Origin of the sequence: Methylomonas rosea (assembly GCF_024505055.1) — a bacterium.
Taxonomy (GTDB): domain Bacteria; phylum Pseudomonadota; class Gammaproteobacteria; order Methylococcales; family Methylomonadaceae; genus Methylomonas; species Methylomonas rosea.
In genome coordinates, this window is the sequence record NZ_JANIBL010000023.1 from 1 (window position 1) to 57,671 (window position 57,671).

At 51.1% G+C, this 57,671-nt stretch carries 51 protein-coding genes and 2 tRNA genes (1 of these 53 running past the window's edge); 33 read left to right on the plus strand and 20 right to left on the minus strand.

Annotated elements, in window-relative coordinates:
• Window positions 1-28: 28 nt before the first annotated feature.
• Window positions 29-1,225 carry an ATP phosphoribosyltransferase regulatory subunit gene (locus NP589_RS09145; protein ID WP_256606755.1) on the plus strand — a complete coding sequence of 399 codons (1,197 nt, stop codon included), beginning with the start codon at window positions 29-31 and terminating at the stop codon, window positions 1,223-1,225.
• Window positions 1,226-1,268: 43 nt separating this feature from the next.
• The gene (locus NP589_RS09150) at window positions 1,269-2,564 is read left to right on the plus strand and encodes an adenylosuccinate synthase (RefSeq protein ID WP_064038137.1); all 1,296 of its coding nucleotides are present in this window, start codon (window positions 1,269-1,271) and stop codon (window positions 2,562-2,564) included.
• 114 nt (window positions 2,565-2,678) lie between these two features.
• Here NP589_RS09150 and NP589_RS09155 read toward each other — a convergent pair whose 3' ends face one another.
• Together NP589_RS09155 and NP589_RS09160 are read right to left on the minus strand one after the other, a co-directional pair.
• On the minus strand, window positions 2,679-3,524 hold the full coding sequence (locus NP589_RS09155) for a sulfurtransferase (RefSeq protein WP_256606714.1): 846 nt from the start codon (window positions 3,522-3,524) through the stop codon (window positions 2,679-2,681).
• A gap of 2 nt (window positions 3,525-3,526) precedes the next feature.
• On the minus strand, window positions 3,527-4,504 hold the full coding sequence (locus NP589_RS09160) for an NAD(P)H-quinone oxidoreductase (RefSeq protein WP_256606715.1): 978 nt from the start codon (window positions 4,502-4,504) through the stop codon (window positions 3,527-3,529).
• A gap of 78 nt (window positions 4,505-4,582) precedes the next feature.
• Between NP589_RS09160 and argC the strand changes: the two genes are divergently transcribed.
• Window positions 4,583-5,611, plus strand: a complete 1,029-nt coding sequence (gene argC / locus NP589_RS09165) for an N-acetyl-gamma-glutamyl-phosphate reductase (RefSeq protein ID WP_256606716.1) — start codon at window positions 4,583-4,585, stop codon at window positions 5,609-5,611.
• An 84-nt stretch (window positions 5,612-5,695) separates the two neighbouring features.
• Here argC and xdp1 read toward each other — a convergent pair whose 3' ends face one another.
• On the minus strand, window positions 5,696-6,469 hold the full coding sequence (gene xdp1 / locus NP589_RS09170) for an exosortase-dependent surface protein XDP1 (protein WP_256606717.1): 774 nt from the start codon (window positions 6,467-6,469) through the stop codon (window positions 5,696-5,698).
• Window positions 6,470-6,673: 204 nt separating this feature from the next.
• Complete coding sequence (gene prsT / locus NP589_RS09175) at window positions 6,674-9,526, minus strand: XrtA/PEP-CTERM system TPR-repeat protein PrsT (protein WP_371929659.1); 2,853 nt, start codon at window positions 9,524-9,526, stop codon at window positions 6,674-6,676.
• Between the two features lie 156 nt (window positions 9,527-9,682).
• On the opposite strand from prsT, the gene NP589_RS09180 reads away from it, so the two are divergent.
• From NP589_RS09180 to NP589_RS09265, 18 genes are all read left to right on the plus strand, one after another.
• On the plus strand, window positions 9,683-10,888 hold the full coding sequence (locus NP589_RS09180) for a sensor histidine kinase (protein ID WP_256606719.1): 1,206 nt from the start codon (window positions 9,683-9,685) through the stop codon (window positions 10,886-10,888).
• Entirely contained in the window at window positions 10,875-12,257 is a 1,383-nt protein-coding gene (locus NP589_RS09185; RefSeq protein ID WP_256606720.1) for a sigma-54-dependent transcriptional regulator, read from the plus strand. Before NP589_RS09180 ends, NP589_RS09185 begins: the two co-directional genes overlap by 14 nt.
• A gap of 55 nt (window positions 12,258-12,312) precedes the next feature.
• Window positions 12,313-12,624, plus strand: coding sequence for a flagellar hook-basal body complex protein FliE (gene fliE, locus NP589_RS09190; protein ID WP_026146905.1), 312 nt, complete (start codon window positions 12,313-12,315; stop codon window positions 12,622-12,624).
• A gap of 18 nt (window positions 12,625-12,642) precedes the next feature.
• Window positions 12,643-14,394 (plus strand): flagellar basal-body MS-ring/collar protein FliF, encoded by a 1,752-nt coding sequence (fliF, locus tag NP589_RS09195; RefSeq protein WP_256606721.1) that lies wholly within the window; start codon window positions 12,643-12,645, stop codon window positions 14,392-14,394.
• Window positions 14,387-15,397 (plus strand): flagellar motor switch protein FliG, encoded by a 1,011-nt coding sequence (gene fliG, locus NP589_RS09200; RefSeq protein ID WP_064010454.1) that lies wholly within the window; start codon window positions 14,387-14,389, stop codon window positions 15,395-15,397. The genes fliF and fliG overlap by 8 nt, the downstream gene beginning before the upstream one ends.
• Window positions 15,384-16,088 (plus strand): flagellar assembly protein FliH, encoded by a 705-nt coding sequence (locus tag NP589_RS09205; protein WP_256606722.1) that lies wholly within the window; start codon window positions 15,384-15,386, stop codon window positions 16,086-16,088. The genes fliG and NP589_RS09205 overlap by 14 nt, the downstream gene beginning before the upstream one ends.
• On the plus strand, window positions 16,085-17,434 hold the full coding sequence (fliI, locus tag NP589_RS09210; RefSeq protein ID WP_256606723.1) for a flagellar protein export ATPase FliI: 1,350 nt from the start codon (window positions 16,085-16,087) through the stop codon (window positions 17,432-17,434). The genes NP589_RS09205 and fliI overlap by 4 nt, the downstream gene beginning before the upstream one ends.
• Window positions 17,434-17,886 (plus strand): flagellar export protein FliJ, encoded by a 453-nt coding sequence (fliJ, locus tag NP589_RS09215; RefSeq protein WP_256606724.1) that lies wholly within the window; start codon window positions 17,434-17,436, stop codon window positions 17,884-17,886. Before fliI ends, fliJ begins: the two co-directional genes overlap by 1 nt.
• A 27-nt stretch (window positions 17,887-17,913) precedes the next feature.
• On the plus strand, window positions 17,914-19,275 hold the full coding sequence (locus tag NP589_RS09220; RefSeq protein ID WP_256606725.1) for a flagellar hook-length control protein FliK: 1,362 nt from the start codon (window positions 17,914-17,916) through the stop codon (window positions 19,273-19,275).
• A gap of 140 nt (window positions 19,276-19,415) precedes the next feature.
• Window positions 19,416-19,841 carry a 30S ribosomal protein S6 gene (rpsF, locus tag NP589_RS09225; RefSeq protein WP_020482465.1) on the plus strand — a complete coding sequence of 142 codons (426 nt, stop codon included), beginning with the start codon at window positions 19,416-19,418 and terminating at the stop codon, window positions 19,839-19,841.
• Window positions 19,842-19,866: 25 nt separating this feature from the next.
• Window positions 19,867-20,097 carry a 30S ribosomal protein S18 gene (gene rpsR / locus NP589_RS09230; RefSeq protein WP_036274687.1) on the plus strand — a complete coding sequence of 77 codons (231 nt, stop codon included), beginning with the start codon at window positions 19,867-19,869 and terminating at the stop codon, window positions 20,095-20,097.
• Between the two features lie 21 nt (window positions 20,098-20,118).
• A complete protein-coding gene (locus NP589_RS09235; protein ID WP_064010459.1) occupies window positions 20,119-21,027 on the plus strand; it encodes a hypothetical protein in 909 nt (302 codons plus the stop codon).
• A 46-nt stretch (window positions 21,028-21,073) separates the two neighbouring features.
• A complete protein-coding gene (gene rplI / locus NP589_RS09240; RefSeq protein ID WP_036274685.1) occupies window positions 21,074-21,520 on the plus strand; it encodes a 50S ribosomal protein L9 in 447 nt (148 codons plus the stop codon).
• A 5-nt stretch (window positions 21,521-21,525) separates the two neighbouring features.
• Window positions 21,526-22,467, plus strand: a complete 942-nt coding sequence (gene rfaD, locus NP589_RS09245) for an ADP-glyceromanno-heptose 6-epimerase (protein WP_256606726.1) — start codon at window positions 21,526-21,528, stop codon at window positions 22,465-22,467.
• Between the two features lie 138 nt (window positions 22,468-22,605).
• Entirely contained in the window at window positions 22,606-23,769 is a 1,164-nt protein-coding gene (nosP, locus tag NP589_RS09250; protein WP_256606727.1) for a nitric oxide-sensing protein NosP, read from the plus strand.
• Window positions 23,762-24,910: a sensor domain-containing diguanylate cyclase gene (locus NP589_RS09255; RefSeq protein WP_256606728.1), complete on the plus strand. Its 1,149-nt coding sequence runs from the start codon at window positions 23,762-23,764 to the stop codon at window positions 24,908-24,910. The genes nosP and NP589_RS09255 overlap by 8 nt, the downstream gene beginning before the upstream one ends.
• A 112-nt stretch (window positions 24,911-25,022) precedes the next feature.
• Window positions 25,023-27,416, plus strand: coding sequence for a phosphoenolpyruvate synthase (ppsA, locus tag NP589_RS09260; RefSeq protein WP_256606729.1), 2,394 nt, complete (start codon window positions 25,023-25,025; stop codon window positions 27,414-27,416).
• 432 nt (window positions 27,417-27,848) lie between these two features.
• The gene (locus NP589_RS09265; RefSeq protein ID WP_256606730.1) at window positions 27,849-28,787 is read left to right on the plus strand and encodes a hypothetical protein; all 939 of its coding nucleotides are present in this window, start codon (window positions 27,849-27,851) and stop codon (window positions 28,785-28,787) included.
• A gap of 392 nt (window positions 28,788-29,179) precedes the next feature.
• Here NP589_RS09265 and NP589_RS09270 read toward each other — a convergent pair whose 3' ends face one another.
• Window positions 29,180-31,954, minus strand: coding sequence for a methyl-accepting chemotaxis protein (locus NP589_RS09270; RefSeq protein WP_256606731.1), 2,775 nt, complete (start codon window positions 31,952-31,954; stop codon window positions 29,180-29,182).
• 638 nt (window positions 31,955-32,592) lie between these two features.
• Here NP589_RS09270 and waaA point away from each other — a divergent pair.
• The 3 genes from waaA (at window position 32,593) to NP589_RS09285 (ending at window position 35,920) form a co-directional block, all read left to right on the plus strand.
• On the plus strand, window positions 32,593-33,852 hold the full coding sequence (gene waaA / locus NP589_RS09275; RefSeq protein WP_256606732.1) for a lipid IV(A) 3-deoxy-D-manno-octulosonic acid transferase: 1,260 nt from the start codon (window positions 32,593-32,595) through the stop codon (window positions 33,850-33,852).
• 97 nt (window positions 33,853-33,949) lie between these two features.
• Window positions 33,950-35,161: an argininosuccinate synthase gene (locus NP589_RS09280; RefSeq protein WP_256606733.1), complete on the plus strand. Its 1,212-nt coding sequence runs from the start codon at window positions 33,950-33,952 to the stop codon at window positions 35,159-35,161.
• A gap of 144 nt (window positions 35,162-35,305) precedes the next feature.
• Window positions 35,306-35,920, plus strand: a complete 615-nt coding sequence (locus NP589_RS09285; RefSeq protein ID WP_256606734.1) for a hypothetical protein — start codon at window positions 35,306-35,308, stop codon at window positions 35,918-35,920.
• Between the two features lie 76 nt (window positions 35,921-35,996).
• On the opposite strand, the gene NP589_RS09290 is transcribed toward NP589_RS09285, so the two are convergent.
• Window positions 35,997-36,332 (minus strand): c-type cytochrome, encoded by a 336-nt coding sequence (locus NP589_RS09290; RefSeq protein ID WP_020482446.1) that lies wholly within the window; start codon window positions 36,330-36,332, stop codon window positions 35,997-35,999.
• A gap of 207 nt (window positions 36,333-36,539) precedes the next feature.
• Window positions 36,540-37,931: a siroheme synthase CysG gene (gene cysG, locus NP589_RS09295; RefSeq protein WP_256606735.1), complete on the minus strand. Its 1,392-nt coding sequence runs from the start codon at window positions 37,929-37,931 to the stop codon at window positions 36,540-36,542.
• A gap of 74 nt (window positions 37,932-38,005) precedes the next feature.
• On the opposite strand from cysG, the gene NP589_RS09300 reads away from it, so the two are divergent.
• The gene (locus NP589_RS09300; protein WP_020482444.1) at window positions 38,006-38,236 is read left to right on the plus strand and encodes a sulfurtransferase TusA family protein; all 231 of its coding nucleotides are present in this window, start codon (window positions 38,006-38,008) and stop codon (window positions 38,234-38,236) included.
• 60 nt (window positions 38,237-38,296) lie between these two features.
• On the opposite strand, the gene NP589_RS09305 is transcribed toward NP589_RS09300, so the two are convergent.
• Window positions 38,297-38,953 carry a histidinol-phosphatase gene (locus NP589_RS09305; protein ID WP_256606736.1) on the minus strand — a complete coding sequence of 219 codons (657 nt, stop codon included), beginning with the start codon at window positions 38,951-38,953 and terminating at the stop codon, window positions 38,297-38,299.
• A 153-nt stretch (window positions 38,954-39,106) separates the two neighbouring features.
• Here NP589_RS09305 and NP589_RS09310 point away from each other — a divergent pair, with 153 nt between their 5' ends.
• Window positions 39,107-39,634 carry an RNA pyrophosphohydrolase gene (locus NP589_RS09310; protein ID WP_256606737.1) on the plus strand — a complete coding sequence of 176 codons (528 nt, stop codon included), beginning with the start codon at window positions 39,107-39,109 and terminating at the stop codon, window positions 39,632-39,634.
• Here NP589_RS09310 and cpdA read toward each other — a convergent pair.
• The 10 genes from cpdA to NP589_RS09360 form a co-directional block, all read right to left on the minus strand.
• Complete coding sequence (cpdA, locus tag NP589_RS09315; RefSeq protein WP_256606738.1) at window positions 39,631-40,419, minus strand: 3',5'-cyclic-AMP phosphodiesterase; 789 nt, start codon at window positions 40,417-40,419, stop codon at window positions 39,631-39,633. The two genes, NP589_RS09310 and cpdA, sit on opposite strands and share 4 nt — an antisense overlap.
• 3 nt (window positions 40,420-40,422) lie before the next feature.
• Window positions 40,423-40,875: a GDP-mannose mannosyl hydrolase gene (locus NP589_RS09320; protein WP_020482440.1), complete on the minus strand. Its 453-nt coding sequence runs from the start codon at window positions 40,873-40,875 to the stop codon at window positions 40,423-40,425.
• Window positions 40,876-40,913: 38 nt separating this feature from the next.
• Window positions 40,914-42,227: an amino-acid N-acetyltransferase gene (gene argA / locus NP589_RS09325; protein ID WP_256606739.1), complete on the minus strand. Its 1,314-nt coding sequence runs from the start codon at window positions 42,225-42,227 to the stop codon at window positions 40,914-40,916.
• Window positions 42,228-42,305: 78 nt separating this feature from the next.
• The gene (locus tag NP589_RS09330) at window positions 42,306-43,133 is read right to left on the minus strand and encodes an AlbA family DNA-binding domain-containing protein (protein WP_256606740.1); all 828 of its coding nucleotides are present in this window, start codon (window positions 43,131-43,133) and stop codon (window positions 42,306-42,308) included.
• Between the two features lie 48 nt (window positions 43,134-43,181).
• Complete coding sequence (locus NP589_RS09335) at window positions 43,182-43,598, minus strand: type II toxin-antitoxin system VapC family toxin (RefSeq protein WP_256606741.1); 417 nt, start codon at window positions 43,596-43,598, stop codon at window positions 43,182-43,184.
• Complete coding sequence (locus tag NP589_RS09340) at window positions 43,598-44,782, minus strand: AAA family ATPase (protein ID WP_256606742.1); 1,185 nt, start codon at window positions 44,780-44,782, stop codon at window positions 43,598-43,600. Before NP589_RS09340 ends, NP589_RS09335 begins: the two co-directional genes overlap by 1 nt.
• A 101-nt stretch (window positions 44,783-44,883) precedes the next feature.
• Window positions 44,884-46,734, minus strand: a complete 1,851-nt coding sequence (gene ilvD, locus NP589_RS09345) for a dihydroxy-acid dehydratase (RefSeq protein WP_256606743.1) — start codon at window positions 46,732-46,734, stop codon at window positions 44,884-44,886.
• Window positions 46,735-46,827: 93 nt separating this feature from the next.
• A complete protein-coding gene (locus tag NP589_RS09350; RefSeq protein ID WP_082880180.1) occupies window positions 46,828-47,466 on the minus strand; it encodes a TIGR04211 family SH3 domain-containing protein in 639 nt (212 codons plus the stop codon).
• Window positions 47,467-47,513: 47 nt separating this feature from the next.
• Window positions 47,514-48,413, minus strand: a complete 900-nt coding sequence (gene argF / locus NP589_RS09355; RefSeq protein WP_256606744.1) for an ornithine carbamoyltransferase — start codon at window positions 48,411-48,413, stop codon at window positions 47,514-47,516.
• Window positions 48,414-48,415: 2 nt separating this feature from the next.
• Window positions 48,416-49,591, minus strand: coding sequence for an acetylornithine transaminase (locus NP589_RS09360; protein ID WP_256606745.1), 1,176 nt, complete (start codon window positions 49,589-49,591; stop codon window positions 48,416-48,418).
• 274 nt (window positions 49,592-49,865) lie between these two features.
• Here NP589_RS09360 and NP589_RS09365 point away from each other — a divergent pair, with 274 nt between their 5' ends.
• Window positions 49,866-50,378, plus strand: a complete 513-nt coding sequence (locus NP589_RS09365; protein WP_064010477.1) for a hypothetical protein — start codon at window positions 49,866-49,868, stop codon at window positions 50,376-50,378.
• 165 nt (window positions 50,379-50,543) lie between these two features.
• Window positions 50,544-51,191, plus strand: coding sequence for a dihydroxyacetone kinase subunit DhaL (dhaL, locus tag NP589_RS09370; RefSeq protein ID WP_256606746.1), 648 nt, complete (start codon window positions 50,544-50,546; stop codon window positions 51,189-51,191).
• Window positions 51,192-51,204: 13 nt separating this feature from the next.
• Here dhaL and dhaK read toward each other — a convergent pair whose 3' ends face one another.
• Window positions 51,205-52,191 carry a dihydroxyacetone kinase subunit DhaK gene (gene dhaK, locus NP589_RS09375; protein ID WP_256606747.1) on the minus strand — a complete coding sequence of 329 codons (987 nt, stop codon included), beginning with the start codon at window positions 52,189-52,191 and terminating at the stop codon, window positions 51,205-51,207.
• Between the two features lie 33 nt (window positions 52,192-52,224).
• Window positions 52,225-53,046, minus strand: a complete 822-nt coding sequence (locus NP589_RS09380; protein ID WP_256606748.1) for an HAD-IIA family hydrolase — start codon at window positions 53,044-53,046, stop codon at window positions 52,225-52,227.
• A 192-nt stretch (window positions 53,047-53,238) separates the two neighbouring features.
• Between NP589_RS09380 and NP589_RS09385 the strand changes: the two genes are divergently transcribed.
• The 5 genes from NP589_RS09385 to infB form a co-directional block, all read left to right on the plus strand.
• Window positions 53,239-53,314 (plus strand) — tRNA-Phe (locus NP589_RS09385).
• Between the two features lie 23 nt (window positions 53,315-53,337).
• A tRNA-Phe gene (locus NP589_RS09390) sits at window positions 53,338-53,413 on the plus strand.
• A gap of 568 nt (window positions 53,414-53,981) precedes the next feature.
• Window positions 53,982-54,467 (plus strand): ribosome maturation factor RimP, encoded by a 486-nt coding sequence (gene rimP, locus NP589_RS09395; protein WP_256606749.1) that lies wholly within the window; start codon window positions 53,982-53,984, stop codon window positions 54,465-54,467.
• Entirely contained in the window at window positions 54,457-55,968 is a 1,512-nt protein-coding gene (nusA, locus tag NP589_RS09400; protein ID WP_064010482.1) for a transcription termination factor NusA, read from the plus strand. The genes rimP and nusA overlap by 11 nt, the downstream gene beginning before the upstream one ends.
• 14 nt (window positions 55,969-55,982) lie before the next feature.
• Window positions 55,983-57,671 carry the 5' portion of a translation initiation factor IF-2 gene (gene infB / locus NP589_RS09405; protein WP_256606750.1) on the plus strand. Its footprint extends 1,020 nt past the window's final position, so the window shows 1,689 of its 2,709 coding nt (coding positions 1-1,689); the start codon lies at window positions 55,983-55,985; its stop codon lies beyond the right edge, outside the window.

Sequence of the window (57,671 nt, forward strand, 5' to 3'; positions counted from 1 at the left end):
GGCGTTTGCTGTGTTTGAGACAGACAAAATGCAAAAAAAAGACACCTGGCTATTGCCGGAAGGTATTACTGAAGTATTGCCGGAACAGGCGGCGCATCTTGAGAAGTTGCGCAGAAAGCTGCTGGATACTTTTGCCTGCTGGGGTTACCAGTTGGTTATTCCACCCTTTGTAGACTTTCTGCATTCCTTGTTGATAGGCTCCGGGCATGACCTGGATTTACAGACTTTTAAGCTGACCGATCAATTGAGCGGAGAAATGTTGGGTGTGCGGGCGGATATGACGCCGCAAGTAGCCCGAATCGATGCGCATCACTTTCAGCACGACGGCCCAACCCGGCTGTGCTATGCCGGCACGGTGCTGCATACCTTGGGCGATCCCTTGGAAAAAAGCCGCAGCCCGATGCAGATTGGCGCAGAGCTATATGGTCATGCCGGCTTGGAAAGCGACTACGAAGTGATCCAGCTGATGTTGGAAATGCTGGCGATCAGCGGTTTGCAAAATGTGCATCTGGATTTGGGGCATGTCGCTATCTATCGGGCCTTGGCCGAACATGCCGGTCTAAATCCGCAACAGGAAGCCGAATTGTTCGACGTTTTGCAACGCAAGGCCAGAACCGAATTGGCGGAATTGCTTGCCGAGTTTGAGATTGACGCACGCTACAAAGACATATTCAATGCCTTGCCGAAGCTGAATGGCGGAAGGGATATACTGGACAAGGCTAAAGCATTATTAACCGGTTTTGCCGGTGCCGATGAAATTGCTGGCGCTTTGGCCGATTTACACGGCATATCCGCTAAATTACGCCGCGATTTCCCGGCCTTGACGGTGAGTTTCGATTTAGCCGAGCTGCGGGGTTATCACTATCACACCGGCATGGTGTTCGCGGCGTTCGTGCCTGCTCTAGGCAAGGAAATCGCCCGCGGCGGCCGTTACGATAACATCGGCGAAGTATTTGGCCGAGCGCGAGCCGCTACCGGTTTCAGCGCGGATTTAAAAGTATTGGCGGGCATGTTTAAAGTCGATGACGAAGCGGCGCAGGTGGTGTATGCACCGTTTGCGGAAGACACCGATTTGCGGGAAGCCGTCAGAGATTTGCGTGCGCAAGGTGTGGCGGTGATTCAACATCTGCCGGAACAACAGGGCGGCGCCGAACAACAGGGCTGCAATGCTATTTTAGAAAAACACAATCAACGCTGGGTTGTTAAGTCAATAAGCTGTCGTTAGATCAATAAGCTGTCGTTAAACCACTAGTTTAAGGTTAGATAATATGGGAAAGAATGTTGTTGTTATCGGCACGCAATGGGGCGATGAAGGTAAAGGTAAGCTGGTCGATCTTTTAACCGAACAAGCCGCTGCGGTGGTGCGCTTTCAAGGCGGCCACAATGCCGGACACACCTTGGTGATTAACGGCGAAAAAACGGTGTTGCATCTGATCCCTTCAGGGGTTTTGCGCGAAGGCGTGCAATGCATGATAGGCAACGGTGTGGTGTTGTGTCCGGAAGCGCTATTGAAGGAAATCGAGATTCTGGAAAAATCCGGCGTTCCGGTTCGGCATAGATTGCAAATCAGCGAAGCCTGCGCGTTGATTCTGCCGATACACGTCGCTATCGATCAGGCCCGCGAAAAAGCCCGTGGCAGCAAAGCTATCGGTACTACAGGTCGCGGCATTGGGCCGGCTTATGAAGACAAGGTCGCCAGACGCGGCTTGCGTGCCGGTGATTTGCGCAACAGCGAGGAATTTGCCGCCCGCTTAAAGGAGCTGGTCGAATATCACAATTTCATGTTGACCCATTATTATCACGCCGAGCCTGTGGATTATGACGCGGTGCTGGCGAACACCTTGCGCTTGGGTGAGATCATCAAGCCGATGCTTACCGATGTCGGCGAGGCTATCTACAGCTATCAAAACCAAGGTGAGAACGTGTTGTTCGAAGGCGCGCAGGGTGCACTGCTGGATATAGATCACGGCACTTACCCCTATGTCACTTCGTCCAACACTACGGCGGGTGGCGCTGCCACCGGCACCGGCGTTGGGCCTTTGGCGCTGGATTATGTGTTGGGTATCACCAAAGCCTATTCCACTCGAGTGGGTAACGGCCCGTTCCCGACCGAATTGCTTGATAATTATGGCGAGCATTTGGGTGTGAAAGGTCACGAGTTTGGTGCCACCACTGGCCGTAAACGTCGTTGTGGCTGGTTCGATGCGGTATCCATGCGTAAGTCAGCGCAATTAAACAGCTTGAGTGGTATTTGTCTGACCAAGCTGGATGTGCTGGACGGTCTGGATAAAATTGGGATCTGCACCGCTTACAAGATTAACGGTCAAATCACTGAAACAGCGCCGCTAGGCGCAGATCAGTATGCAGCGTGTGAAGCAGTGATTGAGGAAATGCCGGGTTGGACGGGCACTACGGCTGGCGTCACCGATTTTGCGCAATTGCCGGAAAACGCCAAAGCCTATATCGCCCGAATTGAGCAGTTGGTTGGCGTAAAAGTAACGATTTTGTCTACCGGCCCGGACCGGAACGAAACCATAGTCTTGGAAAATCCATTCCAGGCTTAAGTATTAAACCTTCGCTTAAGACGCTGAATGTGTTCAGCGTCTTGTCTTCCCTCTCAATTAATAACTGGTTTAGAGAAATCCTCTAAACATGTTTGCTATCTTTGATGAGACCATTCAAGCGGTTGCGACGGGTCTATTCCGGTTGGTGATCCATTCGCTCCAGGAGCCGGCGTAAAGTTTCGAACCACTTAGTCCTGCAATTTCCATCGCTAACAGGTTATGGCAGGCTGTCACGCCTGATCCGCACATATGTGCTACTTGCTCGGCCGGGTAAGGAGCAAGCAGTTTGCTAAATTGTTGGCGTAACTGGTCGGCGGGTAAAAATAATCCGGATTTATCCAGATTGGTTTGTAAGGGCCTGTTCAGCGCTTTGGGTACGTGGCCAGCTATTGGGTCTATCGGTTCTTGTTGGCCATGGAAGCGTTCAGGCGTTCTGGCGTCTATCAGGGCGATTTTTCGCGTCGCCAGACCGTCGGTAACTTGATCGGCGTTGAGCCATTGTTGATTGTCCAGATAGATGCGGAATTGGCTTGCGGTAATCTGTGGTAACTTGGTTGTGACCGGCAAGCCTTGTTTTTTCCAATGTCCAAATCCGCCGTCCAACACTGCCACATAACTATGGCCCATTGTGCGCAACAGCCACCACATGCGGCCGGCAAACGCGCCGCCGGCATCGTCATACACCACTATTTGACTACGATTGTTAGCGCCCCAATCGCCTAGCTTTTTGCCTAATACCCTAAAGTCCGGTAAGGGATGGCGACCGGTATAGGATCGAACTGGCGAAGACAAATCCTGGTTTAAATCGGCATAGCGAGCGCCGGGAATATGGCCCTGTCGATAGGCTTTCTGCCCAGCAGTCACATCGGCCAGAGAGAATCGGCAATCGAATATTCGCCAATCCGGGTTGTTAAGGTTAGTAGCTAAAGTCTCTGCGGAAACCAGCGTGGTGTAGGACATGCTTATACCTCCAAAATAATTTTACCGATATGTTGGCTGCTTTCCATACGTTCGTGGGCTTGGGCAGCCTTGGCCAGCGGAAAAACCGAATCTATGATGGGTTTCAGTTGGCCGGATTCCAGTAGCGGCCAGGCTTTTTCAAGCAACTGCTCAGCTATTTTAGCCTTGAACTCGTCACTGCGGGGACGTAAGGTTGTGCCGGCAATGGTTAGCCGTTTCATCAGCACGGATGCTAAATTGATTTCGCTCTTGCCGCCGCGTTGGATGGCTATCTGCTGTAGTCGGCCATCGATAGCCAGACATTTCAAGTTGCGGGGGAAGTAGTCGCCGCCGATCATGTCTAAAACTACATCGACGCCTCTGCCGTTGGTGTATTGCAAAATGGCTTCCATAAAGTCTTGTTGCCGGTAATTAATCGCCAGATCCGCGCCTAATTTTTCACAATGCCGGCATTTTTCGTCGTTGCCGGCTGTGACGATGACTTGGGCGCCAAAGGCTTTGCCGAGTTGAATGGCGCTGGTGCCGATACCGCTGGTACCTCCATGTATTAACAAGCTTTCGCCGGCTTGCAGTTTCGCGCGGTCGAAAATATTGCTCCAGACTGTAAAAAAAGTTTCCGGTAACGCGGCGGCTTGAATAAAACTCAAGCCTTTCGGTATGGGCAGACAGCAACAGGCGCTTGCTAGGCAATACTCCGCATAGCCGCCGCCCGTCAACAATGCGCAAACCGGGTCGCCAACTTTAAATCCAGTTACTTCGCTCCCAATTGCTTCGATAGTGCCGGCCACTTCCAAGCCGAGAACAGTGGATGCGCCTGGCGGTGGAGGATACAGGCCTTTGCGCTGAATGAGGTCCGGGCGGTTTACGCCGGCTGCAAGCACTTTTATCAAGACTTGATCCGAGCCGGGAGAGGGCAGTGGCTGATCCGTTTCGATTAAGTCGGTGAACTCGGCGGTGCGATAGATATCGATGGCGCGCATGATGTTAAGCTTTGCGGGGATAGTGTCGTATTATATGCGCCGCATTTGACTAACAGTATATTTTCAACGAGAGCATTCATGATACGTGTAGGCATTGTCGGCGGAACCGGGTACACCGGCGTCGAATTGTTAAGAATTTTGGTATTGCATCCCGAGGTCGAAGTTAGCGTAGTGACTTCTCGCGCTGATGTCGGACTGCGAGTGGATCAGTTGTATCCGAGTCTACGAGGCTACTGTGATGTGAGCTTTACCTTGCCGGAGTTGGATAATTTAAAAGACTGCGATGTGGTGTTTTTCGCCACGCCAAACGGCACCGCCATGCTGATGGCTGAGGCCTTGCTGGCGCTTGGCATCAAAGTCATCGATTTGTCTGCCGATTTCCGGATTAAAGACCGGCAAGAATGGGAAAAATGGTATGGCATGCAGCATGCCAGTGCGGATTTGATCGCCGAGGCTGTCTACGGTTTGCCGGAGGTTAATCGCGAACAAATTAGACAAGCGCGCTTGATCGCTTGTCCGGGGTGTTATCCAACTGCGGTACAGCTTGGGTTTTTACCTTTGCTGGAGTCTGGTGCGATAGACACGCATCATTTAATTGCCGATGTAAAATCCGGTGTCAGCGGTGCGGGGCGCAAAGCGGAAATATCGTCGTTGATGAGCGAGGCAGGCGAGAGTTTTAAGGCCTACGCGGTCGGCGGGCATAGACATTTGCCGGAAATCAGACAGGGTTTGCAAAATGTCGCCAAGCAGGCGGTTGGTCTCACTTTCGTGCCGCATTTGACTCCGATGATACGCGGTATTCACGCGACGCTTTATGCGCGTTTAAACCGGAAGCTGGATTTGCAAAGTCTGTTTGAGGAGAAGTATCGCGAAGAAAGATTTGTGGATGTGTTGCCTAATGGCAGTCATGCCGACACTCGCAATGTGCGCGGCAGCAATCGCTGTCAGATTGCCGTGCATCAACCGCAAGGCGGCGATACGGTGGTGATTTTGTCGGTGATTGATAACTTGGTGAAAGGAGCGTCGGGGCAGGCGGTGCAAAATATGAATTTGATGTTTGGGTTGCCCGAGTATCAGTCTTTAGAGGCTGTTGCTTTATATCCTTGAGCTGTATTAAAAAGCTTGCCACATAAAAAAACCGCCTTCCGGTAAAATTCGGAAGGCGGTTTTTATTGTTGAGTTTAAGTCGCTTTAAGCGGCTACAGCATGGCTTTTACGATTCACTCTCCAGCCCAACATGCCGCTAGCCAATAATAACAAGCTGGTTGGCTCAGGAACGCTACCGACACCACCGCCACCGCCGCCACCGCCAGCTGTGCCAACGAGTTGGGATAGTTTAAAGTAGTCGTTACCGCCATCAACGTTAGATTCACCCAAGCCTGAACCCCAACTGCTGCTATAAGCACTAATCAGCCAAAAGCTAGAAGATAAGTTGTTTGGATTAATGTCTTCTACAACACCTTGAGTTGCATTATAACTACCGACGAATTCCCATCCTCTTGTAATCAGGTCGGAAATTTTTTCTCCGGTAATATTTCTATCAGTGGGAAGCGCGTTATTCGTCAAAGTACCGGTATATCTCAGGACCGAAATATCTGAGTCGTAAGCAGTCGGAGATGGCCAGCCTATGCTCAGTTTATCCAAAATGGTGCTAGTGTCGAACCGAAAAAGTAAGGCTTCGATACTGCCTACGTTATCTACTGCGTGCTCTGGCGAGGTGGTGCTTTCAAGAGACGGGGACAAGGTTCTTACTCCTAGCCCACCGGAATAACTAGACCAACTTGCAGCCGCAAATGTTGATGTAGCAGCTGTTCCGACCGAATAAGCGTTGATGCTCGTGATGCCGGCTGGTATTGTGCTGGAGAGGTTCCACTGAGTAGCGTTAGCTGCAAGCGGCGCTAGCAACAAGGCTGTCATAGCCAAATATTTCCGGGTCATAATGTCCTCACATTTTTCGATTTTCATTTGCCGCTATTGTCTTCGTCGGTCTGGAAATAACTATTGTACTATTGGCCATAAACAAAGAAGCACGGGTTGAACAACAACATGCATGTAATGCGCCATAATTATAATTTCATTTAAATACAATTTGTTATGTTTTTTTTGTTACTCAACAAAAGTAGAATTTGTCCATACTGTAAAAAATTACGACAGATTTTAGAAAATGCACTATGGGCGGAGTTGTTCCAGTAGAGCTTTTGCTAGTTCACGACCATTGAATCCGGTATTTGTCTTTAGTGCTTCTTCCAATTCTTGCTTAGCCTCATCCTTGCGTTGCAAATGATTTAGTGCAACAGCGATGTGGTAGCGAATTTCAGGATCCTGGGAAAGTAACGAATGTGCGTTTCGCAAATAATGAAGGCCTTGCTCAATCTGTCCGGTGTTTACCAGTATCCAGCCCAATGTGTCGTTAGTAGACGGTTGATCGGGTGCAAGTTTATGGGCTTGCTCGGCAAGGGATAAGGCTTTGTCGTTGCCGGTATTTAGATACACGTAGGCAAGGTTATTTAGGAACTGCGGTTCATTGGGAAATTGTTTCAATAGTTCAACGTAGTGCTTTTCTGCCTCTTTAAATTTTCCGCTTTTCAGTAATTCGTCCGCGAAGGCGGCCATCGGCAGTTGGTCTTGAGGGTGCTTTTTAATCCACTGATCCAGTAAATTAAAGGCTTTGTCGGGCTGGTCGATTTTTTTTAAGTTTTCATAGAGCAGCATCAATGACGTTGTGTCCGGCTCCAACTCAAAAGCCGCTTGGTAATGACTGTTAGCCAAACTAAGGTTTTTGTCATGATCGGCAATGTTTCCCAACAGTCGGTGAGGAAAAGCGCGCTTTGGATATTGTTTTAGCAGGCTTTCTGCGCGGCTTAATGCAAATACCGGTTTCCCATGGTTCAGTTCCATTTCCACCAAGGCAATTTGCGAAGGTATATGATTTTCGTCAACCAAAACTGCTTTCTTCAAGGTCTTTATAGCTTCAAAATAATCGCCTGCATCTATTTGATAACGAGCAGCTTTGTAAAGTTGTTTGACATTAAACCGGGCTTGGTCTGCCATGCGGATAAACACTCCTAAGGCTTTCTCCTTGTTGTTGTTAGCTAAGTAGCTTCTAGCCAGGGCGTCGATAACCTGAGGATTGTTCTTGTCGATCATTTCCGCAGCTTGTGCGGCGGCATTAGCCTCAGCAGCTTTGCCCATCTTCAGATTTAGCTCAACCAAAGCCAAAAGTGTCGGTAATGACTTTTGGTCCATCATCTTCGCTTTTGCTAGCCAATCATTGGCTGCCTGATAACGTCCGGCGCTTTGTTCGACTTTGGCCAATTCAATAAGAATATCTATGTCGCCCGGGTAATTCTGCTGCAAGATTTGCAGGCGCTGTCTGGCTTGATCAAGTTTGTTCTCTCCAACGTCAAGTTTACTTAGGTTAATTTGTGCGTCGAGAAAATTGGGGTTCAGTTCAATAGCCTTCTCGAAACTCTGCCGCGCCTGTTTGTACTGTCCGGTATTGACTTGAGCAGTCCCTAGTAAATTTAGTAGTGTAAAGTTTTTTGACGCTTTCTCATGTAGCGCTTGTGCGGTTTTTAACGCTTTTTCAGGCTCACCACGGCTCATGTAAAGTGCCACGAGAGGAATACCTGCTTGAATCGCATCCGGATTCTTTTTGAAAGCCACTTCAAGGTCTTGAACGGCCGCCTGTTCCTGTCCCATTGCCAATCTGTTCAGGCCAATTTCGGTTTGCAGGCTGCCACTCTCATTTCCTAACGCAGCGGCTTTTCCAAACAGATTATTGGCCATATCGTGTTTACCGGCCTGCATGAACGCGCTTCCCAGTAAAAATGCCAAACGCTGATCCTGTGGATTGCGGATTTGCATAGGGCGTAGCAGATCAATGGCTTGTTCGGGTTCGTTTTTTTGTAAAAGTATGGTGGCCAGTAACTTATACGGACCTGATTGTTCCGGGTATTGCTTAACATACTGTCGCAAGTACTCTGCTGCCAGGTCGAATCGTTGCAGGCTGTAATTAACCAAGCCGGAGAGCATTAAAGTCGGGCCATGTGCCGATAAATATTCCGGCTTGATACCGGTGATGATGTCGGCCGCCACTTCCAATTCCTTGGTCGCCGCTTCTCTCTGATTATTGCGCTCGAGTAAAACCGCATGCAGATAGGCTGCTTTCGGTTCGAATGGATAAGCCTGGCGCATATATTCCAAATCTTGCCGTGCTCGCTCGTCGCGCTTTAAGTCCATTAAAAGGCCTGCTCTGGCAAGTCGAGTGTCTACATGAGCGGGGTTTAGCTCAATCGCCTTATCGTAAAACTTTAGCGCTTCATCCAGCTCCATGTTGGCATGCTTAATCGAACCTTTTGCATACCAAACGCCGGCATCATTTGCTTGCATTTGCATGGCTTTCTCTGCGGCTTGATCGGCGCCTTTAATATCACCGCGCTTTAACAGCGCATTGGCGCGCCCGATTGCGGCGTTAACCTGGTTGGGAGCAATTTGCAATGCAATGTCGAATTCGTTCAGCGCTTCGCTAATCAAATTGAGCTGCAGATAGGCATTTCCGCGGTAAACATGCAAAACCGGGCGTAAACCACTATTAAACTGCGCTGGATCGATTTCCTTCAGTAGGTCGTTATAGCGGATTTGGTAGGTGTAAAGCTTGGCCAGGTTTTCCGCTATTAAAGACGGATCCGCGCCCAGTTGTTTGGCTAAGCTGAGTTGGACTTCTGCTTCCGTCAACGATTTCTGTTGCAAGTAAATTTCGCCAAGCAGCATGTGAGCCGAAACATATCTTTCGTTTTGCTGTAGCGCATTCTTCAACTGGATGATGGCTTCGGCGTTATTCTGATTTCTGTAGGACTGCAACGCCTCCTCGTAAAACTTTCCGGCCTGGATGTCATCGGCAAAGCTTATCTGCACGGGGTTAAGCGCCAGAATCAGCAACAGCTTATTTAAAGGTAAATTGGATTTCATCGGATTTTTGCGCATAACGAAAATGGGGTTGCTCAAGTGTGCACATAGCATAGTCGCAAAGCCAATTCGTCACCAGTCTGGAACTAGCGGCAGTCTTCTTGTCGTCAAAAACTTGACTGTGCTTATTTAAGTAGCTGTTTTTAGATGTAAATTTAAATGGTCTAAATTTTGCTGTTAGCGTCTAGACAATCAATTAGGCGACTAAATATGGGTACTTTAGAGCTGCACCAACAACAAAAAACCGAGCGCTTAACCGATGCATTCCGGATATTTAACGAACTTTCGGAAAACCTGGCGCATTCCTATCAGGGTTTGGAAGAGCAAGTGGCCAAACTCAATCGAGAGTTGCAGGCCGCGCGTAGCGAGCGACTAAACACGCTGATCGAGAAGGAAAAGCTCGCCAGCCGCTTGCAACAGATTCTGGCGGCCTTGCCGGCGGCGGTGGTCGTGCTGAATGCTCACGGTTTGATCATCGATTGCAATACCCATTCAGTGGACTTTTTGGGCGAACCCTTGCTGGGCCAATTGTGGTCAAGTGTGGCGGCGCGCAGTTTGCAGCCGGTTTTCGAATCGCCGCATGAACGCCAACTCAGAGATGGTCGTAAAGTCAATATCACCCACAGCTCGTTGGGTAACGATGCCGAACAAATCATTCTATTGTCCGATGTCAGCGAATTGCGCTCTTTGCAAGACACGCTGGCCCAGCAAAAGCAGCTGAGCGCAATGGGGGAAATGGTGGCCGGTCTGGCGCATCAGGTGCGCACGCCGCTAGCGACCGCGATTTTGTATGCGTCACAAATGAGCAAACCCTCGATAACAGATGAAAAACGCCAACAGTTCTCCGAGAAAATTTTAGAGCGCTTGCACTACCTGGAGCGCCAAGTTAACGACATGCTGATCTTTGCCAAGCAGGGCCGCATGGCGATGCAAAGTTTTTCATTGCAGAGGCTGCTGGCGCATCTAGCCGAAGCGGCTGATAGTTTTGCGGGCGAATTTAGCATCGAAAACCGAATCAGCACCGATCAGTTGCTTGGAAATGAAGATGCGCTGCGCGGGGCACTATTAAACTTAATCAATAATGCGGCCGAGGCTGGTGCGCACAAAATTGCTTTAACGGTCCGGCGGAGCGATTTAGGCAGTATCGACATAACGGTGACGGATGACGGTCCCGGTATCGCCCAAGCGCAGCAAGCTAAATTATTCGAACCGTTTTACACCACCAAGTCCAACGGTACCGGCCTGGGTTTGGCGGTGGTGGACAGCGTGGCGCGCGCGCATGGCGGTAGTGTCAAGTGCCGTTCCACTCTAGGGCAGGGGACGAGTTTTAGCTTGAGCCTGCCTTGTATCAGTCAATACACCCTGGGACTGTCCATAGGTGTTGCCAAAATGGAGCAAAATTATGAAACAGTATGATGTGCTGATCGTCGAAGACGACATGGCTTTATGCGAGGCGCTATGCGATACGCTGGAAATTGAAGGCTATCGGGTAATCTCCGCTAAAAACGGTATCGAGGCTTTGAGCCAGTTAGCCAAATATCCGGTCAGGCTGGTGGTCAGCGATGTACAAATGCCGGTGATGGACGGTTTTCAGCTATTGCAGAATATCCAGCAAAAATTCGAGCAGTTGCCGGTGTTGCTGATGACGGCTTACGGCACCATCCCCAAAGCGGTGGAAGCCATGCAGTCCGGCGCGGCCGATTATTTGATCAAACCCTTCGAAGCCGGGATGTTGGTCGATAAGGTGGCGTCGTTGATCACGCTGCAAGCGCCAGTGGTTAACGAGCGAGTAGTGGCTGACGAGAGCATGAAAAAGCTTTATGCACTGGCCAGCAAAGTAGCCAAAACCGATGTGACCATGCTGTTGGAGGGCGAAAGCGGTACCGGTAAAGAAGTGCTGGCCCGTTATGTTCATCGGAACTCGCATTATCATGCCGGCCCGTTCGAGGCCATCAATTGCGCGGCGATTCCGGAAAACATGCTGGAAGCGATGCTATTCGGTTACGAGAAAGGCGCGTTTACGGGTGCCATTCAATCGGCGCCGGGTAAATTCGAACTAGCGCAAGGCGGTACCCTATTGCTGGACGAGATTTCCGAAATGGATATATCGCTGCAAGCCAAATTACTGCGGGTGCTACAGGAAAAAGAAGTCGAACGTTTGGGCAGTCATCGCAAGATAACGTTGAACGTCAGAATTTTGGCGACAACCAATCGTAAATTAAAAGACTATGTGCAAGATGGCCGGTTTCGCGAAGATCTGTATTTTCGCTTGAGCGTATTTCCGCTCAGAATTCCGCCGCTCCGCGAGCGGCCTGGCGATATTTTGCCGCTGGCGCTGGAGTTGTTGAACAAGCATAGCCCGGCCGGGAAAGCAGTTTGCAGCTTTGACGAGGCGGCAATCACTAAGTTATCTGCATACAGCTGGCCGGGTAATGTCAGAGAATTGGAAAACGTGGTGCAGCGGGCGTTGATCCTGCAAAGCCGGAGTCAAATCGGCCCCGACGACCTGATTTTTGAGGAAGATATGTTGGTTTTGCCGAGTTTGCCCGCTGCTGTGCAAAGTCTTGCCGTAGAATCGCGGCAAACCTATAGTGAGAGCAACCAATTCGAGCTCGGCAGCTTGGGTGATGGCGTGCGTTCGGCCGAGGAAAAAATTATTTTGCAAATGTTACGCGATGTCAGCGGCAGCCGGAAAACCACAGCCGCCAAGCTGGGTATCAGTCCGCGCACCCTGCGCTACAAAATTGCGAGGATGAAGGAAGCGGGAGTGATGGTACCAGGTTAAATCTTGGCTTGAAAAATGCTTGTGCTAAGCAAGGCAACCTAAAAGAGTCATTATCATGTCAGATATGAATGTTAACCAAGTGCTCGCGCAGATGCGGGCAATGTCCATAGAGGCCGGCGCCAAGCCACAGCCTAGCGACACGTCCGGCGATTTTGCAGCCATGTTGAAACAATCCATCGACGCCGTGAACAATACCCAGCAAACTGCCAGCGGTATGGCTAAATCATTTGAGATGGGACAGAGTGACGTCAGTTTGGCGGAAGTGATGATTGCCTCGCAAAAAGCCAGCGTTTCCTTTCAGGCCATGCTCCAGGTGCGTAATAAACTGGTGGATGCTTATAAGGACGTGATGGGCATGTCAATGTAGGCTAGCGGAATATAAGCCATGAGTGAACTAGACAGAAATCTACCGATGGAGGCCCATAGCCAATTAAGTATGGCGAACGCCGACAAAATGCATCCCGCCCTGAAAAGCCTGAGCAAAATGCCAATGGTTCGCCAGCTTGGTTTGATGTTGGGTTTGGCACTCAGCGTCGCAATAGGCGTGGCCGTGGTGTTGTGGTCGCAGGCTCCGTCTTACGATTTGCTGTTTTCTGGTGTGGCCGAAAAAGATTCTGCGGAAATTCTTGACGCGTTGACCAAATTGAATGTGGATTACAAAGTCGAAACCGGTTCCGGGGCAATTATGGTGCCGGCGGATAATGTCCGGGAACTGAAACTGCAATTGGCGGCGCAAGGACTGCCGCGTAGCGCCAGTTTGGGCTACGAGTTGTTGGATAAAGACAATGGCTTCGGCGCCAGCAAGAATGTCGAGCAAATGCGTTTCCAACGCGCATTGGAAGGCGAAATCGCGCTGACCATTCAAACCATCCAAAATGTTAAATCCGCGAAAGTGCTGCTGGCTATTCCGGTGCAGTCGGTATTCGTCCGCGAACGTAAAAAGCCCAGTGCCTCGGTGGTGGTGGAGCTGTATCAAGGCCGCACCCTCGAAAAAGAACAAATTGAATCCATTATCCATTTGGTCGCTTCCAGCGTACCGTTGATGGAAGCCAGTCAAGTGACGGTCGTGGATCAGAAAGGCCGCTTGTTGAACAGCAAGGAAGGCGGCGAAGACATGTCCTTGTCCAGCAAGCAGTTCGAATACAAGAAAAATATAGAAGAACATCTGCGTGGACGGATCGAAAACATCCTGACGCCATTGGTAGGCGGTGACGGCATGCGGGCGCAAATTTCTGCGGACGTTGACTTTACCGTCACCGAAAAAACCCAGGAAATGTTTAACCCGGATTTGCCAGCCTTGCGCAGCGAGCAAACCCAGGAAGAAAATAACTCGCTATCCAAAGTGCAAGGTGTACCCGGCGCGTTGTCCAATCAGCCGCCTCCTACCGGCACAGCGCCGGAAGTGGCCAGCGGCCAGGAAAAACAAGCTGCCGCGGAATCCGGTTCCGGCTCGTCCAACAAAACCGCCACCCGTAATTACGAACTGGATAAAACCATTACCCATACTAGACTGGCTACCGGTGCCTTACGACGCTTGTCGGTGGCGGTGGTGGTTGACGATAAAAAAGTGGTGCAAGCCGACGGTAAAGCTACGCTAGTTGCATACTCGCAAGAAGATCTGAATCAACTTCGCGACTTGGTCAAACAGGCAGTCGGTTATGATAACAGCCGTGGCGACCAGGTGACGGTTACCAACGTGGCATTCAGATTGCCCGATGCATTGGAAGAAGTGCCTTCCGAACCTATCTGGGAACAAGCCTGGTTTGCCAGTGCGCTGAAACAGTTGGCTGCGGTTGCCGTAGTCTTGCTGCTGATCATGGGAGTATTACGGCCGGGTCTGCGCACCTTGATTGCCAAGGAAGAGCAATTGGAAGCGCTTGAACAAGCCAAGGCAATCGCGGAAGCTACCGGCGGTGTGGTCCGCTTCGATGAGACCGGCAAGCCGGTGGCTGTCGCGGTCTCTGTCGATGAGGAAACCGGCGAAGTACGCACCATTACCACTGGCGTTGAAGATTTATTGTTACTCGAAGCCCCACAAAGCTACGAAAAACGTTTGGAATATGTCCAAAAACTGATCGACGAAGATCCTAAATTGGTCGCGCAAGTGATCAAAACCTGGTTAAAAGACGATGGCTGATCAAGAGAAATTAACGCATGCGCAACGGGCTTCGCTGCTGCTATTGGCGGTGGGACAGGATAGGGCGGCCTCGGTGTTGAAGCATATGGGACCGAAAGAAGTGCAATTGATCGGTTCGAACATGGCGCAGCTCGGGCCGATTAGCTCGGGTATGGTCGATGAGGTGCTGGAAGAGTTCATCATCGAAATCAAAAACGAAACCGGCCTGGGTCTGGATTCCGACGAGTACATCCGCAACATGCTGACCAACGCGCTGGGCGCGGATAAAGCCGGCAGTATCATTGATCGGATTCTACTGGGTGCGAACAGCAAGGGTATTGAACAGTTGAAGTGGATGGATACCCGTTCCATCGCAGACTTGATCCGTCTGGAACATCCGCAAATCATCTCCATTATTTTGTCCTTGCTGGATGCCGATCAGGCCGCCGACGTACTGACTTTGTTGCCGCAAAACATGCGCTCCGATATTTTGATGCGCATCGCCACCCTGGAAGGCGTGCAGCCCGCCGCCTTGCGCGAGTTGGACGACATTATGGAAAAGCAGTTGACCGGCAGCGATGGCGTCAAATCCTCGCAAATCGGCGGTATCGACGCGGCGGCCAACATCCTCAACTTTATCGAAAGCGGTGTCAGCGATCCGATGATGCAAGACATCAACGAAGCCAACGCCGATTTGGGTCAACGTATCCAGGATAAAATGTTTGTGTTCGGCGACTTGATCAACGTCGACGATCGCGGAATTCAAACCCTGTTGCGCGAAGTGTCCACCGATCAGTTATTGCTGGCTCTGCGCGGTGTGGAAACCGGTTTACGTGACAAAGTTTTCGCCAATATGTCCAGACGCGCGGCTGAAATGCTGCGCGACGATTTGGAAGCCGCGCCGCCTGCGCGCCTGAGCGAAGTGGAAGCAGCGCAAAAAGATATTCTGGCGATAGCCAAACGCTTGTCCGATGCCGGTGAAATAGCTTTGGGCGGCAGTGGCGGTGGCGATGAGTTCGTCTAAGAGCAATAAGTTTTCCGAGTCCGAGCTGCAAGCTCTGGATCGCTGGACTAATTTGCAGGATTTCAGTAACCCGCGTTCCGAAGCGGTCGAATTGGAAGACGTGACCGAGGTTCTGACGGCCGAGCAGATTGAAGAAATTCAGAAGCAGGCCTATGCCGAAGCGTTTGAGCAAGGTAAGCAGCAAGGCTACGCGGACGGACAAAAAGAAGGGTTTGAGGCCGGGCGCAAGCAAGGTTATGAAGAAAGCCTGCATTTGCTGCAAAAACAGGCAGCCGAGCTCACCAGTTTGCTGGAAGCGCTCAGTGAGCCCTTCAAGCAACTCGACGAATCGGTCGAGCAGGAGTTGGTGAAATTGACCATCGCCATTGCTAGTCAATTAATCCGCCGGGAATTGAAGTTGGAACCCGGCGAGATCGTCGGCGTGGTCAGAGAGGCGATCAATGCCTTGCCGCTCGCATCTCAGAAAGTCACCGTCAACTTACATCCCGAAGATGCGGCCTTGGTCCGCACCGCGTTAAAACTCGATGAAAATATGCCGCCCTGGCGCTTGCAGGAAAATCCTTTATTAAGCCGTGGCGGTTGCACCGTTGAAACCGAAGTGTCGAGAATCGATGCCAGCGTCGAAAGCCGTGTGGCCGCAGTGATCGCCACGGTACTGGGCGGCGAGCGCCGTGAGGATTTTGGGCGATGACCCCCAGTGTTGATCGTTCAGATGTGTGGCTGGCGCGCTTGCAGCCATACCGGGAAAGACTGGCTGCGGACCCGCTGGAGTTGGTGGTTGAAGGGAAATTGTCGCGTATGGTGGGTTTGACGCTGGAAGCGGAAGGCTGCCGGGCGGCGATTGGTTCGTTGTGTCAAGTAATTACCAAATCCGGCAAGATCATTACGGCCGAGGTGGTCGGTTTTGGCGGATCCCGATTATTTTTGATGCCGACCGGCGATACGCATGGTCTGGAACCCGGCTGTCGGGTGATTCCGATGGGTAAGAACAGTCTAGCGAGTGTTGGCTTCGGTCTGTTGGGCCGGGTGCTCGACGGTGCTGGTAAGCCGTTGGACAGCAAAGGTCCGCTGGATACCGATGCCAAGGTGTCCCTGGCCGGCGTCACCATCAATCCGCTCAGCCGCAAACCGATCCGCGAGGCACTCGATGTTGGCGTGCGGGCCATCAATGCCATCCTTAGCGTCGGTCGGGGTCAGCGTATGGGCTTGTTTGCCGGTACCGGCGTCGGCAAAAGCGTGTTGCTGGGGATGATGACCAAGTTCACCAACGCCGATGTGGTGGTGGTTGGTCTGGTTGGCGAGCGGGGCAGAGAGGTCAACGAATTTGTACTGAAGATCCTTGGCGAAGAAGGCTTGCGCCGAGCCGTGGTGGTGGCGTCGCCAGCTGACGATTCGCCGCTGATGCGGGTGCATGGCGCGTTGTTGGCGACCAGTATCGCCGAATATTTTCGCGACCAGGGCCTGGATGTGTTGTTGCTGATGGACTCCTTGACCCGTTATGCCCAGGCGTATCGGGAAATCGCTTTGGCGATAGACGAGCCGCCGGCTACCAAGGGCTATCCGCCGTCGGTGTTTGCGAAATTGCCGCAACTGGTGGAGCGTGCCGGTAACGGCGACGAAGGCGGTGGTTCGATTACCGCGTTTTACACGGTATTGGCGGAAGGCGACGATACCAACGATCCGATTGCCGATGCGGCGCGGGGGGTGCTGGACGGCCATGTGGTGTTGTCGCGATCCTTGGCCGAGTCCGGTCATTATCCGGCAATCGATATTGAAGCGTCGATCAGCCGGGTGATGCCGGACATCATAGAGCCGGAGCATCTGCAAATGGCGCGGGATTTGCGGCGTTTGTATTCCACCTACCAACAGAACAAGGATTTGATCAGCGTCGGTGCTTATCGGCCGGGAGCCGATCCGCGCATCGACAAGGCGATAGAAAAAAATCCGGCGATCATGGATTTTCTGCAACAAAGCATGGATGAATCGGTGGACTTGAGCCGGAGTCTGAGCGAGTTAGCGCAACTGCTGGCTAGTTGATGAAAAAGTCCCAGCGTCTGAAAGTCATCATCGACCTGCATGCGCGTCAGGAACGTGACGCTCTGGAGGCGTTGGGCATCAGCCAGCAAAAACTGCAAGAACAGCAAGCCCAGCTTGAAAATCTACAAAGTTACCGTCTGGATTATTTAGGTAAATTCGCCCTTAGACAGCAGGCCGGTATCAATATCAGCCAGTTGATGGAGTTCAGGGCCTTTGCCGACAAGCTCGACCAGGCCATCGAAAGCCAGCAGCAGACGGTCAGCAACCACGAGCGCGAGGTGCAGCGGGCGCGCAAGCGCTGGGAAGATGCGCATCAACGTACCAAAAGTTTGCAGAAAGTCAGTGATTTGGCGTTAGTTGAGGAAATGAAAGTCGAACAAAAACGCGAACAGGCCGAGCAAGACGACCGGGCTGCGCGATCAGGACGTAAGGATGGCACGGGAAGTGCTTGAGTAAACAAAAATATCAGGAGAAATGCCATGAATATCCAAGGTTTAAATCCGCTGTCTCTATTGTCCTCCGCCGAAGGTGCCGGTTCTGCTACTGCGGGTCTGCTGAGTGAAGGCGGCGGCGGGGGGTTTTCGGCGGCGTTGCTGGAGCAACTAACGCAATTGCAGAATAGCTTGCTGAGCAAGGGCGCAGCCGGTGATGCCGGATTGGCGAATTTGCAGCAGCTGGGCGGTTTGGGGGCGGACGCCCTGAATAGCCAAAGCATGCAGGATTTTACCGCTCTGTTCGGCAAGAGTTTGCCGACGGCAACCAAGCTGGGTCAGGATATTAATCTGGACGATACCATGCAAGCCTTGGCGGATGTGTTGCAATATCTGCAAGGCTTGGAGGCTGCTACGGTTACCGAGCAACAAACCCCGGTGTTACCGGCTGTCTCGGCAAATCAAGATAACTTTGCCGAGATAGCGGCAGAAAATACCGAGACCGCAAATGAGCAGGTAGAGAATGCAGCGATGCTGGCGGGGATGCAGGCTCAGCCCTTGCCGGTTGCGGATAGCGTGAATAGTGTTAACGAGGTACTAAAATCCGCGGTAGCAACCAGCGAGGCGATGTCTGCTATCAAAAACAGCCCTGAACTGTTGGGTATGGATGCCAAAAAAGAAGCGCTGTCGGCATTGAACGGCGCGGAAGAAGGGCGCAGAGGGTTGGTAGCGGAAGGTGGTTTTGCCAAAGCACTGGACGCCGAGGACGGCGCGTCTCAGCAATTTTCGCAAGACAGCGCGGCTAACGCATTTCAAAGCGAACAGAGCAATACAACCAAAAATCAAATTGGCGGTAGCGAGGCTGACGTGGGTTTGTCGAGAATGACGGCCGACATCGCCCAGCTGAATAAATCGGTAAATAATGCCGGGCAAACACCTGCGCCGGCGATAGAAAAACATTTAACTCATCCGGAATGGAACACCGATTTGGGCGAAAAATTGCTGTGGATGCATAAGCAAGCGGTGCCTTCCGCCGAAATTCGCTTGAACCCGGAGCATCTGGGGCCTATTTCTATCAAGATCGATGTGAATCAGGACCAAGCCAGTGTGGTCTTCACCGCCCAGCATGCGGCGGTCAGGGACGCCATAGAGGCGGCTATTCCCAAACTGCGGGAAATGTTGGGCGGGCAAAACTTGAATTTGGCGGATGTTAACGTTTCCCAGCAACAATCCGAACAAAGACCGGGACGCGAGTCCTTTCAAACGGCCGGCGAGCAAAATCGCGGCGGCAATAGTCGTGGCCAAGACCACGCCGATAGCGCGACAAACGATGCATCCAACACTATTCTTGATGAAATTGAAGCAGGCAGAGCCATTGCCAGCAACGGTTTATTGAGCCTGTTTGCCTAGTCTCCTCAGGCGCTGTTGAAAAATTGCTTTGCAAAAACAGCGCCTATTTCTATAATGCCCAGCTTTTTGGGGAATTTATCCCCGTCCCTTGCTTCACTATCCAGACGGATGGGAGGCTTTTAAACCCGTAAGGAGAAATCATGCGACATTATGAAATTGTCTTCTTAGTCCACCCTGACCAAAGTGCTCAGGTGCCGGCTATGATAGAACGTTATAAATCCACCGTTGAAGAAGCCGCAGGCAAAATTCACCGTCTGGAAGATTGGGGCCGTAGACATTTGGCCTACCCTATCAAAAAAATTCATAAAGCACATTACGTGTTGATGAACATCGAATGCGACCAAGCCACTCTTGAAGAACTGGAAAGCGGTTTTCGATTCAACGACGCTATCTTGCGCAGCCAAACCCTGGCGCAAAAAGCGGCCGTAACCGAGCCTTCCGCGATTGCTGTCAGCGGTAACGACGGCCAAAAAGCCGGTAGCCGCGTTAAGGAAGAAGTCGAAGAAGAAACCGAAGAAGCCGAAGTAGAAGTCGTCGAGACTGAAGTAGTAGCGGATTCCGAATAATCAACATTGAACCAAGAGAATTGTGATGGCACGTAATAACATTAGACGCAAAAAAGGTTGCCGCTTTAGCGGCGAAGACGCGATCGTAATCGATTATAAAGATCTGGATTTATTGAGCGAGTACGTTACCGAAACCGGCAAAATCATTCCTAGCCGCATCACCGGTACCAGTGCGAAGTACCAAAGACAGTTAACTTCCGCTATTAAGCAAGCGCGGTTCCTGGCTTTGTTGCCGTTCTGCGACGCACACAAGTGATTTAGCACGAGGGAATAGCGCGTGCAATTTCTGGCCACTTTCATTATGAAAGGACGGATGCAGGCCATGACGGTCGCATCCAGCCTGGCCTTGCTATCGCTGCTTTTTCCTCCTGTCAGTATTGTAAGTTCAGCCGCCGTCTCATTGGTAACGTTGAGGCGAGGGGCTAGTGAAGGCTTGTATGTGCTGATTTGCTCATGCCTGGCTGCCGCTGTGTTAAGTACCTTATTGATCGGTAATTACCAGTACGCACTGCTTTACGGTCTGGCCTTTTGGCTGCCGGTTTGGCTGATTTCGATAGTACTACGCGAGGGCCGCTATCTGACGCTGGCAATTGAAATTGCCGTGTTATTAGGTGTTGCGGTGGTGCTGGGTATTTATACGATTCAGGAGCAACCGGTACAGCTTTGGCGCGAAGTGTTGAACTTCATGCTACAGCCGATGCTGGAAGGCAAAACCGATGTGCCGCTGGAGCAAATTAAGCAGTCCGCGGAACTGTTGGCGCATTTCATGACTGGGGTTGCCGCGGCCGGCAGCGTTTACGGCCTGCTGTTTGGTTTGTTTTTGGCCAGATGGTGGCAAGCGGCGCTATACAACCCGGGCGGTTTCAGAGCCGAGTTTTTGGCCTTGAAAGGGCATGTGCATCTGACATTGATTACCTTGTTGGTGGCTGGGGTAGCGATGCTGACGTCGGGCAAAACCGCGGAGTTGTGCTGGAACGTGTTATTGGTGCTACTGGTGACCTATACGATGATAGGCACCGCCGTGTTGCACGCCACGTTTTCGGTCATGAAGGGTAGTCGTTTCATGGTGCCTTTTTTATACGTGACGTTGATGTTGATCCCGCATGTGATGGTGGTGATCGTGTTATGCGGACTGACCGACACTTGGCTGGACTTACGAAATAAACTAAAACCAAATGGGGCGTAAGCTCCCGATTTTTCGACAATCAAGTCGATCTAAGAGGTAGAAAACGATGGAAGTCATTCTTCTGGAAAAAACGGCGAACCTGGGTAACCTGGGCGACAAAGTAACCATCAAAGCAGGTTACGGCAGAAATTATCTGATTCCGCAAGGCAAAGCAGTTCCTGCAACGCCTAAAAAAATCAGAGAGTTTGAAGAGCGTCGCGCCGAGCTGGAAAAACAAGCGGCTGAAAAATTGGCGGCTGCCACAGCACGTGGCGAAGCGATCAGCAAATTGAACGTGTCTATCGCTCACAAAACCGGTGATGAAGGCCGTTTGTTCGGTTCGGTCGGTACGCAAAACATTGCAGATGCTATTACTGCTGCCGGCATTAAAGTCGAGAAACACGAAATACGTTTGCCGAACGGCGTTATCCGCAATATCGGCGAATACGACATCGCTATCAATCTGCATACCGACGTCGTTATCACGCTGCCGGTAAAAGTGGTAGCCGAGTAAAATCCGTGATCATCGTAACCGGTGGCGCCGGCTTTATCGGCAGCAATCTGGTATTGGGCCTGAATGCTCGCGGTTATGATGATATTTTAGTAGTCGACCATTTGACCAACGGTATCAAATACCGGAATTTGGTCGACTGCCAGATAGCGGATTATCTGGACAGAAGCACCTTTTTGGAACGACTCCAACAAGGTGCTTTCCAAGCAGAAACGATAGAAGCCATCTTCCATCAGGGCGCGTGTTCCAGTACGACCGAGTGGGACGGCCGTTACATGATGGACAATAATTATGAATACAGCAAAACGCTGTTTCATTATTGTCAAAGCCACAAAATCCCGTTTATTTACGCCTCCAGCGCCGCTACTTACGGTGCAGATTTAACCTTCAAGGAAGCATTGGCTTACGAAGGTCCGCTGAATGTCTACGGTTATTCCAAGTTTCAATTCGATCAGTATTTGCGCAGACACCAAAAGCTGACGGCGCAAGTAGTGGGTTTACGTTATTTCAATGTCTATGGTCCGCGTGAAGCTCATAAGGGCAGCATGGCCAGCGTCGCCTTTCATCTGAATAATCAGATTAAAGAGTCCGACGAATTACGTTTATTCGAAGGTTGCGACGGTTACGGCAACGGCGAACAGCGCCGCGACTTTGTTTATGTTGGCGACGTGGTGGATATTAATCTTTGGTTTCTGGACAATCCCCAGGTATCCGGCATCTATAATTGCGGTACCGGTCGTAGCCAGACGTTTAACGATGTCGCCAATGCCGTGATTCGTTATCACCAACGTGGGCATATCAAATACATACCGTTTCCCGAGCATCTGAAAGGTTGCTATCAAAGTTTCACCGAAGCTAATCTCGATAATCTGCGATCTACCGGGTGTCAGCATCAATTCAAAAGTGTCGAGCAAGGCGTACAACTTTATATGGAATGGTTGAACCGCTAGCGAGCGCTGTTTCGTCATCAATAAGGTGACAGTCTTAACGTAAATTCCGGCATATTTCGTTGTTTTTCTAAAGCATAGCCGTGGACCCGGTTGTAAAATATCCCTCCTTTCCGTCAACAGTAACTGCCGAGAACGCAGATGAGTCGCCGAGCGGCAATTCGCATTGCCCATTCTTGTTTATCGGACCCCCAGCGGGCGGTTGAAGAGCTTGCTTTAGGTTTGCTGCAAGCCGATGATACGGTCTTGGTTATTTTCTTTTGCTCGACTAGTTACGACCGGACTTTGCTGGCTTCCGAAATAAGACGCCGATTTCAAGGTATACAAGTCATTGGCTGCACGACCTCTGGCGAAATAGGCGATGCGGGGCTCACTCAACAAAGCCTGGTAGCTGTTGGCTTTTCCACGCCGGATTTTATCGCGGCGGGCGCGCTGATCAGCAATTTGCAACAGTTTCGAATCGCCGATGGGCATACGGTTGCAAACGAGCTATTGCATGGCTTGCAAGATAAAATTACGCATCTTAACGCCGAAAACTGCTTCGGGTTTTTGTTGGTCGATGGTTTATCGGTTCGCGAAGAGCAGGTCACGCATGCAATACAAGGCCTATTAGGCAATATCGCCATGATTGGCGGTTCGGCGGCCGACGACTTGCAGTTCCATAAAACATACGTCTACTTCGATGGCGACTTTCATACCGACAGCGCCGTGTTGTTGCTGATGCATACGTTGTTACCCTTTAAAATCTTCAAAGCGCAACATTTTGTACCGACGGCGGAAAGATTGGTGGTCACACACGCCGATGCCAGACGGCGCATCGTACATGAAATCAATGGCCTACCGGCGGCCCCGGAATACGCCAGACTCATCGGCGTTTCGGTCGAAGCGTTAAAACCTGCGCATTTTGCCGCAGCGCCGGTCGTGGTAGCTATCGATGGTAGCTTTTATGTGCGGGCGATTCGCAGTGCCAATGATGATCAAAGTCTGACTTTTTACTGTGCTATCGAGGAAGGCTTGGTGTTGAGAGTTGCGCGTGGGGTGGATCCTATCGAAAGTCTACAACAGGCTTTTGCCGAAGTTCGGGCCGAGATAGGCCAACCTCAGGTGGTTATAGCGTACGATTGCATACTCCGAAAGCTGGAACTGATACAGCGGGGCTTGGCGGCGCAAGCAGAACAAATACTTGGCAATAACAATGTGATAGGTTTCAATACCTATGGCGAACAGTTTCGCGGCGTGCATGTCAATCAGACGTTTGCCGCTGTTGCCATAGGTGCAGTTGACGGGTGCGACGGGGATGATTGAGTCGGATGCACGCGATATAGAGAGCGAATTAAAGGCGGAAATCGTTCGTCTCAATAAGGTCGTAGAAGCCTTGATGAATCGAGTGGAGCACAGTTCCACCCAGCATTGTTCCGATTTCGATCAGTTTCAAACCACCATCATGTTGGAGAGTTTGGTGCGCGCTCGGACAAAGGAATTGGAAGCGGCATTGCGGGAGAATGAGAAAATCAATCGGGCGCTGCAAGAAGCCGAGGAAAAGTTTCACCGGGTTCTGGATCAATCCTTGGTTGGCATAACGATGATTATCGAAGACCGTTTCCATTATGTGAATCCTAAGTTTGCGGAAATCTTTGATTACGAGGTCGATCAACTCTTGACTATGGGTATGATGGAATTAATCAGCGATACCGATCAGCCCGCTCTGCGCGAAGTGATGCAGAAAGCCTTAAACAAGGATCTTTCGAAAGTTAGTCTCATCGCCAATGCCGTTCGTCGGAATGGTGAGCTGATCACAGTTGAGGTATCCGGTAGTCCCGCAATTGACATAGGCGGCAAACCTGCTTTGATCGCGGTGTTGGCAGATATCAGCGAGCGCTTGCAGTCCGAGCGGCAAGTCAAAGCCTTGCATGAACAACTTCAATACCAGGCGATTCACGATCCCTTGACCGGGCTGTATAACCGGCTATTCCTAAACGAAAACTTGGAACGTGAATTGCTGTTGGCCGAGCGGCAAGGCTATCAGGTGAGCGTGGTGATGAGCGATCTGGATCATTTTAAAACGATCAACGATTGTTACGGACATCAGGCCGGCGATGCAGTGTTGAAAGTATTCGCCGATATCATGAGGCGTCATGCCCGCGCTAGTGATTTGGATTGCCGGTATGGCGGCGAAGAGTTTTTTCTGGTGTTACCGGACACCTCGCAACAAACAGCCAGTGAGCGTGCCGAATTGATACGTTCGGCGCTGGTTGCCCAGCCTGTTGCTGTTGCCGACAGTACTATTGCCGTAACTGCGTCGTTTGGCGTGGCCACATATCCGGCAAATGGCCTCTCTTCGGCGGCATTGATCGGGGCGGCGGATAAAGCGCTTTATGCTGCCAAGGACGCCGGGCGTAATCGCGTCATGTCATCTTCCCCTGCAATCGTAGTCGGCTTTTTGTAGTCCACGTTTCGGATAGCCCGACTCGGTTTGTTTCCGCTGCGAAGCTCTTGCCGATTGCTCTCAACGGCGTATGCTTATTGTTATAAGCATAACAACAGCCAAGGAGCGCATCATGTCCAAGCAAAATCAATACATCCGCTGGTTTTCTGAACTCACCATCAACGACATCCCTTTGGTTGGCGGCAAGAACGCCTCGCTCGGTGAGATGTATCGCGAGTTGGCCACGGAGGGCGTGATTGTCCCCAACGGTTTCGCGATCACCGCCGAAGCTTACCGTTATATGCTGGACCAGGCAGGTGCTTGGCCGCATTTACACGAGCTACTGGATAATGTCGATGCCGACGATGTTGCAGACTTGGCGCGCCGCGCGCAACAGGCGCGGGATCTGGTGTATGCCGCGCCCTTACCTGCCGATTTGCAACAGCAAATTCTCGATGCGTTTGGACAATTGCAGCAGCAATATCAGGAAGATTTAACCGTTGCGGTGCGCAGTTCTGCTACTGCCGAGGATTTGCCTACCGCCAGCTTTGCCGGTCAACAGGATACCTATTTAAACATTCGCGGCGGCCAGGCTTTGCTGGATGCCTGCAAGCGTTGTTTCGCCAGCTTGTTTACTGACCGGGCGATTCATTACCGGCTGGATCAGGGCTTCGATCATTTCAAAATCGGCTTGTCGATTGGTGTGATGAAAATGGTGCGTTCTGATTTGGCGGCCAGTGGCGTGATGTTTTCGCTGGATACTGAATCCGGTTTCAATGATGCGGTATTCATCACCGGAGCTTATGGTTTGGGTGAAAACGTCGTGCAGGGCGCGGTCGATCCCGACGAATTTTATGTGCATAAACCCACTTTCGCCCAAGGCTATCGAGCCGTATTGCGGCGCACGCTAGGCGCGAAAAAAATCAAGATGATTTATAGCGACGGCCGCACTCGCGAACCGATTCGTAATGTTGCCACTTCCAGTGACGAGCGCCGGCAGTTTTGTATCAATGATGCCGAAGTGCTGCAATTGGCTGACTACGCCCTAAAAATCGAACGCCATTATGGCCGGCCTATGGATATGGAATGGGCTAAAGACGGTTTGGACGGGAAGCTTTATATCGTGCAGGCCCGCCCGGAAACCGTGGCCTCGCAAAAGCTTGGTAACGTTTTGGAGCAATACCAGCTCAAGCAAGCAGGCGAAGCTATCGTCAAGGGCCATGCGGTCGGCAGCAAGATCGCGGTGGGTCAGGCGCGGGTGATAGACAACGTCGCCAAACTCGGTAGTTTCAAACCAGGCGAAGTGTTGGTGGCCGACATGACCACACCGGATTGGGAGCCGGTGATGAAAATGGCCGCCGCTATTGTTACCAATCGCGGCGGTAGAACCTGCCATGCGGCGATAATTGCCCGCGAATTGGGCGTACCGGCCGTGATAGGTTGCGAGAACGCTACGACGGCGATTACCAGTGGCAACTTGGTCACAGTATCCTGCGCGGAGGGCGATGTAGGCAAAGTTTATGCTGGACGACTGGGTTTCGAAGTTAAGCTCACCGACCTCTCGCAACTGCAGCGGCCAAAAACCAAGATCATGCTAAATCTAGGCAATCCGGAGCTGGCTTTTAGGCTCAGCTTTCTGCCTAACGACGGCGTCGGTTTGGCTCGGATGGAGTTCATCATCACCGAATACATCAAGGCGCATCCAATGGCTTTGATTCATCCCGAGAAAGTCGCAGACGCCGGCGAGCTGGAACAACTGCAGCAGTTGACCGAAGGTTATGCCAAACCGGAAGAGTTCTTCATTCAACGTCTGGCGGAAGGCGTCGGCACCATAGCGGCGGCGTTTTATCCCAAGCCGGTGGTAGTACGGATGTCGGATTTTAAAACCAACGAGTACGCGACCTTGTTGGGCGGGCGTTGGTTCGAGCGCGAAGAGGCCAATCCGATGATCGGTTTTCGCGGTGCCTCCCGCTATGTGCATCCGGCTTATGCCGAAGGGTTTGCCTTGGAATGTGCGGCAATGAAACGGGTGCGCGAGCAGATGGGCCTGAAGAATGTGGTGTTGATGATCCCTTTTTGCCGGCGGATAGAGGAGGCCGAGCGGGTATTGGCTTACATGGCGGAACTGGGTTTAAAACGTGGCGATGACGGTCTGGAAATTTACGTGATGTGCGAGATACCGAATAACGTCATCTTGATCGATGAATTCGCCAAATTATTCGATGGTTTTTCGATCGGTTCCAACGACTTGACGCAATTGACCTTGGGGGTGGACCGCGATTCGGAAATCGTCGCTAACGATTTCGACGAGCGGGATGCCGGAGTGAAGACCATGATCAAGTGGGCCGTGGAAGGCGCGCGCCGAAACGGTAGGCATTCCGGTTTATGCGGTCAGGCGCCGTCAGATTATCCGGAAATGGCCGAATATTTGGTCGAAATCGGCATCGATTCGATGAGTTTGAATCCGGATACGGTGTTGCAGACTACTCGGAGTGTGTTGGATTTGGAACGTAGATTGGGGCGCTAGCTATTATTTGCTTTTGATTGCCTTGGTCGCCCTGTTACTCATCGCCGGGTTAAATGCCAGGGATGGCTCTGTCGCCGATCAGTCAGGGTGACGACGATACAAAAACGCTCACAGATATTGCGGCTGATTTTTAAATGGAGCGTTATGCCTAAATCAGTCTTGTTCCGGAACACAGTCTGGAAAAATTTACTTGAATAAGTGGAAAAATCTGAATTATGTTATTTCACCTGTTTTTTGTGAGCTAAATCACGGATTTTGCTTGAGCGCTGAGAATAAGTAAATTCTAATTGTTTGTAATTAATACGTTTTATAGATGGCATAGGGATTGCGTTATGGAGGCAGGCGCCTGTCAGTCATGGCTTACAAGATTGTTGATCAGTCTTGGGTCCTGAGGTGCTTTCTCCCCTAACTTGAGATTTAAGGAAAAAACGTATGATCAAAACAAAATTGGCTAAGGCAGTTTCCATGGCCGTTGCTGGCGTGGCTCTATCAGCCGGCGCGACAACTGCTTCTGCCCACGTCATGTACAACACTTTCACCACCACTTCGGCCAGTTCTACGGATGGCTGGACACGGGTCAACGATATTGGTTCTACTTCTTCAACAGGCGTGTATACCCCGCCTGATGGAGTCTTTACCGGTCCGGAAAGTAAGGGAAACAGTGGTAATCTGGTACCTTGGGTCGGTACCGCTGGCGGAGCGTTGCCTTTCGGTTACGCCGGTTCTTCTCATTTGAACTGGGCCGCCCACTTGCATTCAGCGGGTTCATCTCTGACGGTTTCGGCGGCGGATGCCTTGGCGGATTACGGTGTCGCTGCCGAAATTGATACCGGTGCTGGCGCCTGGCTGGACGCTGGTGGTGTTAGCTCGACTGGCGCGCCAATCGCCCCAACAGGTTGGAGACATCAAACTGATATTGGTTTGATCAAGTCAGATGTCACACAAAAAGTGACTATTAACCTGTCAACATTAGGATCCTTCAACAATAATTTCGGTGTTACCGTATTTACGGGTATGGATACCAACACCGGTAACTATTCTCATCACGGTAGCTGGAATTGCCCAACTTGTGCTACTCCAAAACCTTTAACCGACAGTAACCCTTTTGGTACCTCGGGTTTGGCTTATTTGACCCACGATGAGTCAGTCGATGCGCTAAATGGCCTGACCTTTACCGCAGTGGCCGGTCAGATCTATTCGATTTACCTGGGTGGTAACGGCGTAGGAAGATGGAGCCAAAATGTTGCAGGTTATTCAATGGACATCACTACCTCGGCAGTACCTGTTCCCGGCGCAGTTTGGTTGTTCGGCAGCGCGATGGCCGGCCTGATCGGTTTTGGCGGTCGTCGTAAAGCAGCGGTAGCAGCTTAAGTTTGGAAATATCGCTGCAAATCTCAAAGTTTGTGGCGTTAGGATTTGTTTTTAGGATAGTTCAGGATGATTGCCACGGATGGCGCAGCTACCGCCGGTCTGCTTCGAACATCGCAGACCGGTTCAATTCATGTGCCAAGGCTACTCGGTCCTATTTACCAGTTGCTGAGTTGTTGGGCTGAATATTCTGTTTAGTCTAAGTTGTTATTACTGCCTCGAACCAAACCGACACGCGCACCCTGGTATTCCGCCAACTGATTGCATCACTGTCACTATCCCACTATGTAGATCAACACCAAAGTGTCCACTCGCGGTTTGGATCGATTATCGGGAATCAACAGCTTCCTTGCTTTGTTAGATTTCCTGTACTTATCTTAGCCAATACTCACTCACTAGAATCGCTCGAAATGGTTTATGTCGAATCCATCGGAATTGTCTGCGTGATTAACATGTAGTGCCGGCGGTATTGCCTTTGGCGATTTAGGCGGCATTCTCGTTGCGTTGCGGGACGGCGTTGGTTGCAAATTTTTGATTTTGAAAAAGCTCATCAGATTCTGCAATTGCGCGGCTTGGCTGGTCATTTCTTCTGCTGTTGCCGCCAATTCCTCGCTCGCAGAAGCATTTTGCTGGGTAATTTGATTCATCTGACTCATCGCGATATTAACCTGCTTAACGCCAGCCGATTGTTCCTGGGAGGCGGCGGCAATTTCTTGCACCAGATCTGAAGTTTTAGCAATGCTGGGGACGATGGCGTCCAGCAATTGACCGGCACTTTCGGCGGTTTTAACGCTGTTCTCCGCCAGCTGACCGATTTCTTGTGCTGCTACCTGACTACGTTCCGCCAATTTTCTGACCTCCGCAGCCACTACCGCAAAGCCTTTGCCGTGATCGCCCGCTCGAGCCGCTTCGATGGCGGCGTTGAGAGCCAACATATTGGTTTGGTAGGCAATGTCGTCGATAATGCCAATTCGATTGGCGATATCTTTCATTGCAGTGACGGTTTGTTTAACGGCTGCTCCGCCTTCGCTGGCTTCCTGGGTGGCTTTACCGGCCATGCCATCGGTCACTTTGGCGTTTTCCGCATTTTGGTTAATGCTTGCCGCCATTTGTTCGATACTGGCCGTGGTTTCTTCGACGCCGGCTGCCTGTTCGCTGGATGCTTGCGATAAAGATTGCGAGGTGGCGCTGATTTGCGCTGAGGCGTTGCCTAACTGGTCGGCGGCACTGATGACTTCGGCGATGGTTTGCGAAAGTTTGACTATGGTATTGTTAACCGTATCTTTAAAGTCATTAAGCTGACCTTTGTAGTCCCCCCTGATTTTACGGGTCAAATCCCCTTGTTCGACCAATGTCAGTACTTCGACAGCCTCATTGAGAGGCAGAATGACCCCGTCCAGGGTATTGTTGAAACCTTCCACTATCTTACGAAAGTCGCCCTGATGTTTACTGGCGTCGGCGCGGGTTTGTAAGCGGCCTTCCACTGCCGCTATCGAAAGTTTGTCGGCATCGGCTACCAAGGCCTGAACATTGCCTCTTAGCAGCATTAACCATTCATGGATCTGGTCGTCGTTTGAGGCCTTGCCCATTTCCGCCGTCATGTCGCCATTGGCTAGTTTGGTAACGTAAGCGATTAAATCCGAGAGCCAACTATGAACGCCGTTAACCGCTTGTTTCATCTTGTCGTGGTCGCCTTTACAAGCGATTTCCACGCGTTGGCGTAAATCGCCGCCCCGGATCATACGCAAAATGCGGTTGCCTTCGCCGATGGGAATCAGGATTGCATCCAGCATATCGTTGACACCACCAATAATCTCGGCGTAAGCGCCTTTAAACTGCTCGGCTTTACCCCTTTCCGAGAGCTGACCATCTCCGGAAGCGCTAGTTAAGCGGCGCAACTCTTTCTGCAGGCCTTGCAAGGTGATTGCCATATTGTTGACCGCTAATTTCATTTTTTCGTGATCGCCCCGGTAAGTTTGTTCGATCAATTCGTCGATTTTGCCGCCGGAAATCTGCGCCAGGATGCGATTGCCTTCCCCGATGGGCAGCAGAATGGCGTCCAGCATCTCATTGACGCCGCCGATGACTTCGGCGTACGCGCCTTTAAATTGCTCAGTGTTGCCGCGTTTGGATAATTGTCCTTCTCTGGAGGCTTCTTGGAGTCTTTGTAACTCTTTTTGCAGGCCCTGTACCGAGATGGCGACGTTGTTGACAGCCAGTTTCATTTTCTCGTGATCGCCTTGGTAGGTTTGTTCGATCAATTCGTCGATTTTGCCGCCGGAAATTTGCGCCAGGATACGATTGCCCTCGCCAATCGGTAGCAGAATGGCATCCAGCATTTCATTGACGCCGCCGATCACTTCCGCATAGGCGCCTTTAAACTGTTCGACTTTACCCCGCTCGTTAAGCTGTCCCTGTCTGGAAGCGATGGTGAGACGTTGCAATTCATGTTGCAGGCCTTGCAAGGTGGTGGCGACATTGTTAACGGCCTGTTTCATTTTCTCGTGATCGCCCCGGTAAGTGTCGCTGATCAATTCATCGATTTTGCCGCTAGAAATCTGCGCCAGAATGCGATTACCCTCCCCAATCGGCAGCAGAATGGCGTCCAACATTTGGTTGACCCCGTGAATGACTTCGGCGTAAGCGCCTTTGAATTGTGCCGGGTTACCCCTTTCGGTTAGTTGGCCGTCTTTTGACGCCCCGGTCAGACGCTGGAGTTCGGTTTTCAAGTTCTGCTGCACATCAACGACTTTGACCAAGCTCTTCGCCAGAGCATCGTGTTCGGAGCGAACATTGATATGAATAGTGAAATTCCCGTCGGCAATCGCCTGGGCGGCGGTTGATTGCTGGGCGATAGCCTCTATAAGCTGATTGAGGTGGTTTTTCAGTGTGTTGAAATCGCCACGGTAATGATCGCTGATTTTAGCCGGAACGGCGCCGCTGGCGATTTGTTCGATGCAATCGGCAACTGCATTGAACGGTTGGGTAACGGCATCCAGGATCTGATTAATCGCATGACCGAATTGCATGCTGTTCTCGGCAAATCCCGCAGTGTTGACGCGTGCATCCAATTGCCCGGCGACGATGGCCTGCGCGACCCTTTCTATTTCGAGGGTGGTCTGTTTTTCCGCAGCTTGTTTATGGCTTGAAAACAAATGAGTTAACTTCATAAATCGATCTCCTCGGTTGGTTTTGTTCAGATTTAAAAACATGGTTGCAAGACGCCGAATTACTCCTCTTGCTAGATGTAACGCACTTTCAAAAGCAAATTGGATCTGACTTGTTGTTTGGTCTCCGGATATAAGGGGAAGAGCGAAGGCTATTTGGAAACCGCTGCGCTGCGATCTCGATTCAATGCCAAAACCAGAATTGAACATGAGCGTAAAAATTACTTTGCTGCCAGTTGAATCCAAAAGCCGTCTTTCGGGTATATAAGCCTATCGCTCCAGTTAGGTTGACTGATGCGTGAGTCTCTTAGTAGCGAAATAAATTTACCTTGATGGAGCTGGTCCGACGATCAGTATAGACGGGAATAGCTTATATGCAGCGACTAAACAACTGTGTTAGCAATGTGGCTGCGCGACGTAGTTTCGATCCTGACTATGCTTTTAAATATCCGCGGCGCACTAGAGGCTGACATGCTTGGCGGATGCTTCCGCAAATGAAGGATTGGATACCGAGTCGTCGTTTTATCTGCGCGCTTAAACGATTTCGATGTGGCTGTTAAAGGTAGCTTACGGGCGAAATTGGCCGGTTAATGGTTTAAGATTGCATTGGTTTAACCCAATAATTTGCGAGAACGGATGTAATGCGTAACCTATACACGCTGCTTTATGGATTGTTGTTGCCTGCTGTTTTATTGCGATTGTATTGGCGGGGCTTCAAGGCGCCGCAATACCGCCAACGCTGGTTAGAGCGCTTGGGCTTTTACCAAAGGCCGTCCAGGCAGGGCGTAATCTGGATACATGCTGTTTCAGTGGGGGAGGCGGAAGCGGCTTTCCCGTTAATCGCACATTTGCGCCACTGCCATCCGCAGTTGTCGGTACTCGTTACCACCACCACGCCAACCGGTTCTGCCAGGGTGCAGGCGGCATTGGCCGGTCAAGTAGAGCATGTCTATCTACCGTATGATCTGCCGTTTGTGATTGAGCGTTTTTTGAAATGTTTTCGGCCCCGGCTGGCAGTCATGATGGAAAAGGAAATCTGGCCCAATTTGTTTGTTGCCTGCGCAACGCGGAATATCCCGTTGTTTATCGTCAATGCCAGATTGTCGGCGCGTTCCGCGCGGTCTTATCGGAAAATTCCCGGACTGGTAAAGCCGGCGTTGGCTTGCGTCACCACTGTTGCTGTGCAAACAGAGGAGGAACGCTTACGATTTATCGAAATCGGCGCCGCTCCTCAGCAAGTTCAGGTGTTGGGGAATATTAAGTTCGATGTGACGATAGACGCCGCCGTCATCGCGGAGGGGCGAGCGCTCAAGCAGCAGCTATTCGCAAAACGCTGGGTCTGGATTGTCGCCAGCACTCATCAGGGCGAAGAAGAGACGTTTCTAGCGCTTTACCCGGTTCTTAAAGTAACGATACCCGAGTTGCTGTTATTAATTGTGCCGCGTCATCCGGAGCGCTTTCAAGCGGTTAAAAAGCTCTGCGAACAGCAGGGTTTGGCGGCGATTATGCGAAGCGAGCGAAGGCAGAAGCATGAGCAAACCGATGTTTATATCGCCGACAGCATGGGCGAGCTGAAAATGTTATATGCCGCCGCCGATCTGGCTTTTGTCGGCGGTAGTCTGGTGCCGGTAGGTGGACACAACGTGCTGGAACCGGCCGTCATTGGCGTACCGGTGTTATTTGGCCCGGAAATGTTTAATTTTCAGGAAATTGCCGAGCGGATTTTAGCCGTGGAAGGGGCGGTGCAGTGTCGAGATCGCAAAGCCATAATGGATGCCGTGTTGCGCCTCTATCGAGACATAGCGTTTAGAAACAGATTGATCGATAACGGCAGGTTGTTTGTAGAAAATAACCAGGGCGCTACAAAACGGGTGGCGGGTTTGTTGGCGGAGTACCTGTAAGTTTTACGCTTGGGTTAGGGTGGTTAGCGGGCAATTCGTTGAGGTTTTCCGTTATAATTCGCCAGTTTTTTAATTTGTAAAAGGTGTGAAGCGCATTATGTCGGATATTAAAAAAGTGGTGTTGGCCTATTCCGGTGGTTTGGATACCTCGGTTATTTTGAAGTGGCTACAAGATGTGTACGACTGTGAAGTGGTGACATTTACCGCCGACATCGGTCAGGGCGAGGAGTTGGATCCGGCTCGCGCCAAAGCCACGGCGGCCGGCATCAAGGAAATTTATATCGACGATTTACGCGAAGAATTTGCTCGCGATTTCGTATTTCCGATGTTCCGCGCCAATACCATTTACGAAGGCGAATATTTGCTGGGTACCTCGATTGCCCGCCCTTTGATTGCTAAACGCTTGATCGAAATCGCTAACGAAACCGGCGCCGATGCGATCTCCCATGGCGCCACTGGCAAAGGCAACGACCAGGTGCGTTTCGAACTGGGCGCTTACGCCTTGCGCCCGGACATCAAAGTGATTGCGCCATGGCGGGAATGGGATTTGAATTCGCGGCAAAAACTGCTGGATTACGCCGAGCAACACGGCATTTCAGTGGAAATGAAAAAAGGTAAAACCTCACCGTATTCCATGGATGCTAACTCGCTGCATATTTCTTACGAAGGCCGTATCTTGGAAAATCCATGGACGGAACCGGAAGAAGATATGTGGCGCTGGACCGTATCACCGGAAAATGCGCCTGATCAAGCGACCTACGTTGAGCTTACCTATCAGAATGGCGATATCGTCGCTATCGACGATGTGCCGCACACACCGCATCAAGTGATGGAAAAATTGAACAAAATCGCCGGCGCCAACGGTGTCGGGCGTTTGGATATTGTCGAGAACCGTTATGTCGGCATGAAGTCCAGAGGCTGTTATGAAACGCCGGCCGGCACCGTGATGTTGAGAGCGCACAGGGCCATCGAATCGTTGACCCTGGACCGCGAAGTGGCGCATTTAAAAGACGAATTGATGCCGCGTTATGCGTCCTTGATTTATAACGGTTACTGGTGGAGCCCGGAGCGGGCGTTGTTGCAAACCATGATCGATGCCTCGCAGGTCAATGTTAACGGCAAGGTCAGGGTAAAATTGTATAAAGGCAATGTGGTCGTGGTCGGTCGGGCCTCGGAAACCAATAGTCTGTTCGATGAAAATATCGCGACTTTTGAAGAAGATGGCGGCGCTTACAACCAAAAAGACGCTGAAGGCTTTATCAAATTGAACGCCCTGAGAATGCGGATTGCCGCAAAGAAAGGCCGTTGATTGCGGTTTGTATAAAACAGGACATTTTTGATTTAGCTTGTATAATGCGCCGATGTATTTCCGTTGGGCATGGGGTGCCGTATAGGCGCCGCGTGCTCACGGTGATATCTATAGAGCTTCCCGATTAGCAACACTAAAAGAATAATGAGCGATATGCCTGAGATTAATCTGGATGATGTCAATACCGATAAGCATGAGATAGTCTATCTGCGCGCCCATCAGCATCAGGCGCTGATGAAGGCCAATCGCTTTTTGTTAATGCTGGTTCTGGCCTTGATGGCTGCGGTTTTTTTGTTAGGTTTTGTATTACTGCCTAAACAAAATCTGTTGACCGAAATACAAAAGCATCAGGCCATCTCGACGGCTTACGCTACGCAGAATCCGGCGCTATCCGCCGAAATCAGCGCCTTGAAAGGCCAGTTGTTCGGCTTGTTAAGCGGTTCCATCGACAGCAAATTAAGAGCGCTGGAAGAGAATATCAAAAAGGGTAGCGTCGCCGATTCGCTGGAGACCATTCAGGATTTGAAAGGCGATGTGAAGATACTGACGACTTATTCTGTCGATTCGCCGGCCAAGGTCGAAGGCGCGGCTGTCAATCAGGTTCTGATCAAAGAACTGAATGACATCAAGGATTTGGTCTATTTGACCTTTGTGTCTTGTGGGCTAATGATAGCGGCGATTGCCGGAGTTTGGCTGCGCAACCGTTACCGGTTAACCCATCAACGTAGCCAACAGGCGTATCTCAGTAAACAAGATTAATCGGCGTATTCTTTATGACATAAAAAAGCCGCTATCCGAAAGGGTAGCGGCTTTTTCTTTGCCCGGGAGGCTACGATTATTTTTTCAGATATTCGTAAACTGCATCGATAGCTTGGTCTTCGGTGTAACCTGCTTTTTTCACAGGACCGACTTCCATGATAGCTGCAACAGCTTTAGGCATACCGTTTTTGCCTTCTTTCAACACTTTGGCGAACTGGTCTTTAGGCAGTTTGCCGGCGCTGATCAAAGCCGATAATTGTGGGTTGGAAGCGATGTCATGGCAAGCGCCGCAGCCACGACCGAAAGCACGCTCATAAATTTTCGCGCCGATTTCTTCCGCTTCGTTAGCTGCAACTTGTCCGCTGATAGCGATCAAAGCTGCGCCTACTAATAAACCGAATGATTTTTTCATATGATTCTCTCGTTGTGTTTAAAAAAAGAACTGCATATTGTTATTTGCATAGGCAGTTCATTGGGAAATTAAGCGGGTAAAGGATAGGGAACTTTAGCGAAAAATTCAATCGATTTTCTCTGTGGTTCGCGCCGTTACCGAGTTTGCGGGCTGATTTTTCCAGCTAAAACTTAACATCGTCTGAAATAGGGAAAAATTCATATACGCTTAGTTTTGATTGGGTTGAAACCATTCCAGTTGTTTGCGCAGGCGTACTACCGTGCCGACTATGATCAGGGTAGGTGGTTTTATGTCTGCGTTTTCGACGCGTTTAGGCATATCGCCCAGGGTGCCGGTTATAACCCGTTGATGACGTGTGGTGCCTTGCTGGATCAGTGCAATCGGTTGATCGACGGGGCAGCCGTGTTCGATCAACGATTGGCAGATAGTCTCCAATCCAACCAGACCCATATAAATCACGATGGTCTGATTGGGCGAGGCCAGCTGGCTCCAGTTCAAATTGATATTGCCGTCTTTCAAATGCCCGGTCACAAAGGTGCAGGATTGCGCATGATCGCGATGCGTCAGCGGTATGCCGGCATAGCTGGCACAACCGGCCGCGGCGGTAATGCCGGGCACCACCTGAAATTGAATGCCTTGTTGCATCAGGGTTTCGATTTCCTCGCCACCCCGGCCGAAAATAAACGGATCGCCGCCTTTCAGGCGCGCGACGCGTTTGCCTGATAAGGCCAGTTTCGCCAGCAGCTCGTTGATCGATTCTTGCGGCAGGCTGTGATTGCTGCGTTGTTTGCCGACGTAGATTTTCTCCGCGTCGCGGCGCGCCATCTCCAATATCTCCTGAGAAACCAGCCGGTCATAGACAATTACATCCGCTTGCTGCATTAAGCGCAGAGCTCGGAAAGTCAGCAAATCCGGATCGCCGGGGCCGGCGCCGATCAAATAAACCTCGCCGCGATTTTGCGTCTGCTCCGCCGCCTCTAGTTTGGCTTGTAATTCTGTTGCAGCTTGCTCGCGGCGACCGGAAAACACCAATTCGGCGATATGTCCCTGCAATGCGTCTTCCCAGAATACCCGGCGGCGGCTGGGGTCTTTTAGCCGTTCCTTAACCAATGACCGAAAATCCTCGGCAAACTGCGCTAGCAGGCCGAACGCGCCGGGAATGGCGCTTTCCACCTTGGAGCGCAGCAAACGCGCCAGTACCGGTGAGACGCCGCCTGAAGACACGGCTACGATTAATGGCGAGCGATCCACGATCGCCGGAAAGATAAAACTGCACAAATCGGGATTGTCGACCACGTTTACCGGAATATTCTGAGCCGTGGCGGCCTGAGCGACCGATTCGTTGACCGTTCGGTCATTGGTGGCGGATATGACCACGCGCATGCCTTTCACATCATCCGCGGCAAAGGCTTTTACTTGGATAAGCACTCGATTGTTTCTGCTCATCTCCGCGACGCTGGCGCCAATTTCCAGTGCCACCACCGTAATCCGTGCCCCGGTTTTGGCCAACAGCTCGATTTTACGCGAGGCGATTTCGCCGGCGCCCACAACCAGACATGGCTGGTCTTTTAGTTTTAAGAAAAGCGGGAAGTAATCCATGGTGCTTGATTTTCGTGGTCTGGGGTTGGTGTTATTATAAGTGTTGTCTAAAGAACAGTTGAGTGAGCACTACTATGATCGAGTTTGATTTGGAAGTCGATGCCAGCGGATTGCAATGTCCGTTACCGTTGCTGCGTTTGAAGAAGGCGATTATGGAAGTGGAAAGCGGCAGGGTAGTCAAAGTGATTGCTACCGATCCGGCGGCCCATTTGGATTTCGGCGTCTATATCGATCAGGCCGGACATATCCCGCTGAAGATATTCAAGGAAGCCGACAAACAAGTTTTCTTTATACAGAAAAAATAGAAGCGATTCAATATTATAAAGGTTAAAAATCCTGTCCTGGTCGAACCTTGCTCTCCGAATCTATTTCCTCAAGCTGATAATCGGCCAGTTTGCTTGCCTAGCAACTTCCCGTAGCTTTTCGTCGGGATCGACTGCGACAGGTTGATCGACCAAATTCAGTAGTGGCAAATCGTTATGCGAATCGCTGTAGAAGCAACTGCCGGCGAGAGTTTCCGTAGAATTGGCCAGCCAGTCGTTTAGCTGCGCTACTTTTCCTTGCTGGAAGCAGGGTGTACCGTTGAATTTACCGGTGTAGCGGCCATCAAGGAATTCGGGTGTAGTAGCCAGCAGGTTGTCGATACCGTAAAGTTTTACAATAGGCTCGGTGACGAAGCGATTGGTGGCGGTAATCACCAGCAGGGTATCGCCGGCTGAACGATGCTTTTCCACCAAAGCCTGCGCGGCGTCCAGCATGATGGGCTTGATCAGCGTTTCGACGAATTCGGCGCGCCAGCTATACAGTTGCTCGGCGTCGTGTTGGGCCAGTGGCGCCAGCGAGAAATGCAAAAACTCGACGATATCCAGCGTGCCGTGTTTGTAATCCTCGTAAAATTTTTTATTGGCCTGTTCATACTGGTCTTTGTCGACGATGCTGCGGTCGACTAAAAATTGGCCCCATAAAAAATCGCTGTCATCGGCGATCAGCGTGTTATCCAGATCAAAAATCGCTAAGCTCACGGCAAATCCGTCGTCATAAAGAAAAAAGTAGCGGCCTGTGGCGTCCGCCGGTTATTTGTGGAACAATTGCGCCATTCATTTTAATGGCCGTGCCGTTGTTAATTTTAACATCCAGGCATTAGCAACAGGGCGGCAAATAATACAGGTTTTTACATGATAGACTCGAAAGGATACCGGCCTAATGTCGGCATTATCCTTTGCAATGACGAGGGTCGTGTGTTCTGGGCAAAGCGCAAGGGCGCAAATTCGTGGCAGTTTCCGCAAGGCGGAATTGACGGCGACGAGGATCCGGAAACCGCGATGTATCGGGAGTTGTGGGAGGAAACCGGCTTGCGCGCGGAACACGTGCAATTGCTGGGTCGCACCCGCTATTGGTTGCGTTACAAATTGCCGGATCGGTATATTCGCAAAAACTCCACGCCCTTGTGCATCGGTCAGAAACAAATCTGGTTTATTCTGCGCCTGACCACCGACGAATCGATGGTGCGTTTCGATTGCGGTCACAAGCAGGAATTCGATAACTGGAAGTGGGTAGAATACTGGTATCCGCTGAAAGACGTGGTCTACTTCAAACGCCGGGTTTACCGCAAAGCGATGGACGAGTTGGGGGCTTTGCTGATTGCCAATGATGTGGGAGTCAATGCCGACAGTTACTTATCCGGAAGACTAGCGCTCGGTTAGTAACTGTGTTCGTTGGTTTGTAAGCCGTTCATGCTGATAGGCACTCGATAGCACCTGGATTGCAAATTACCGTCATCGTACAATTCGAAGACCCGATACCCAGGCGCTTGCGTGTCCAGTTCAAACTCGGTCGCAAACGGTTTGAACTGGAAACAGCTGGCCGGTGTGGCGAATATCGCTATTTGTTTATGACTAGTTTGCATTTCCTGATGTAAATGGCCGCAAGTGATAGCTTTAATTTGCGGAAAGCGTGCCGCTACTGCCAGCAATTCCGCGCCGTTCTCAATTTGCATGGTATCCATCCAACTGCTCCGGCTCGTAACACAATGATGGTGTATCGCCAGCAGGGCTGGCATGTCATTTGTGCTTAACGTTTGCTGTAAAAATGCCAGTTCTTCCTGTGATACAAATCCAGCAGGACTGCCCGGTTTTTGGCTGTTTAAGGCAATAATCTGCCAACTCTTCAGCAACAGATGTTTGCGGCAACTAACGACACCTGCGTTCAGCTCGGTTTCCATCAGTTCCCAGTCGTCATGATTGCCCGGCAAGCACAGGCAAGGCGTCTGATAAGTTTGCAGATGCCGGCAAATTCGCCGGTAGCTATCGGTGCTGGGATCCTGGCCCAAATCGCCGGTCAATAAAATCAGATCGAATTGGCCGTGAGTGGCGTGCGCGTGGGCTAGGGTCTCTTGGAAGTACTGCTCGGTGTCTATGCCGAGCATTTTATCGCCGGTATGCGGCAATATATGTAGGTCTGTCAGCTGCAAGACTTTTAAGATTGCCATTTTTCAGCGCAGATAAGGATAGTAGGCTTGGCTGTTAGGATGAACTTCACTCAAGTCTTCATGCTTGCCAAACCAACGGTAATTAGAATGTTGTTGCGCCGGTAACTGATTAATATCGATATCCAGCTGCAATTGATAGCCTAAAACCACGTAATGGGTACTTATACCCGGCTGCTTGGCAAAATTAGTCTCATACAGATGGGTGAAGGCACCGAGTAAATCAGCGCTTTCCATGCTGTAGGCAGTGCCCAATTCGGTTTCAGTGATTCTTTGAAACGCATCTTCCAGGGTTTCGGATTTAAAAATTCTGCCGCCGGGCACGAACCAATAGCCCGCCGCCGGTTCATTCACGCGCATGCCCATCAATATTTCGTCCTTGCTGGAACGTACAATTAAATCGATAGAGACTAATGGGGTGTTTTTTACGACTGTAAGAAAATCCTGTTTATCTAGCATCCTATATTCCGCGAGCTGAGAGTGCGTGGAGGTTGATATTAAACGTCTTTGTACAATACCTTGGAATTGCGCTGATAGTTGTAAGCGCTTTTCATCGGCTCCGGCAAATCGTCGATTTCGCAAGGTGTAAAACCGCGTTCGACAAACCAATGCACGGTTTGCGTGGAACGCACGAACAGGCGCTGGATATGCTCGGTTTTGGCTTTATTGCCGAGATACTCCAGTAAGCTGTTGCCGCGCGCGCCTTTTTGATAGTCGGCATGCACCGCCAAGCAGGCGATTTCCGCGCTGCTGCCGTCGTTCATCAAGTGAAAGGCCGTGCAGCCGATGATCAAGCCGTCGCGCTCGATGACGATGTAGTCGCCGATTTCCATTTCCAGCTTTTCCCGCGAACGCTTGACCAGGATACCTTGCAGTTCCAGGGGTTTGATCAATTCCATAATGCCGCCGATGTCGTCCAGCGTTGCCTGGCGTATCGTTTCGAACGCCGTAGAACTGACCAGCGTACCGATACCGTCTCGGGTAAACAGTTCCAGGAGCAGGGCGCCGTCCACATGGCGATTGATCAAGTGTGAACGCTGTACGCCTTTTAGGCAGCTTTGCATCGCGGCGCGCAGGGAACGGGCGACTTCGTCAGGCAGTGTTGGTGTATCTTGCAAGAGTGCCGACACTTGAGCCGTGGTGAGTTGTTGAATCGGCTGATTATCGTCAGGCGATACGCAATTTTGTTCGGTCAACAGAATCAACTTTTCGGCTTGCAAGGCGATGGCAACTTCGGTGGCGACTTCCTCGGCTGACAAGTTGAACACTTCGCCGCTGGGCGAATAACCAATGGGTGAAATCAACACCACATTCTGCTGATCTAACTGTTGATGGATGGCTTGGGCGTCGATGCGCCGCACCTTGCCGGTATGGCAATAGTCGATGCCGTCCAAAATGCCCAAAGGTTTGGCGGTAACAAAATTGCCGGACGCGACGCGTATCTTCGCGCCAGCCATCGGTGAGCCGGAAACGCCCATCGATAACAGTGCTTCAATTTCCACGCGTACCAGTCCGGCCGCCTGCTTCACATATTGCAGCGTTGTGGCATCGGTGATGCGTAAATGGTGGTGAAATTGTGGCGTGTTGCCATGCTCCGTCACCTGTTCGTCGATTTGCGGGCGAATCCCATGCACCAGCACCAGCCGGACGCCCAGGCTTTTCAGCAACGCGAAGTCGTGAATCAGATTGTCGAAATCACGCTCCGTCACCGCGTTGCCGCCGAAAAAGATCACAAAGGTGCGATTGCGGTGCGCGTGAATGTAGGGCGATGAGTTTCTGAACCAATTAACGAAAGTTGATTGATGATCCATGGAGTGTTTACAAATCGTTTGCGATGTTGCCGGTTGCTTAGTTTAACTTTGCCGACGTTAAAACCCAATCAGGGCTGGTTACTTGGTTTTTTTCCAACGGCTGGTCACATAATCCAACGCTTCTTGAATGTTGAGATCCCGAGTGCCACCGCCGGTCCGAACAAAGAATTTGGGTGTGTTGCTCTGAGTCAGAAACACCGGCCGATGTGAGGGTGAAACGATGACTCGGCAAACGTCGTGTTCGGCTAGTTTATGAAACAGCACGTGTATCAGCGGGCATAAATCCGCACCCAGATTCGTGGAGATCGCGGTCATCAAGGTTTGCTCGAAACCGTCTTGGTCGGGTTTTTTCAGGGTTTGAAAATCGGATTCCAGACCCAGGATCTCGCCGTTGTCGGCCACGCCGATCAGCAAGGTACCGCCAACCGGACTGTTAAAGAAGCCGGCCAGGGTTTTCATGATCACGCCTTCCAGGGTCTTATTCACGCGTTGTTCTTGAATATCCCAGCGCAGTGACGATTTAAATTCCAATAACGGTCCTTCGCCTTGACGGATGATGGTTGGCAGATCTTTTTCCAACTCGGCTTTCAGCGCGTCCAGATCCACCAGCCGTTTATGCAAAATCTGATAAAAACCTAGCGACAGCAAGCCCAGTATTGCGCCGATTTCGGCATAAAACAGGATCAGATTATTCTGATTAATTTGGCCGGTCATCACCTCTTTGAACTGACTCAATACGAATTCGATTGAGGAAAGCGGGTCGGCGTTGCGCTCTCGCGAGCTAATGTAATCGTAACTGGGCGCCAATAAAAATATCCCCATCCCGGCACCAATCCAGCCGGCTATGAAATAGATTTTTAGCTTTTGTTTCCAGATGTAGAACAGTTGGAGGAGGAAGCGTTTCATTCCTGGGATAATGCTAAAAACATAGCATTGTGGCCGAAGTAAGAATAATTAATGTGAATTTTGCCATTCGATATAGACCTTGGCTAATTTCTCCATATCCCTGTCGCTGGCTAGTAAATTAAGTCGGTAATGTTGGGCTGTTATAAAGTGAAGAAAATCGATAGCCGCACATTTTCCTTTTAAGCTGATTCCTTTCGATTGGCTGTATCTGGAAAGCTGGATGGCTTGGTCATAGATTTCTTGTGTAATATCTAAAATTCCAAAGCTTTCGAAGATGGTTTTAAGTTGTTGGAAATTTTTGCTGTTAGTCAGCTTAACAGTCCGTAATGTTTCCAAATAGACCAATCGGTTAATGAATATTTCACTTTCTTCGTCTTCAAGTATAGGTCTCAGTTTGTTGATCGCTTCGGGTTTCTTTTTGTCGTAGGCATCGATAATCAAGTTGGTGTCGATGAAATACTTCATTAATCTTCCTCTTGCAAATTATTTACAAGATCCAACAATGCCTGTTTAGCCTTTTTTTGCTTTTCTTTATCGATATGGTCGATTTTTTCTTTGTTAAGATCGACATTGAAGAATTCTTTAACAATATCGTTTAAAAAATAACTTTCAATACTGGTTACCGTTTTGGTTTTGACGATGTTTCCATTTCGAATCATCTCGTACCCTTCGCCGTTTTTTAAGCCCGATAATACTAAAGGCGAGTGAGTGGAAATGAAAAAAGTGGTATGCGGAAAAAACTCGCGCAGAACGCCGATAATTTTAGTTTGCCAACTAATATGTAAATGGGGTTCGATTTCATCAATAAAAACGATGCCGTCTACTTCGTTAAGGTTGGATTCGTTTGTCCAACCGCTATAACCGGCAACAATTTCCTGAAAGATTTTAATTATCGAAATAAAACCGGTTGAGAGCTTGTCGAGTGGAGTATCGTTAATCAACAATTGCCCTTCGTAAAACATCAGTTTTAAAGATAAGCCGCCATCTTCGCGCCGATTGACTAAATCGAGCCCCGGCTCCAGCTTGTCCATCAGTTGCAGAACCGTAACGGCTTCCTGTTCTTTGTTTTGGTTTTTTACAACGAAATTTGGGTTAATGATCAGACGGGAAGCGAACCAATCTGCGATTTCCTGTTGTTCCAAACCACCGCCATTCAGATAACTTAGCGTGCGTTCAAAGCTATCGGTAAAACGATGCTGTTTGTCCGGAAGGATTTTTATATTGCTACTGTCGATATTTTTCGAAAAGCCACGATTTTTTGCCCCGATGAATACAATCGGTTTGTCGCAAACGAATGAAGTATAGGTGTTGTTATTTTCTATGTGTTCAAAACGAGCAAATCTGAGGTCCTGATGTGCTTCATTTTTTATTTTACATTTATTGACTTCGAGTTCAATAGGTAGCTTTAAATAATATGATTTTAGTTTGTCGTGTATGTGTTTTTGTTGATATAAATCCGCATATTTGTAAGTTTTATTTCTCGAAAACATGGCGTGCGAATAAATCAAGGATTTCGCCATGTTTTCCAGAAGCTGTGTTTTTCCTATGCCGTTTTTTCCGATAAAGCAATAAATTTGTTGGTTTGCTTCCAGGCTTATATCAAAATCGAAACCTACTCCTAACTCTTCGGTTTTAAATGAGGTGATCATGATTTCCTTCCTTAAGCCCGCTTAGAACTATTATGCCTGAATATAGATTAAGGATACCGAGATAAGCGCATTTTTTAGTCGGCCAAATTCACTCAACTCGCTTATTGCTCTTCCAGCTTGGACAAATCCCGCACCGCACCCTTGTCGGCGGAAGTGGCAAAATGGGCATAGGCTTTCAGTGCTACCGACACTTTGCGCGGACGTGGCTTGGCTGGTTTCCAGCCGAGTTTGTCCTGTTCGGTCCTGCGCTGGGCCAACTGCTCGTCAGATACCAACACATTGATCGTGCGATTGGGAATATCGATGCGGATACGATCGCCGTTGCGCACCAAGCCAATCGCCCCACCTGCCGCCGCTTCCGGCGAACAGTGGCCGATGGATAAACCGGAGGTGCCGCCGGAAAAACGGCCGTCGGTCAACAGTGCGCAGGCTTTGCCCAAGCCTTTGGATTTGATATAGCTAGTTGGATACAGCATCTCCTGCATGCCGGGTCCGCCTTTGGGGCCTTCGTAGCGGACTACTACCACATCACCGGCTTTGACTTTATTGTTCAAGATATTTTCGACGGCTTCGTCTTGCGATTCGACCACGTGGGCGCTGCCTTCAAACACCAGCAGGCTGTCGTCCACGCCAGCTGTTTTGATCACGCAGCCGTCTAGGGCGATATTGCCATGCAGTACCGCCAAACCGCCTTCCAAACTGAAGGCATGTTCAATCGAGCGAATGCAGCCTACAGCGCGATCCTTGTCCAGGCTGGGCCAGCGCGAGTTCTGACTGAAAGCAACCTGAGTCGGAATCCCGCCCGGCCCGGCCTTGTAAAACGTTTCGACTGCCTCGCTGGGGTTAGCGGCAATGTCCCATTGCGCGATGGCCTCACCCAGGGTGTTGGCATGCACGGTGGGTACGTCGGTATGCAGTTTGCCGGCCCGATTCAGTTCCGCCAAAATGGCCATGATGCCACCGGCGCGGTGCACGTCTTCGATATGGTATTTATCGGTGTTGGGTGCCACTTTACACAATTGCGGTATCACTTTGGACATGCGATCGATGTCGGCCAGCGTGAAATCGATACCGGCTTCTTGGGCGATGGCCAGTAGGTGCAAAATGGTATTGGTCGAACCACCCATGGCAATATCCAGCGCGATAGCATTTTCAAACGCTTTAAAGCCAACCGAGCGCGGCAGCACCGATTCGTCGTTTTGTTCGTAATATTGTTTGGCCAGTTCGACGATGCGCCATCCGGCTTGTTTGAATAACTGTTCGCGGTCGGCGTGGGTGGCGAGCACCGTACCGTTACCGGGCAAGGATAAGCCCAAAGCTTCTGTTAGGCAGTTCATGGAATTGGCGGTGAACATGCCTGAGCAAGAGCCGCAGGTAGGGCAGGCGGAGCGCTCGACAGCTGCTAAATCGCCATCGGAGACTTTGCTGTCGGCTGCCATCACCATCGCATCGACCAAATCCAGTTTTTTGATGTCGGCACGTTCAGCCAAACGCACTTTGCCGGCCTCCATCGGCCCACCGGAAACAAAAATGACCGGGATGTTGATGCGCATCGCCGCCATCAGCATGCCGGGGGTGATTTTGTCGCAATTGGAAATACAAACCAGCGCATCGGCACAGTGGGCATTGACCATATATTCCACGCTGTCGGCAATCAGGTCGCGGCTGGGCAAGCTATACAGCATGCCGTCGTGCCCCATAGCAATACCGTCATCCACCGCGATGGTATTAAATTCCTTTGCCACGCCGCCGGCTTGTTCGATCTCGCGCGCCACCAGTTGCCCCAGGTCTTTCAAATGCACATGGCCGGGCACGAACTGAGTGAAGGAGTTGGCTATGGCGATAATCGGTTTATCGAAGTCCCCGTCTTTCATGCCGGTGGCGCGCCACAATGCGCGCGCGCCAGCCATATTGCGGCCTTGAGTGGTGGTATGAGAACGGTATGCAGGCATGATGATTCCAACTGAAAGCAAAAGCGGCGCTTAAACTGCCGCGGGAAGGCGTCGTTTACCGCAGAAAAATACTGCGGATAAATAGTTTAAAAATTAAAAACTGTCCCAGCCGCTGGAGCGGCGGCGCCAGCTAAGTTTGGGCAGAATAAAGCCCAGCAATACGCCGAATAAGGCCAAACCGCCGCCGTATAAAAACCAGTCCTGGTTACTGCTATCGGTTAGTGCCTGATTTTCGCGTTTTAACTGTTGTAGTTCGCGCTCGACGGAGATTACGCGTTCCTGCAATTGGTCGCGCTGTTGTTTGAGTTGTATCGCATTGGCAGCGGTTTGCTGAAGTTCGCTAAGGTCTGCGCTGAGCTTGTCGCGTTCTTTGCCAATTTCCTGACTGTTGGCTTGTCCGGCTTTAAGTTGTTTGTTTTCTTCCAGCAGCGCTTCCAGCTTTTTGCTGGCGGCTTCCAGCTGATTACGGGCACTGGGTTCGCCGGTTAGGTAACGGCTGAGAATGAAGCCTTCCGCGCCGGTACTGGTTTGGATATAGGTGTAGCCGTTCTCGGTACTTTCTTGCAACACGCTGACCGGAATACCGTTTTCCAACATTTTTACGATCTTGGTGCGCTCGCTTTCGCCGCTGCGCAACGGCACTTCGACTTTGTCGGTGACGTAAGCGGTTCTTGCCATGGCAAGCGGGCTAATCAGCAGACAGGCAAAAATGTAGGCAAAAGATTTTTTCACAGTATCACTCTTCGTTCGGCTTAAAGAAAGCGGCGATTCTAGCGAAATTATCGGCAGATGAGAAATTCCAGTAGTGCTTTCTGAGCGTGCAGGCGATTCTCGGCTTCCGGAAATATCACGCTTTGCGGGCCGTCGATCACCTCTGCCGTGACTTCTTCGCCGCGATGCGCAGGCAGACAATGCATGAACAGCGCATCGGCTTTGGCGGCAGCCATGGTTTTGCTGTTGACCTGAAAATCCTTAAATACGAATTCGCGTTTTTTCTGTTCCTCTTCCTGGCCCATGCTGGCCCAGACGTCGGTTACGACCAAGTCGGCTTGTTGCGCGGCTTGTTCCGGCGTATTAAAAAACGCTACTCGGTGCCCGGCGGCATCGACGATGCCTTGCTGTGGACGGTAATCGATAGGGCAGGCGATGTTTAATTTAAAGTCGAATTGCCGCGCGGCGTTGATATAGGAATGACACATATTGTTGCCGTCACCGATCCAGGTCACCGTTTTACCGGCGATGTCGCCACGCAGTTCAAAATAGGTCTGCATGTCCGCCAATAACTGGCAGGGATGCAACAAATCAGTCAGCCCGTTTATCACGGGTACCCGCGAGTACTTGGCGAATGTGGTGACCGTCTCGTGATTGTTGGTGCGCAGCATGATGCAGTCCACCATGCTGGAGATAACCTTGGCGCTGTCTTCCAACGGTTCGCCGCGGCCTAGTTGGGTGTCGCGCGGTGACAGAAATAATGCGCTACCACCGAATTGGGCCATGCCGGCTTCAAAGGAGATGCGGGTACGGGTAGAGGATTTTTCGAAAATCATCGCCAGTACTTTGCCTTTGAAAGGCTGATAGTTCGGGTCGCGATGCGCTTTGAGTTGAATCGCCCGTTGAATCAGGGTGTGTAATTCGGCGCTGGACAAATCCAGCAGACTGATGAAGTGTCTGGGTTGCATGGTTATTGTCTGCTAAATTCCTGAATGAGCGCTGCCAAGGTTTCGGTCAGCGTTAATATTTGTGCGTCGTCGATAATCAGCGGCGGCAATAAGCGGATCGTGTTGTCGGCAGTGACGTTGATCAATAAGCCCTGTGTCAAGGCTTTGCCGACCAGTTCGCCGCAAGGCCGATCCAATTCAATGCCTATCATCAAGCCTTTATGGCGAATATCGACGATATGCGGGTTGCCGGTCAGCGCGTCCTTGAAGAGTTGGCAAATCCGCGCGCCCTTGGTTTGGGCATCGGCGATCAGTGTGCCGGACGTCAAGGTTTCCAGCACCGCCAACGCCGCGCTACAGGCTAGTGGGTTGCCGCCGAAGGTCGAACCGTGATTGCCGGCTTGTAACACCTCCGCCGCTTTGCCACGCGCCAGGCAGGCGCCAATCGGCACGCCGTTACCCAAGGCTTTGGCCATAGTGCATACATCCGGCAGGATGCCGTTATGTTGGTAGGCCAGGAATCGTCCGGTACGGCCGGCACCAGTCTGAATTTCGTCCAGCATCATCAGCAAGTTATGCCGATCACACAGAGCGCGAATTTGATTCAAATAATCCCCTGCCGGGATATTCACACCACCTTCACCTTGCACCGGTTCGACCAGAATCGCGACGATGTTTTTATCTGCCGCGATGGCGGTTTCGATAGCATCAATGTTGTTATACGGCACATGAGTAAATCCAGCCAGCAACGGGGTGAAGCCTTGTTTGATCTTGGCGTTCCCTGTTGCGCTCAAAGTACCCATGGTCCGGCCATGGAAGCTTTTTTCCATGGTCAAAACCACGGGATTCTCGATGCCTTGTTGATGGCCGTATTTGCGCGCAATTTTGATTGCCGCTTCGTTGGCTTCCGCACCGGAATTGCTGAAAAACACATTATCCATGCCGCTCAGCTCGATTAATTTATCCGCGAGTTGAGACTGTAGTTCCACGCCGTACAGATTGGAGGTATGCAGCAAGGTTTTGCTTTGCCGGCAGAGCGCTTCATGCACGGCCGGGTGGGCGTGACCGAGGTTGCACACGGCAATGCCGGCGACCGAGTCGAGATAGCGACGTCCAGCGGTATCCCACAGCCACGCGCCTTCCCCGCGTGCAAAAGTGACCGACTGGCGGGCATAAGTAGGCATGATGTGACTGGTCATTGTGCTAAGGCTCTGAAAGTGTTTTGAAAAACGCTATTCGCTCGAAAAAAGCGCGCGATTATATTTTTTTCATCCCGTATAAGCAATAAATAGTTTTTCCTGAAAATCTGGTAACTCGCTCGATGTGCAAAACCTTATCGGAGCGGCTTCCAGCAAATTTTCGAGTACTGGGGCGTTTGTTATAAATCTGTAACATTGATGCTTTAAATTCTTGCAAATTAAGCTGTTTCCACCGGTTTGAATTTGCCGGCGATATATTCACAAAGGACTTGCGTTGAACGACAACGAACATCTTTTAGACGATAAAAAGCACATCGTTTCAATCCGGTTAAACAATTCCGACCGGATTGCCGTGCGTGCCATGGCGGCTCGGCTGTTTGTGCGTGAATCCGAATTGTACCGGTTTGCGGTCTACCATTTGCTAAATCGTTTACACAAGCTGCACGAAGACACGTGCGTCGGTAGCGATTTGTTACCGTTATTTATCGAATTTAAAGACGAGCTCAATACCCATTTAGGCTTGAAAAAGCATCAGCTGTTCAAGATTTTTAACGGCAAGAACCCTGATCCGGAAAAGTTTGTGTCTATGGCCGATATCGAGCTGTTGTTACTGCCGCAACACGCGGTGCGTCAGCGTTTACAACAAATGAACGAGGCTGCCGGGCAGCGTAGAGCCGACACCAATGCCTGGCTTTTGGAATACTTGAAGGAGAAATACCGCTTCAGCGTGTATGACCCGGATGCGGAATTGCCGTTGCTGGATTCGCTGGCTCTGGAAAATAGGTAAATCGTAAGTCATTTCAATTATACCCAGCCGGTATTGGGCGAATGGGTTCTGACGTATTGCCGATTTTATCCAGCGCCCTATGTCTGACGAATGCTTACAGCTGGACAGTAGTGGTACGTTTTAGCTATGCTCCTCGATCACATTTTTTTGTCGCGCGGAGGCTGCATGTCATTGACCCCATCATTGTTTCCGGAATTGATTCAAGCGCTGATCGCTACTATCGATGCGCATGCCGAGGAAGTAACCGAATTGGATCAGGCGATAGGCGACGGCGACCACGTGTTTAATTTACAGCGTGGTTTGCAAGCCTTACGCGAGCACGCCGGAGAGATCGCGCAACTCGACTGGGTTGCGGCGTGGCAGAAAATCGGCATGACGGTGATGGCCGCTGTCGGCGGTGCTTCCGGCTCCCTGTATGCGACTTTGTTTATCGCGCTGGCGAAGCAGGGTAAAGACAAAGCCATTGATTTATCTGGATTCTCTGAGGCATTTCTACAGGCGGTCGAGGCCGTGAAGCAGCGCGGCAAGGCCGATGTCGGCGAGAAGACCCTGTTGGATGTGCTGGTGCCGGTGGCGTTGGCGTTGCGAGATGAGGCTGCTGCCGGCAAACCGTTAACTGAGATTCTGGAGCGGCTTTGCGCCGTGGCGGCCGAAGGTGTGGAAGCCACTCGCGAGATGCTGGCTACCAAGGGCCGCGCTTCGTTTCTGGGCGAGCGCAGCAAGGGCCATATCGACGCCGGTGCTAAGACTGCGCAGTTGATGATCGCGGCGATAGCCGAGATGTTGCAAAACGCCCAAGCGCAGCCCACTTAGGCCGCTACCCGTTTCAACAACCCCAGCGCAACGCAGCGGTATTCACCGGTGCATCCCACAAGCCTAGCATTTCGTCGTCCAACAGCGTCAGCGTTACCGAACAGCCGGCCATATCCAGCGAGGTTGTGAAGTTGCCGACCAGAGAGCGCTGGACGATCACGCCGCGTTTGCTGAAATATTGCCAGGCCAGTTCGTAAATCAAATGCAGTTCGATCAACGGCGTGGCGCCGAAGCCGTTCACGTGCAGCAACACGGCTTGCCCGGTTGTTGGCTGTAATTCGTCAAAAATATGTCTGGCTAATTGTTCGACAATTTCGCTGGCGCTCACCAGTTTCGCGGTTTCGCGGCCGCGTTCACCGTGGATGCCGACACCCATTTCGATTTCGTCGTCGGCAATTGCAAAGGTCGGATGGCCCAAGGCCGGCACGGTGCAGCTGGTCAAGGCGACCCCCATGGATGCGGTTGCTTGATTCACGCGTTCGCCCAGTGCCTTGCAGGTGACTAAGTCAGCGCCGGATTCGGCGGCGGCGCCGACGATTTTCTCGACAATGGCTGTGCCGGCCACGCCTCTGCGGCCAATACTGTGAGTTTTGGGTAAGGAAATATCGTCGTCGATCAGGACGCTGGCATTGGGTAAGTCCAGCATTTCGGTGGCCATTTCAAAATTCATTACATCGCCGGCGTAATTTTTAACGATGAATAACACGCCGGCACCGCCGTCCACGGCTTGCGCCGCAGCCAGCATCTGGTCCGGCGTCGGCGAGGTGAATACTTGGCCGGGGCAGGCTGCATCCAGCATGCCGACGCCGACAAAGCCGCTGTGCAAGGGTTCATGACCGGAGCCGCCGCCGGAAATCAGTGCGACCTTGCCGTTTTTTCGGGTGTTGCGATACACAAAGCGCGGTTCGGGGTTGAACTGCACGATGTCGGCGTGGGCTTTGGCAAAGCCTTGCAGGCTGGTTTGCAGCAAGGTGTCCGGGGTGTCGATAAATTTTTTCATGATTCGCCTCCGCTATATTGGCGTGGAATGAAATTAGGGAGTGTTGTTACGCAATATCTCGGTGATGTCGCGGATGTCCGGCACGATCCAGGTAGGGCCGAAATCGGCGGCGGCAACATCTTGTTCCGTGGATACGCCGCTAAGTACCATCAGGCTGCGGATGCCGGTGCGCACCGCGCCGAGAATGTCGGTGTCCAGTCTGTCGCCGATGGCAACAGTGTAGGCCGGATCGACGTTTAACAGGCTTAAAGCCTGCCGGTAGATGATAGGCTCCGGTTTACCGATAATCATCGGCTTAATGCCTGTGGAAGCAGTCAAGCCTGCCAGAATGGCACCGTTGCCATGTGTTTCGCCGCGTTCGGTAGGTAGCGATAGGTCACCGTTGGTGCCGATGAAGTGCGCGCCGGCTCGCAGATTCAGGGTGGCGGTGGCCAGTTTGTCCCAGCTCAGTTCTCGGTCCATGCCGCAAACAACCAGATGCGCGCGCTGATCCGGCTCGGTCTCGTAAAGTCCGGTAAGTTTAAAGCCCAAATCCAGCAGCGGTTGCCGGGCACCGATGCCGCCAATCACAAATACGCGAGTCGTCTGGGGATCATAGCGTTCCGACAAATACAGCGCGGTGGCCATGCCCGAGGTCAGGATCTCGTTCAATGCGACCGTTACGCCCATTTTCGCCAGCTTGTCGACATATTGTTCTGCTGTAAGGCCAGCGTTGTTGGTGGCCAGGATGAAGGGCAGCTTTAAATCGCGTAGGGTCTGAAAAAACTCAACCAGTCCTGCTTGAGCTCGGTCTCCGTGCCAAAGGACGCCATCCATGTCTATGATTAGGGCGCGGATGTCGGTGAAAGCTTGCATAAGCGGTCTCGTTTGCTTGGGTTGTTTAAATGGGGCTCGTGTCTTAAAAGCCTGGTATTTCATGGTAAAAATCCCAGGAATTTGCGGTGCGCAAGAATTGCATAAATCGCCGTCTACTGTCCAGCCAGTCGGCAATAACGGTATTTTCCTTGACTAATCGTTTATAACCTAGTTTAATGCGCGGCTCTTGACGCCCAGGTAGCTCAGTCGGTAGAGCAGAGGACTGAAAATCCTCGTGTCGACAGTTCGATTCTGTCCCTGGGCACCATTCTGGTTTTAAGTTAAGTCGCTGCCCAGGTAGCTCAGTCGGTAGAGCAGAGGACTGAAAATCCTCGTGTCGACAGTTCGATTCTGTCCCTGGGCACCACCACCTGAAAACAAGCATTCCCCCCCGTAATACCGGCCGACTGGCTAAAGTCTCCCAAAATGCTGGTTCCCCTTGTTGTCGTTAAGAAGTAACTGACGGATTGCCCCCCATCAACTCAATGGCATTGTCGTTTAAGGTTTGACTGGCGAGTGAGGTTGACGATAATTTGAAGCCTTTGTCTCCAGTGTTATTTTTCTAAGTGTGGCGCTACGAGATTTTGTCGAGAGCACGGCTTCCAGGAAAACCAGCATGTTTAGCCAATCTTATCCGGTGATAATTAATGCCGATTTACATCCTTGAAAAATATGGTTATAATCCAGTTTTTAATTTTCTGCTGCAGTTTTTGGCGCGGTAAATTGTTTCCTGATAAGTGTGCTTTTCGAGGCGAAAAGTCTCGATAAACGAGGGTATGTTCCTCGGCGCGGTATCAGGCGTGGTTTTGCTAAGAAAGCCCCTATAAGGGGTTTTTTCTTTTGTGGGCTTTCGAAAACGCGAAGCCCACGGGTTTTGGTCGTTTATGGAAGAGCCTGAGGCTCTTTTTTTTTGGGTTTGAAAAGGTGAGGCGTTAATGAAACAGGCTCCTGAACATTTGGTGGATTTGATCGAGCCAATTGTGGAAGGTCTTGGCTATGAGTGTGTGGGGATAGAGTACAACCCGCATCCGACACACGGCATGTTGCGCATCTACATCGATAGCGAAAACGGCATTTTGCTGGAAGATTGCACCAAGGTCAGTCATCAGCTCAGCGGAGCGCTGGATGTCGAAGATCCGATTCAAGGCGAATATCAATTGGAAGTTTCTTCGCCTGGCGCGGATAGGCCGTTTTTCAAGCTCAGCCAATTTCAACGCTTTTTGGGGAGCACTGTACTGGTGAGTTTATTTAAACCCATCGATAAACGCCGCAAAATTACCGGACAGATTATGGCCGTCGAAGGCGAGACTGTTCTGTTGCAGGATGGCGAACAATTATTAAACATCCCGTTTCAGGCAATGAGCAAGGCACGCTTGGTGCCGGATTACTTACTCACTAAAGGAGGTCGCAGTGGCAAATAAAGAAATTTTATTAGTAGCAGACGTTTTTGCTAACGAAAAGGAAATAGACAAGGAAATTATCTTTCAGGCCATTGAGTCCGCTTTGGAAGCGGCGACTGTCAAGCGTTACGAAAACCCGATTAAGGCCAGAGTAGCCATTGATCGTCATACCGGCGATTATTCGACCTATCGCCGTTGGCTGGTGGTCGATGCCAATCCGGAAATTAACGGCGATGTCGAACATCCCGGCTGGCAGGTATTGCTGGAAGTGGCTCAATTCGATAATCCCGATATTCAAATCGGCGACTATGTAGAAGAAGAGATCGAGTCGGTCGATTTTTGCCGAATTGCCGCGCAAACCGCCAAGCAAGTCATTATTCAGAAGGTTCGCGAAGCCGAACGTAAAAAAATTGTCGAAGCGTATCAGGATCGAGTTGGCGAGTTAGTTACCGGCGTTGTGAAGCGCTTGGAAAAAGGCAGCGTTTATCTGGATTTGGGCGGTCATGTCGAAGCCTATATTGCCCGGGAAGATATGATCCCGAAAGAGCCGGTCAGAATGGGTGATAGGGTTCGCGGCTATTTGAAAGCGGTGCGCTCCGAGCCGCGTGGTCCGCAACTGTTTGTCAGTCGGACAGCGCCGGAGTTATTGATTGCCCTGTTTCGATTGGAAGTGCCGGAAGTGGGTGAAGGTTTGATCGACATTTTGGCGGCGGCTCGCGATCCCGGTTCCCGCGCTAAAATTGCCGTCAGAGCCAACGATCCGCGCCTGGACCCGATTGGTGCTTGCGTTGGTATGCGCGGTTCCAGGGTGCAAGCTATCTCCAATGAATTGGCTGGCGAGCGGGTCGATATTATTTTATGGAACGGCAACGACGCCCAATTCGTGATCAATGCCATGTCGCCGGCGGAAATTCAATCGATTGTGGTTGATGAAGATAAGCACAGTATGGATGTGGCGGTTGCCACCGACAGTTTGTCGCAAGCCATCGGTCGTGGCGGTCAAAACGTGCGTCTGGCTACCGAATTGACGGGTTGGGAGCTGAACATTCAAGACGCCGCACAGGTAGATAAAAATCACGACGAAGCCGCCGCCAAGTCCAAGCAGCAATTCATGGAACTGCTGGATGTGGACGAGGAAATCGCCGGTATTCTGGTCGATGTCGGTTTGAATAACATCGAGGAAATTGCCTATATCCCCGTTGACGAAATGCTGGAGATCGAAGGCTTCGATGAAGAGTTGGTTGAAGCTTTGCGTACTCGCGCCAAGGACGCTTTACTGATCAGCGCGATCGCGTCCGAAGAAAAAATTGAAACCGCCGTGCCTAGCGAAGAATTGTTGAGCATGGATGGGATGGACGAAGAGTTGGCACACCAAATGGCTGCCAAGGGCATTGTTACCTTGGACGATTTGGCGGAGCAGGCGATAGACGACATTATCGAATTTACCGGCATGACCGAGGAGCGTGCTGGTAAACTAATCATGAAAGCCCGCGAATCTTGGTTCGCAGAGGATAAGGGCTGAGGCAGGAGGATACTATGAGCGATAAAACAGTACAGGAATTGGCAGAGGTTGTTGGCATCCCTTTGGAGCGTTTTTTAGAGCAATTGAAGGAGGCCGGCTTGACCGCCAGCGCGCCCGACGATGTGATAAATGACGAAGAGAAAGTCAAACTACTCGCGCATTTGCGCAAGCGCCACGGCAAGTCGGACGCCGATCAGGAAGCCGCCGCCCCCAAACGCATCACCTTGAAACGCAGTACCAAAACCGAATTAAGACAATCCTCACCGCCGGGTACAGCTGTGAAAACCGTCAGCGTCGAGGTGCGTAAACAAAAAACGTACATCAAACGCAGCGATGCTTCTTCCGGTAACGATGAGCTAAGACAGGCCGAATTAGCCAAGCAAGCTTTGGAAGAACAGAGACGGCAACAAGCTATCGAAGAAGAAAAGCGTAAACACTTGCATGAGCAAAAGTCCGCTCAGCCTGTCCAAGAAGAGCAAGGGGTCAGCGAGGAAGTCGCTCAGCCCGTTGAAGTGTCCGCAGCGGCTGTGACGGCGGTCTCAGAACCGGTTGCTACGGAACTGCCTGTGATGGCAGAGTTGCCGGTTGTTGCTGAAGCGCAGCCTGAGGTGGTCGCTAAGGCCGAAGCTCCCGTCCCGAGCGCAGCGCCGGAGATGACCGAAGAGCAGCGCCTCGAAAAAGAAAAGAAAGAAAGGCTGGAAGCTGCGGTGCAAAGAACCGCCGAAAAGGTCAAACAGAAAGCCGAAGCCAAGCAGCAACAAACCACGCTGCATAAGAAAAAAGCCGAATTCAAGCCGACTCGAGGGCCGACTACCGATGGCGATATCGGTGGCGGCGGCGATGCAGCGCGTCGCGGCGGCAAAGGCAAAAAAGGCAAGGCGCCATCACGCCGGGAAAAACCCGAATTCGAGATCGATGTCAATCAGGCTCGACATAAGTTCGAAAAGCCGATCGCGCCGACTGTCTATGACGTAACCATTCCTGAAACCATCGTGGTCTCTGATTTGGCTGCGAAAATGAACATCAAAGCTGCCGAAGTTATCAAGCATTTGATGAAGTTGGGCATCATGTCCACCATCAATCAAACCATCGATCAAGAAACAGCGGTAATTTTGGTTGAAGAGATGGGCCATAAAGCCATCATGCAGAGCGAAGATGACTTTGAACAGGAAATGCTGGCCGAAGTACAAGGCGAAAGCGACGAACGTAAAGTTCAGTTCAGAGCGCCTATCGTTACCATCATGGGTCACGTTGACCACGGTAAAACCTCTTTGCTGGATTACATCCGCAAAACCCGGGTTGCCGCCGGCGAAGCGGGCGGGATTACTCAGCACATTGGTGCTTATCAAGTAAAAACGGACCATGGCGCGGTAACTTTCTTAGATACGCCGGGCCATGCCGCGTTTACCGCGATGCGGGCACGTGGTGCGGAGGTGACCGACATCGTTATTGTTGTGGTCGCTGCCGATGACGGCGTGATGCCGCAAACCAAAGAAGCCATCGATCATGCGCGCGCCGCGAATGTGCCTATCATCGTGGCCTTGAACAAAATCGACAAACCGGAAGCCAATCCGGATCGCGTCATGCAAGAACTGGCTACGCTGAATGTAGTACCGGAAGAGTGGGGCGGCGATGTGCAATTCCTGAAAGTATCGGCCAAAGTTGGTACCGGTATCGACGAATTGATCGAAGCGCTGATTGTC

Excerpts from the sequence above, each read along its gene's own strand:
- NP589_RS09145 (WP_256606755.1), top strand. The coding sequence starts at position 29 with ATGCAAAAAAAAGACACCTGGCTATTGCCGGAAGGTATTACTGAAGTA.
- NP589_RS09150 (WP_064038137.1), top strand. The coding sequence starts at position 1,269 with ATGGGAAAGAATGTTGTTGTTATCGGCACGCAATGGGGCGATGAAGGT.
- NP589_RS09155 (WP_256606714.1), bottom strand. The coding sequence starts at position 3,524 with ATGTCCTACACCACGCTGGTTTCCGCAGAGACTTTAGCTACTAACCTT.
- NP589_RS09160 (WP_256606715.1), bottom strand. The coding sequence starts at position 4,504 with ATGCGCGCCATCGATATCTATCGCACCGCCGAGTTCACCGACTTAATC.
- argC (WP_256606716.1), top strand. The coding sequence starts at position 4,583 with ATGATACGTGTAGGCATTGTCGGCGGAACCGGGTACACCGGCGTCGAA.
- xdp1 (WP_256606717.1), bottom strand. The coding sequence starts at position 6,469 with ATGAAAATCGAAAAATGTGAGGACATTATGACCCGGAAATATTTGGCT.
- prsT (WP_371929659.1), bottom strand. The coding sequence starts at position 9,526 with ATGCTATGTGCACACTTGAGCAACCCCATTTTCGTTATGCGCAAAAAT.
- NP589_RS09180 (WP_256606719.1), top strand. The coding sequence starts at position 9,683 with ATGGGTACTTTAGAGCTGCACCAACAACAAAAAACCGAGCGCTTAACC.
- NP589_RS09185 (WP_256606720.1), top strand. The coding sequence starts at position 10,875 with ATGAAACAGTATGATGTGCTGATCGTCGAAGACGACATGGCTTTATGC.
- fliE (WP_026146905.1), top strand. The coding sequence starts at position 12,313 with ATGTCAGATATGAATGTTAACCAAGTGCTCGCGCAGATGCGGGCAATG.
- fliF (WP_256606721.1), top strand. The coding sequence starts at position 12,643 with ATGAGTGAACTAGACAGAAATCTACCGATGGAGGCCCATAGCCAATTA.
- fliG (WP_064010454.1), top strand. The coding sequence starts at position 14,387 with ATGGCTGATCAAGAGAAATTAACGCATGCGCAACGGGCTTCGCTGCTG.
- NP589_RS09205 (WP_256606722.1), top strand. The coding sequence starts at position 15,384 with ATGAGTTCGTCTAAGAGCAATAAGTTTTCCGAGTCCGAGCTGCAAGCT.
- fliI (WP_256606723.1), top strand. The coding sequence starts at position 16,085 with ATGACCCCCAGTGTTGATCGTTCAGATGTGTGGCTGGCGCGCTTGCAG.
- fliJ (WP_256606724.1), top strand. The coding sequence starts at position 17,434 with ATGAAAAAGTCCCAGCGTCTGAAAGTCATCATCGACCTGCATGCGCGT.
- NP589_RS09220 (WP_256606725.1), top strand. The coding sequence starts at position 17,914 with ATGAATATCCAAGGTTTAAATCCGCTGTCTCTATTGTCCTCCGCCGAA.
- rpsF (WP_020482465.1), top strand. The coding sequence starts at position 19,416 with ATGCGACATTATGAAATTGTCTTCTTAGTCCACCCTGACCAAAGTGCT.
- rpsR (WP_036274687.1), top strand. The coding sequence starts at position 19,867 with ATGGCACGTAATAACATTAGACGCAAAAAAGGTTGCCGCTTTAGCGGC.
- rplI (WP_036274685.1), top strand. The coding sequence starts at position 21,074 with ATGGAAGTCATTCTTCTGGAAAAAACGGCGAACCTGGGTAACCTGGGC.
- nosP (WP_256606727.1), top strand. The coding sequence starts at position 22,606 with ATGAGTCGCCGAGCGGCAATTCGCATTGCCCATTCTTGTTTATCGGAC.
- NP589_RS09255 (WP_256606728.1), top strand. The coding sequence starts at position 23,762 with ATGATTGAGTCGGATGCACGCGATATAGAGAGCGAATTAAAGGCGGAA.
- ppsA (WP_256606729.1), top strand. The coding sequence starts at position 25,023 with ATGTCCAAGCAAAATCAATACATCCGCTGGTTTTCTGAACTCACCATC.
- NP589_RS09265 (WP_256606730.1), top strand. The coding sequence starts at position 27,849 with ATGATCAAAACAAAATTGGCTAAGGCAGTTTCCATGGCCGTTGCTGGC.
- NP589_RS09270 (WP_256606731.1), bottom strand. The coding sequence starts at position 31,954 with ATGAAGTTAACTCATTTGTTTTCAAGCCATAAACAAGCTGCGGAAAAA.
- waaA (WP_256606732.1), top strand. The coding sequence starts at position 32,593 with ATGCGTAACCTATACACGCTGCTTTATGGATTGTTGTTGCCTGCTGTT.
- NP589_RS09280 (WP_256606733.1), top strand. The coding sequence starts at position 33,950 with ATGTCGGATATTAAAAAAGTGGTGTTGGCCTATTCCGGTGGTTTGGAT.
- NP589_RS09285 (WP_256606734.1), top strand. The coding sequence starts at position 35,306 with ATGAGCGATATGCCTGAGATTAATCTGGATGATGTCAATACCGATAAG.
- NP589_RS09290 (WP_020482446.1), bottom strand. The coding sequence starts at position 36,332 with ATGAAAAAATCATTCGGTTTATTAGTAGGCGCAGCTTTGATCGCTATC.
- cysG (WP_256606735.1), bottom strand. The coding sequence starts at position 37,931 with ATGGATTACTTCCCGCTTTTCTTAAAACTAAAAGACCAGCCATGTCTG.
- NP589_RS09300 (WP_020482444.1), top strand. The coding sequence starts at position 38,006 with ATGATCGAGTTTGATTTGGAAGTCGATGCCAGCGGATTGCAATGTCCG.
- NP589_RS09310 (WP_256606737.1), top strand. The coding sequence starts at position 39,107 with ATGATAGACTCGAAAGGATACCGGCCTAATGTCGGCATTATCCTTTGC.
- cpdA (WP_256606738.1), bottom strand. The coding sequence starts at position 40,419 with ATGGCAATCTTAAAAGTCTTGCAGCTGACAGACCTACATATATTGCCG.
- NP589_RS09320 (WP_020482440.1), bottom strand. The coding sequence starts at position 40,875 with ATGCTAGATAAACAGGATTTTCTTACAGTCGTAAAAAACACCCCATTA.
- argA (WP_256606739.1), bottom strand. The coding sequence starts at position 42,227 with ATGGATCATCAATCAACTTTCGTTAATTGGTTCAGAAACTCATCGCCC.
- NP589_RS09330 (WP_256606740.1), bottom strand. The coding sequence starts at position 43,133 with ATGAAACGCTTCCTCCTCCAACTGTTCTACATCTGGAAACAAAAGCTA.
- NP589_RS09335 (WP_256606741.1), bottom strand. The coding sequence starts at position 43,598 with ATGAAGTATTTCATCGACACCAACTTGATTATCGATGCCTACGACAAA.
- NP589_RS09340 (WP_256606742.1), bottom strand. The coding sequence starts at position 44,782 with ATGATCACCTCATTTAAAACCGAAGAGTTAGGAGTAGGTTTCGATTTT.
- ilvD (WP_256606743.1), bottom strand. The coding sequence starts at position 46,734 with ATGCCTGCATACCGTTCTCATACCACCACTCAAGGCCGCAATATGGCT.
- argF (WP_256606744.1), bottom strand. The coding sequence starts at position 48,413 with ATGCAACCCAGACACTTCATCAGTCTGCTGGATTTGTCCAGCGCCGAA.
- NP589_RS09360 (WP_256606745.1), bottom strand. The coding sequence starts at position 49,591 with ATGACCAGTCACATCATGCCTACTTATGCCCGCCAGTCGGTCACTTTT.
- dhaL (WP_256606746.1), top strand. The coding sequence starts at position 50,544 with ATGTCATTGACCCCATCATTGTTTCCGGAATTGATTCAAGCGCTGATC.
- dhaK (WP_256606747.1), bottom strand. The coding sequence starts at position 52,191 with ATGAAAAAATTTATCGACACCCCGGACACCTTGCTGCAAACCAGCCTG.
- NP589_RS09380 (WP_256606748.1), bottom strand. The coding sequence starts at position 53,046 with ATGCAAGCTTTCACCGACATCCGCGCCCTAATCATAGACATGGATGGC.
- rimP (WP_256606749.1), top strand. The coding sequence starts at position 53,982 with ATGAAACAGGCTCCTGAACATTTGGTGGATTTGATCGAGCCAATTGTG.